This is a genomic window from Pseudidiomarina aestuarii (assembly GCF_003987355.1).
Taxonomy (GTDB): domain Bacteria; phylum Pseudomonadota; class Gammaproteobacteria; order Enterobacterales; family Alteromonadaceae; genus Pseudidiomarina; species Pseudidiomarina aestuarii.
The window spans coordinates 1-57,671 of the sequence record NZ_PIPR01000002.1 but is presented as its reverse complement, the minus strand read 5'-3'; the positions used below and the strand labels follow the sequence as shown (position 1 = coordinate 57,671).

Here is a 57,671-nt window from a genome sequence, read left to right as displayed (position 1 = left end):
ACCGATTGCGCTGTGGGTAAGAAGTACACCGCGCTTGCTTTAACGGTTGGCCTCAATGCTGCCGGCATTGATGCCACCTTCCGCGCCACCGGACAAACTGGAATCATGATTGCGGGCAATGGCTTGCCGATTGATAGTGTGGTCAGTGACTTTGTTAGTGGCGCAGCGGAGTTGATCTCGCCCGATAACCACGACGCGCACTGGGATATTATCGAAGGCCAAGGCTCCCTCTTCAATCCGTCATTTTCGGCGGTGAGCATGGGGCTACTGCATGGTTCTCAACCCGATGCGATAATTGTCTGCCATGACTCGACACGCAAAACCGTGAGTACTTGTCCCGACTATGCAATTCCCGATATTCAAGACTGTATTAACTTGCACTTGCAATGCGCACGCATTGTGAATCCAAACGTGAAATGTGTTGGTGTGAGCGTCAATACACTGGCCGTTCCACCGCGTGACCGACTGGCGTATTTACAAGAGATTGAACGCAAAGTCGGCGTACCTTGTATTGACCCACTGATCGACGGATGCGAAGCTATCATAGACAACATCAATCGTCTGTTTCACAGGGAAGAAGCTGGTCAGGTACATGTCGGAAACTAATCGTTGGACCCGTTGGTTTAGTATTTATTTAGTACCTGGACTCATCTTTCAATCGGTGATTGTGGGCGGTGGCTACGGTACTGGACGTGAAATCACCGAGTTCTTCTTGGTGCATGGCGCCTGGGGTGGTTTGCTTGGCATGTTAGTGTCTTGCGTGGTGTGGGGCGTGGTGCTGGCCATTGCGTTTGAGTTCGCCCGCATCACTAAAAGCTACAACTACAAATCCTTTTTCCAAGCCTTGCTCGGCCGCTATTGGTGGCTGTTTGAGGTTATCTACCTACTCATTGCGCTGCTGGTACTTGCAGTGCTCGGCTCCGCTTCCGGTGAAATTGTCAGTCAACTATTGGGCTGGCCTCCGGTTTATGGGGTGCTTACTTTAATGCTCTTTGTCGGCTTGTTGACCTTCTTTGGTAGCACCCTCATTGAGAAGGTATTTGTGGGCTGGTCGGCATTACTTTTCGTCACCTATATTGTGCTCGCCATCTTTACCTACACTCGCTTTGGTGGTGATATTGCTCAGCATTTTGCCGACGCGACTGTGCGTGTCGGCTGGGGTGTTGATGGAGTGCGTTATGCCGCTTACAACTTAAATGCCTTAGCTGCAGTGTTGTTTGTAGTACCACGCTTTATGCGGTCACGGCACGCGGTTGGGGCTGGATTCATAGCGGGTGGTGTTGCGATAGCACCGGGTATTTTGGTCTTTTTGACCTTGCTGGCGGGCTATCCAGCGGTGATTGATGCACCCGTTCCAGTGGTCGAAATATTGTCGGCACTGAGCATTGTATGGTTATTGCTGGTATTTAAGGTCATGTTGTTTGGCACCTTTATTGAAACCGGTACCGGTGTAATTCATGCAGTCAACGAGCGTGTAGCAGCTACTTATCAAGTGCGAGGCCAACCGTTCCCACAATGGTTGCGAGGCGCGCTCGCCTTGTTATTCCTGTTTATTGCGACATTCTTAGCCAATGAAATCGGCATCATTGATTTGATTGCGAGTGGCTACGGCTACTTGTCGTATGCCTACATTGCGGTGGTGATCGTACCCTTGTTGACGATTGGCTTGTACCGTATCGTCAACGCTCGGCAAAACGCAGCTCTAAACGATTAAGTCTTGGGTGTAGAACTGCTTGTTCTGGAAGATCGCGTTTAAAATCCGCTCTTCGGTCTGCACAATCATGTCCGTAATACAGCTTTGAATACGTTTGCTGTCGTCGCTTTTCACCACGTCAATGATCAACGTTTGTTGGTCACTGGAGTACGGGAATGACTGTTTGGTCTTCACATATAACCAGTAGATGCGCATGGCGGTATCTTCCAATTGCCGAATCCAGTCAATCATCAATGGATAACCTACCGGCTCACACAGCGTTAGGTTGAGTTCTTTATTGGTTTTCAACAGCTCCAGTGCGGTGTCGTCATCTTTGAAGTGAATCAATTTTTCAATCTTATTGTTCAGCTCGGTAATTTTGTCGAAGCCAACTTTGGCGCCAGCAATAGAAATCACTTCAGGCAGTAGCATGCGGCGCAACATAAAATTCTGGCGGATTTCGAGTAACGTCAGTGGCGCTACTTGAGTAACCCGTGGTGACAAGGTCACGAGAAAATGCTGTGCGACCAGTCGCTCCATCAAATTCCGAGCAATAGCGCGACTGATACCAAAGGTGTCACTCAGAATATTCTCCGAAACCTTATGGCTCGGTGGTAACTTCTGGGTGACGATAGCATCCATCACGATCCCATATGGATCTGAAGTATCTGGTGTGGTCATGGCTTCACTATTCCCTTGATTAACTATTACTTTAAACCGTGCTGACGTGCGTGAACGAGTATAACAGCATGTAAATAGATTTCGTTAGGTAAGGCAAGCATTCATTTCACTTGGCTCTTAACTGTATTATGTTACATTTAAAACAGCCATAACTCTAATTAAAGCTGTACAAAAGGTTTTCGGTGTGATTAATTAATCAACAATTCGAGTAACGGAAGCGAACTATGTTTCACTTTATGTCGCACCTACTGAAGCTGACGACTCTGCTGCTGGCACTGGCGTTCATGCCACTTGCGCACGCAAAGACAACCGAGACGGTTTATGACATCGTGCTAACCGGTGGACGCGTGATTGATCCCGAAACCGGGCTTGATGCGATCCGCAATGTCGGTATGCAAGGCAATACCATTGCCGTTATTACTGCAGAAGCGATCACTGCTAAGCGCATAATTGATGTCCGTGGTTTGGTGGTGAGTCCTGGGTTTATTGATATGCATGCGCACGGACAGTCTATTTTGTCTGGGCGGGTGCAAGCCTTCGACGGCGTCACTACAGCCTTAGAGCTAGAATCTGGTACTTATCCAGTGGCAGATTTCTATGCCACCCGAACGGCTGAAGGGCGCCCGATTAACTATGGCGCCTCAGTGAATTGGCTCGGTACCCGGTTAGCCGCAGTGCTCGACATGGAACCCAAAGGCAATGCGGATTGGTTTGCCGCAGCCATGAACCGACAAGGCTGGCAAAATTCCATAGCAACCCCAGATCAGTTGGCTGAAATTGAAGCACGGGTGGCTGAAGGTTTGGATGAAGGCGGTCTTGGCGTCGGTTTCTTGACCGGTTATGCGCCTGGATCAGGCTACAAAGAATATTATGCCGTCAGCAAACTGGCGGCTGCACGCAAAGCTCCGACGTTTACTCACGCCCGCTACCTGTCGATGGCAGAACCTGAAAGTTCGTTTGAAGCCATGCAAGAAATTGTGGCCGTTGCTGCCAGTACCGGTGTACAAGCGCACATTGTGCATATGAACTCCATTAGCCTGAAAGACATTCGGTTGATTGGCGAGATGATTCGTGGTGCGCAAGAACGTGGAGCCAAGATTTCAACTGAAGCGTATCCATACGGTGCCGGTGCTACGTCCATTGGTGCCGCGATGTTCCGTGGTGAAGGCTGGCGTGAACGCATTGGTGGCATTACTGCCGAAAGTTTTGTCGTCGACGGCCAGCGCCTCAATGAAGAAACCTTTACGCGCCTGCAGAATGAAGCACCATCCACTGGAATCATCATTCACTTCCTTGATACCGAGAAACCGGAAGATCAAGCACTACTCGACTATTCCATGCTGTTTCCTGATGGCGTGATTGCCTCCGACGGTGGCGATTGGACGATTGCCGGGGAGCCCATTGCTGACGACGTATGGCCGCTACCTGAAGAGGCATGGTCACATCCACGCAGCGCTGGCACTTATATGCGCTTTATTAGCCAATATGCTCGCGAACGCGGCTTGATTAGCTTGCCCGAAGCGATTCGTCGCGTCAGTTACGGCCCGGCTTCTATCTTGGAGTCGTATGTACCGCAAATGCGCCGCAAAGGTCGTTTACAGGAAGGCGCTGATGCTGACATCGTGGTCTTCGATTTCGATGAAATTCGTGACGCCGCGACGTTCGAACAACCTGCTCAGCTCTCGCAGGGTGTGAAGTACTTGCTGGTCAACGGACAACCACTGATTGATAACGGCGAACTGAATGAATCTTTGCTCCCGGGCCAGCCAGTTCGCAATAACCCAATTAAAGCTACTCGCTATTAGCGAATAACGAATAACGAATAACAACAAGGAGAACACTTATGCAGGTCAGTCACAAATTTCGTGGCAGTACGCTGTTCATGGCAGCGTTTAGCTTGCTCTTGAGTTCATTTGCACTCAGTTCGCAAGCACTGGCACAGAGCAAGCTCGAGAACATAGAAGCCTATATTGACGGCACTATTGAAGCCCAGATGAAGCTGGAAGATATTCCTGCCGTCACCGTCTCGGTGGTGGAAAACGGCGAGCTCATTTTTTCTAAAGGTTACGGCTATCAAGATTTGGAAAAACGGATCCCCGTCAGCGCTGAAAAATCGCTGTTCCGGATTGGTTCTACGTCCAAACTCTTTACCTGGACCGCAGTTATGCAACTGCATGAGCAGGGTCGCGTTGATTTGGATGCCGATGTAAACGATTACCTCGATTTCGAAATTCCTGCGACCTACGATGAGCCGATTACACTGCGTCATATTCTCGGTCACACCGCGGGCTTTGAAGACGGCGGTTTAGGTTATTTGATTCAGTACTATCCGAACAAAGGACCTGAGCTGGCTGAAGCCATGGCGAAATATATTCCGAAGCGGGTGAATCCGCCGGGTGAGGTATCGTCCTATTCAAATTACGCTACGGCGTTGGCAGGTTTAGTGGTTGAGAATGTCTCTGGCGTGCCTTTTAACCAGTACATTGTAGAGAACATCTACGAACCACTGGGCATGGAATACGCGAGCTTTGACGAACCATTGTCTGATGAATTGAATGAGCACATGGTCAAAGGCTATACCCGTGAAATGGGTAAGTTTGCTGAGCAACCGTTTGAGATGATCAATTCATTCGGTCCTGCCGGTGCCATGGCAGCAAGTGCCGATGCCATGGCAAAGTTTATGCTAGCGCACCTAAATAACGGTGAATACAACGGTCAACGCATTTTGCAAGAAGATACGGCGAAGTTGATGCACTCATTATTATTCGCTGGTGATGACCGCTTTACAGGTATGGCATACGGCTTCTATCAGAAAACCTATAACGGCCATGTGGTCATTGGTCATGGTGGCGACACCATGCAGTTCCACACCGATATGGCGTTAGATAAAGAGCAAAACATCGGTATTTTCGTGTCATACATGGATACCGACAGCAATGCCGCACGGAACAACTTTGTTGGTCAAATTTACGACCATTACTTTGACAAGCCACTCGAGCAGATAGAGCCTCCGAGCGATTTCGCCGAACGTGCAGACCAATATGCAGGGAACTATACCTTTTGGCGCCGAAACGTCAGCACCATCGAGAAAGCATTTGGCTTGATGAGTGGTGGTATTGAAGTGGTTCCTACCGAAGATAATACATTGCTGGTGGTGGGTCTGTATGGCCCACGCCAATATGTTGAAATCGGTGAGCATTTGTTCCGCCAGGTAGATGGCTCTGAACGTTTAGCGTTCTCAAGTCGCTCTGGTGATGGCATCGATACCATGTATTTCGAAGGTCTGCCATTTATGGGCATACAACGCACGCCAGGCTTTGAATCAAGCCTATTCAAATGGTTGATTCCTGGCTTCTCACTGCTGTTGTTCTTGCAAGTGATTGTGAGCTGGTTCTACCGTCGCAAACATTACAAAACGTTGGAAGGTCCGAATCGCAAGTTAGTCTATAGCTCGCTGTGGATGAGCTTAGTACACTTCTTGTTTGTCGTACTCATTGCCGTGATTGCCATTGGCTTTGCTGACTCGCTATATAGCGGTATTCCAACCGCCATGAAGTTGGTATTGGGCTTATCGGTCATTGCCGTGCTGCTGAGCTTAGTCAGCGCGTACTTCTACGTGAAACGCTTGCAAGCAGGCACTGCTTCTGTAGCAAGTCACATCTACTATGGTGTGGTGGTGCTAGCTGGCTTGTTCCTCTCGTACTTCTATTACTATTGGAACTTGTTAGGTTGGAACTACTACTAACTCTAGTGTGACTTAGATGTAAGTAAAGCCCCACACTTCTGCAGAGTGCGGGGCTTTTTTATGCGGTGAATGCAGTCAGCCGCAAATGCTTTTCAATGCTGTTGGCGAGATCGGATGGGACGTCATGTTCTTTGGCTAATTTTGGCCACAGCGCCACAGCGTCGATCACGTCATCAATCATGGCATCAATATCAGCTCTGGCAATGCGAGGCAGTTGCTCGTCTGCTAGCGCATAAAAGTCTGCTCGAGTATGTTCGCTACGTTTCCCGTTTAATGACATCCAGTGCTTCTCAACCCACGGATTTCCAGCTTTATAGCTAAAAGCAACGTCGTAGGCAGGTGCCAGTCGCCAGGTGTTATCAACCAGCATAAATGCAAAGTTTTTACTGTGGTCGTCATGGTTGGTCGCAACATGATTAAACACCATACGCCGAAATAAATTCATGGCATCGATACGGGGCAATCGCAGCTCACGGGCAACTTTGAATAGCTCCTCATAGGAGAAAGCGCCAATGGCTTGATAGTTCACATGCTTAATCGCAGTGAGGGTTTGAATGTGACGTTTCTGATTCCCGACGCGGTCAAAGCGCTCTGTCACAAAATGACGCCGATTGCCCTCTGGCAACAATCGGCACGGCATCATGTCGATTTTTGCAGCCGTTGCCAGCAGCGAATAGACATACTCCATGGCACCGTACCCCATAGGGTCGCCAAATGTTTGCTTTGATGATTCACGTTCGCGTACGCCATCAAATTTCAGAATATAATGCTTAAAGTTGTCGGGCACTTCCCCCTGACCGGAGCGAACCTGCGAGAAGTCTTCATTAAAGGCAAGCACTGCTTTGGGTCGCGCCCCACCTGCGCTGGTACCGACTGCTAATAACGCTTGCATCATCTCTTTGTCAGCAATGCTGTCGTCAAACTGCACGCTTTGCTCAAATTGGCTGCGCTCATCCAATACTGACTGAGCCACTTTCGCCAGCGTTTCGATATGCAACGCTTGGTCGGTAGGAAAACCTCGACCTCGCTGAACGGGGAAGTACTCAAGCGCTCCCATGCCACGGGTGCCGGTATACTGCAGCCGCTCAAGAGGCGTCAACTCAGCAGTACGACCCGGTTGTTGCGCCAGCCAACGATTCAAGACCGCATTACCGAAATCATCGGGCAATGAGTCTGCCAGCATGCCCGGCAAGCCGCGAAAGGTGTCCCAATTTAAACCCGGGAATGAATAGATCCGCTGCTTTACCAGCGGCATCGTTAATGGCGCTAGCGGGATATCGCGCTCGACAAACTCAGGAAAATACTCAAACCGAGCAGCCGCATCACCTTCATCATAGCTAAGCGCACCGACCGGATCGCCTTGATAGCGTACTTCAATGGTAGCCATTACCAGTCTAACTCCTTATCATCGCTGCGCTTGATACGGTTTTTTCCGCTCGCGCGTTGTTTCTGCTGTGTACTACTTTTCAGCAATTGAACCGGTGATACGCCCTCGTCTGGGAAGGCTGCAAGCAACTGATCTAATCGACCCAAAGCATCCATGATTGCGATATAGGTACTCAGCGTGCTGATACCGCTTTCCGCATTCTTAACCGCTTTCAGCGACACGTCAGCCAACTCAGCTAAGGCTTCTTGCGTCAAATCTTGATTGAGACGATACTGCTTGAGGCGCTGTCCAACCTTTTCCGCTACCGCTTCATGCTTCATATAAAAATACCTAAAAGGGCTATAAATTTATAATTTAAGTATAGTAGACCTTTTAAGAACTACAAATTTAATTACATAGTTGATCGATCAGACCTCTGCCCAGTAGTTGTTCAAGTGCTGCTTTGGCGGTAGAGTTGATGCCTAAGTTTAGTATTTTGAAGGAACAACAATGACGTACATTGAAGAGTCACTCTCGACGGACGAGAAGATTGAACACCTGTTCAAATTGCATTGGTTTGCGTATGTGCCGATGTATTTATGGATTGTGTTGGCGTTGGTCACCTTCGGTTTAACCTTACTGATTGCTTTGTACGAATACTTCCGCCTGAAAAATATTGAACAAGGCGTGACGAATAAACGGGTGATCAATAAGTTCGGCATTATCAGTCGCAAGAGCGACGAAATGAAATTGAAATCCATTGAAACGGTCGAAATTGACCAAGGCATCATGGGCCGTATTTTTGGCTACGGCACGGTGCGGGTGACCGGTCGCGGTACTAGTGATGTGCAATTTAAGAAAATCGATGATCCTCTGCACGTCAAGCGGAGCATTGAGAGTATTAGCAACCCGATTGGGTGATTTCCACCGCTGACGGACACCCCGTATCATAGGCTCTATTTCGATAGAGCCATGATGGCAGCAATGCATGCGCTCTGGCCTTTTCAACTGCCGATTGCTCCACTTGTTGACCTCGCACAAATCTCTTTTCAGCAAAATCATAGTAACCCGTTATCGCACCGTTCGGCGTTAAAATGACAGATGTATTATCGGTTAACCAAGCGTAATTCGAGCCAAATTGCATCATCGCTCGATTTGCCGGTGGCGCCTCAGCACTCGAAAGATCTTGCCCCAGAGCTGGGGTAAGTGACGAAACGCCAGCAAGTGAGATAACCGTTGGCATGAGGTCAATTTGACTGGTAATCGAGTCGACTATTCGCGGAGCCAATGAGTGACCGAGAATTAATCCTGGAATATGAAACTTGTCGATAGGTACCAGTTCGTCACCATAAACACGCGTATCATGGTCGGCAACAATCAGAAAAATCGTATCTTCCCAATAGTTGCTCTGTTTGGCTTGCTGAATGAATTTACCTAATGCGTAGTCTGCATATTTGACGGCATTCTCAACACTCTGCAGCGGTTGGTTGTAGGGTTCAATGGTTCCGTTCGGAAACTCGAAAGGCTCGTGATTCGACGACGTAAAAACTAAACTGAAAAATGGCGAATCCGTTTCGGCTAATTCACTAAATCGTTGGTGTGCCAGTTGAAACAAATCACCATCGCTGGCACCCCAACTGCCGACAAATTCTGGATTTTTGATGCTCTCGATGCCAAGTGTCGACTGAAACCCGTTGCCCGAAAAGAAGCTCTGCATATTATCGAAATGCGTTTCACCACCATACAAAAACTCAGTAAAGTAGCCCTGCTCAGCTAATAAACTCGCTGCCGTATAAAAATTTTGCTGTGACAAAGACAACTTTACCGTACTGCGCGCAGGTGTTGGCATAAAACTCGAAATAACCGCCTCAATACCGCGCACAGAACGAGTGCCGGTAGCATACAGATGAGTAAACCACCAACCTTCACTCTTAAGTTGTTCAAGGTTCGGCGTCACCGGAATACCACCGAGACTCTCCACAAATGTAGCGCCCAAGCTCTCCTCTAATATAACGACAATGTTCTTGGGTTTTTGGGTCATCACTGACGCTTGATTAAAATGAAGCGTCGGATAGTTTGGATTTGGAAATTGCTTGCTGGCTAAATAGGGTTGCGCCCGCACTTGCGCGAGCATTTCATCAATCGGCATCTCGCCATAAATAGCCGCTGCATCGGCCTCGTGGCGTAAGTTATAAACTGCATACTCAACGGAATAAGCCGAGTTAATAATCAGATCATTCACCAATGCATCGGACGTTACGGCGAAGAAAGCAGGATTCGCAGGGCGATGCGCGAGCGTCGAACGAATACCCACAATCTCCAACACAACCAGCAAAGGCCACAATATTAAGGCAGCCCGAAAACTGAAAGTCTTACTCTTTTGTCGCGCATGAAGATGTCGGGCAACTTTAATTAAGAGTACGACGCTCAATGCAAGAATCAGCGTGCTTGCAATCACCCAAAACTTAAAACCACCCCAAAGTGTACTGAATACTTCTTGTGGATGGTTTAAGTATTCAATAAACAATCGATTTGGGCGTAAGTCATATTGAAGTATGAATGCGGGGGTCGCCGCTTCCATGAAAATAAGGAAACTCAGCGCTAACACGAGCCAACTGACTTGAATTTTGAGCCATAAATTCTGTCCGAATTTGTGAGTCAGTAATGGTGCCATGAGCAAAATAGGGAGTGTCAAATAGCCCATCTGAATGACATCGGCTCTTAACCCAAGTGCGAGCAATTCAATAACATTTCCAGCAGCCGACACGCGATCCCAGTGCCAGATAAACAAGAACCCGCGGCTCAAGCTTAAAATTACGAGACCCAATACATAACCTATCAGCAACGTCTGGTATGGTTTATATGCTGCATAAAGCAATTTCTGTTGTTGAAAAAGGCGCATTGTTATCTGACCGCTCGTACTATGATGGCGCCAGCATAATCACCGAACCTTAAGGTCAACTTAATATTGCCCAAATAAACTGCTTTTTATTTGTCAGAGGTAGTTTATGAAACCGGGCCAGACAGGATTAACGCGCATCTATCATGCGACTCACTATTCATTCAAAGGATTGCGAGCAGCATGGCTTTTTGAAGCTGCCTTTCGTCAAGAGGTTTGGCTGGGGTTGGTTTTATTTCCCATTCTCATACTGGCACCGATTACTATTACCGAACGAGCAATTCTACTCTTATCGTATTTCACGCTTTTATTGACCGAGTTACTCAACTCAGCGATTGAAGCGGTAGTGGATCGCATTGGTCCTGAATTTCATGAACTCAGTGGGCGCGCAAAAGATATTGCCTCTGCAGCCGTGTTTATTGGTCTCACTCAATTAATGGTTATTTGGAGTGTGATTCTGTGGCCACATTGAAAAACTCACTCCAGCGCCCCCTGACTGTGATGCTTGGATTCGTCGCTCTCCTATTCGTACTGGAAGTTTCCGGTTTAAAATTCGACATTGCGGCGACCTTTTTCAAGTTAGAAGGCGAGCAATGGTCGTTACGTAATCACTTTATTACCAAAACCATTTTGCACGAGAGCGTCCGGTGGCTAAACATAGTTGCAGTGCTTGGCCTGCTGATGGTGATCGTCTACCAATACATTGGCCGACCGTTTGCCACGGATAAACATCGTTATGCTCTGCTGCTCATCTCAGTGCTCTTTTCGTTTGGGCTGGTGAACTATTTCAAATATATCCTAGGAATGGACTGCCCGTGGGATCTACAGCAGTTCGGAGGGAGTCAGCCATACGTGCCACTGTGGCAGTTCCGACCGGAAGATCAAGCAGCGGGCCGCTGCTTCCCTGCAGGACACTCTAGTATTGGCTTTGCTTGGATAGCTTTGTACTTCTTTTGGCGCCAGCGGCATCCCGTCCGAGCCCGGAGAGCATTCGTTACCGCTCTTATTATCGGCTTCATCCTGGGACTGTCTCAGCAATTGAGAGGCGCGCACTTTTTCATTGATGATGTCACAACAGCATTTATTTGCTGGTGTATTCCCGCCATTATTTTTCACATCGGAGACGCACATGCGAGTGTTCAACGCTAAATCATTCAGTTGGTCGCTTGCCGTATCAGCGTGGCTGGTGATTGCCTACTCAAGTCCATTACTCGGCGCACTGGAACAATATCAGGCGGGTACACTACTGCAGCTCAAGATTGGTCTCTTGTTGTGGCTTTTTTATGCAGCATTCTTGTCACTAAGTCGCGCGTTAGGTTGCTTCAAATTCGTTGCTATTGCACTCATCATGATTGCGGCTCCAGTGAGTTTTTTCATGCAACAGTATGGGGTTGTTATCGACCCCGACATGTTAGTGAACACAATCGAGACTGACATTGGCGAAACCGCTGATCTGCTATCGCTCGCGCTGTTTCAGCATCTCTTTCTTCTCGGCATTGTACCGAGTGTTCTTATTTGGAAATTTGATTCGTCGACAACGCACTGGTCAACTCAACTGGGACAAGGAGTCTTAGCATCAACTTTGCTAGTGGCGGTCATGAGCATTGTGATGTACGCCAATTATGATGACTTCGCATCATTATTTCGGAATCACCGCGATATCAAATATCGAATTGTTCCTTTCAATGCCATTTCATCAAGCGTTTCGGTAATTAAGCAGCACTTCGATGTGCCGGCAGAATTTGTGACCTTAGGCACGGATGCAGTACAAAGAAAATCCATATCCAAACCTAAAGTAATGGTCGTCATTGTTGGGGAAACCGCTCGCCCCGACCATTTCTCGGTGAATGGTTACCCTCGGTTAACTACACCGAAACTGAATAGACTGGCAGCAAGCGGACAAATCCTCAGCTACCCGCACGCGATTTCCTGCGGCACCGCCACGGCTATATCCGTGCCCTGCATGTTCAGCTTCGCCACTGCAGAGACATACAACGATACCGTTCGATCGTCCAGTAACGTTCTCGATGTGTTGAAACAGGCTGGCATTTCGGCCACTTGGATTGAGAATAATTCTGGTTGTAAGAATGTCTGTGACCGTATCGAAACGACGCTGCTCGATCAGCAGGATTGCGCAGAGCTAGAGTGCTTCGATAATGATATGTTGACGCGTTTAGCTTTGCTCTTACAACAAACGGAGCACGACCGTGTCATTGTTTTGCACCAAATGGGTAGCCATGGTCCGGCTTATTACAAGCGCTCTCCTCAGTCACTCAAACAGTTCCAACCGGAGTGCGAGAGTGCTGACTTGACCGAATGTAGCAAGGAACAAATTGTCAATGCCTACGACAATAGCCTACTCGTAACCGATAGGTTGATAAGCGGTGTCATCGAATTATTACAGGGGCCTACCGACATCGACGCAAGTATGATGTATGTGTCTGATCACGGTGAGTCACTCGGCGACCATGGTTTTTACTTACACGGTTTGCCAAATTGGTTAGCGCCTGCTGAACAGCGTCAAATTCCGTGGATTGTGTGGCCAACAACTCAGTTTAAAAAGTTGAGCATAGACAACCATGAACCAGTGAGCCATGATTATCTTGCTCATACATTATTAGGATTTTTCGAGGTGGAAACCTCGTTGTATAACCAGCAGCTGGATTTAATTGATGCCACAGGAAGTGTAAACGTTGCGCATACTACTCCTTGAAGATCACCAGTCGCTCGCCGAAGGCATCATCCAAGGCCTTGCGCGAATGGGGTATGTGGTCGATCACTGTCTGACGCTTGCGCAAGCGGACGCCGCATTGAGCACCGACACATTCGATCTCGCAATTTTTGATTTGGGACTCCCTGACGGGCGCTCGGTCAGTCTCATTAAGCGTTTACGCAAGAACGGTAATCGCTTGCCTATTATCGTGCTAACCGCATTTGATGATATTGATAATAAACTCGCGGCACTCAATGAGGGTGCCAATGACTACGTTGTGAAGCCCTTTGAATTGCGCGAATTAGAAGCGCGTATTCGCGCACAACTCCGAAGCCAAACTCAGCAAGCCAATGATACCGTGATCTGTGGTGAACTGATTATTGATCTCGCCGCGCAGCAATGTCGTGTTGGTGAACACATGATCCACCTCACTCGACTCGAGTGGCTCATCATCAAACAGCTCGCTCTTCACCTCGGTAAAATTGTCAGCAAAGAGCAGCTAGAGAGCGCATGTTATGGCTGGGGTGGCGATAACGAGAGTAATTCCTTAGAAGTACATTTGCATCATCTGCGCAAGAAATTACCGCCAAATATTATTCATACTGCTCGGGGCTTAGGCTACCGACTTGCGAGTCAAAACCATGAGTAAATGGTCGTTACGGCGGACCTTAATCATCGGCATTAACTTGGCGGTAATCGCTGTGTTAATGATCACCACGTGGAATATCTATCGCGATATTCTGCACGAAATTGATGAAGTTTTTGATGCGCAAATGGCGCAAACCGCAAAGTCGATAGCTTCTCTGTATCCGGTCGATGCGCTCGCTGAATCCAATCCAAAAGAAATCCCGTTGTCGAGTTTTTATGACTTGGGTGAAGTGGACGATGGCTCTCTAGAGCGTGGTCAAAGTGGGCACAAATATGAGCATAAAATCGGCTTTTTTGTCACCACCGAACAAGGTCAACCACTAGCATATACTCAGCAGGCGCTCGCTTTTGACTTTACCGACAGACGTGCGGGTTATCATGACGCACAGCACAGCGGCTACACCTGGTTCGTCTACAGCTATTACTCCGCAGCAAAATCTATTTGGGTACATACCTTTCAACGCGAAGATATGCGTAGTGAACTCAGTGGTTATTTAGCTCGCGATCAGTTGTATCCATTGTTGTTGATGTGGGTGCCGATTAGCTTGATTGTGCTGTTTATCGTTTACTTTGCGCTCAAGCCGATCAACCGATTGGCGCAAGATTTGCGCTCACGTGAGGTAGACCAACTCCATCCTATTACAACGGACTTACCGCAAGAACTGGAGCCTATTCGTGCCGCTGTGAATGTTTTATTGGCACGAGTCGACTTGTTCTCTAAGCGTGAAAAGCGATTTATCGCAGACGCCTCACATGAACTGAGAACACCTTTAAGCGCGATTAAAGTGCACGCTGAGAATGTCCAACATGCTAACGATCCGGTGCAGGCCCAACAGTCGGCAGCGGCCATTATTGAATCCGTTGACCGTATGTCGAATTTGGTAAACCAGCTACTTAGTCTGAATAAATTGGATAGCTCTGCAGCACTATCGAACTCGACGCCACTACAGGTGAAAGAACTTGTTATGGCTGCAATTAATGGTCTATCCAGTAATGATGTTGAACGATTTCAGTGGGATATTGATATTCCAGAAATCACGGTTCTCGGCAATGAATTGTTGCTGACGAGCGCAATTTCCAATGTGCTCACGAACGCCATGAAGTTTTCACCCCTTGAAAGCGTCATCGCAATTCACGCTCAAACGAAGGCCTCACAGGTTGTTTTGAGTATCACGGATCAAGGCAGCGGCGTACCTCACGATGTTCTGCAGCATTTGGGCGATCGCTTTTATCGGCACCAAGAGCACTCGCACATTGAAGGGGCTGGTTTAGGTCTTTCAATCGTCGCAAAAGTCATTGAGTTGCATCAAGGAACACTGACGTTTAAACAAGCTGAACCCAGTGGATTGGTGGTGGAAATAGAACTACCCAAAGTTGAAGGTTGACGCGCTGCTTGATCCGCAGCGCGTCAACTCGAAGACTTCTTCTACGAGGCCTTTTTGTCAGCAATGTAGTCGTTGACGAATTGCTCAAGGATATTTAGCGGTACTGGACCGTTTGCCAATACCGTATCGTGGAACTCACGAATATCGAAAGCATCGCCGAGTTCAGCTTTGGCTTTTTCGCGTAGCTCGAGAATCTTCAACATCCCGATTTTGTAAGCCGTTGCTTGGCCTGGCATCACAATATGACGCTCCACCATTTTCACTGCATCGGCTTCTGCGTTCGGTGTATTGCTCACGTAAAAATCAATACCTTCTTCGCGCGTCCACTTCTTATCGTGAATACCGGTATCGACTACCAAGCGCACTGCACGCCACAACTCCATGGCTAAGCGACCAAAGTCTGAGTATGGGTCTTTGTAGAAACCATATTCTTTTGGCAGCATTTCGGTATAAAGTCCCCAGCCTTCACTGTAGGCAGTATAGCGACCGAACTTACGGAACGACGGAATACCCTCAAGCTCTTGCTGAATGGCAATTTGCATGTGGTGACCTGGAATACCTTCATGGTAAGCCAAAGCTTCCATCTGGTAAGTCGGCATCGACGCCATGTCGTACAAGTTAGCGTAGTAAACACCTGGGCGCGAACCATCCATAGACGGTTGTTGATAGAAAGCTTTACCCGCTGACTTCTCACGGAAAGGCTCAACCGCTTTCACAATCATGTCGGCTTTAGGCTTGGTAATAAACAGCTCATCCAAGAAGCCACGCATGGTATCGATGTAGGCTTTTGCCTCTTCCAAATAGCGTTGACGACCTTCTTCAGTATCTGGATAGATGAAGTCTTGATTGTTACGCATGTGAACAAAGAACTCTTGCAGCGTGCCTTCATAACCCACAACTTCCATGATGGCGCGCATTTCTTCGTGAATGCGAGCAACTTCATCCAGACCGATTTGATGAATTTCATCAGCGGTCAGATCGGTTGTTGTAGTGCGCTGCAACGCGTTGTTGTAGAAGGCTTCACCGTCAGGGAACTTCCATGCGCCGTCTTTGGTATCGGCTTGTTGCTCAAGCTCTTTCACAGCCGCAATTAGATTGTCATAAGCTGGCTTGACTGACTCAACGAGCGCTGTTTCAGCTGCACCTTTGAGCTCATTGAACTGAGCGTCTTCAATATCGAGGTTCTCGATTTTCTTGGTGAAGTCTTCCAGTAAAACACTCGGCTCACCATCATCAAAAGGCGCACCGGTGATGATGTTTTGGCTGTCACTAATGACGTAAGGGTAAACAAACTTCGGTGCAATAATGCCTTTCTCAGCACGAATTTTCAGGTTCTCAGTCAACTGCTCGAACAGCTCTGGTAGACCGTTCAAACGGCTGATGTAATCTTCAGCGTCATCGACCGAGCTAATGCGATGTTGGTTAATCAACAGTGACGCCACGCTCGAGTGCATGCCGAACATTTGATTGACTGGATAGTTATGGTGACGCCATTTGTAGTCAGCAATTTCTTGTTCCAGCTCTTGTTTCATGAGCTGCCAGCTTAAATAGGTTTGCTCGTCCAGTTGGCTCTCATCAATAGCCAAAACTTTTTCCAAATTCACTTTCGCGATGTCGAGCTCTTCGGCTGATTTAGCATCCGAAATATCATCCCACTTGTCTTGGTCATCTTTGATGCCCAAGTAAGACTGATACATAGGACTGCGCATTACCGCATCCATGAAGATTTCTTCAAACAGCTGATTCGCTTTTTCCGACTCGGTTTTTTGTTGCGCTTGTTGCTCAGCCGCTGACGGCGCTTCAGTTGCTGCATTGGTTTTCGGTGCTTCCGAACATGCGGTCGCGGCCAATGCCAACGACACTGCTAGCGCAATGCGCTTCATATCAAACATGGTTTGCTCCTGTTGTTTTTTATTATGTTTTACCGTGCCCACAGCATACCAAATCAGGGCAGCTGAGGGATAATGTTTCGAAGTCGCTCCTGAAATCCATCGACAGCGTGCATACCCAGCCCTTATTCGCCCATTTGAACGCAACCATGACTGGTCTATTGGTAAAATTTGACCATTTAGCAATTAATTGGACTTATTTTACTATTTACATGGTGGGTTGAGTTTTGGCTGGAGTTGAATCGGCTCAAATTGTGAGCCGAATAGCAGCATTATTCGGCTCATTTTTCCTCTCGGGTTGGGTTATAAGCCTACTCGATGTTCTGGATCTGCTTATTGAGTGAATATAAATTTCTTGATTAATCAGCGTCTTGAAACTAACTTTGAATGCTTATTGAATGAGCCTCACCGAAGATCTCACCAAGTACCGCAAAACAATCGATAAAACTATCTGTATGGCACTGGGTTAATCAAGCCTCGACTTCTCCAGCGGTTACCATTAACTAACGACTCAAACTTAACACCGTTTGACAGAGAAAGGTTATCTGCGTGATCAGTAACTATTAACTGAGGGCTAAAGCCGTATTTACTTTGCAGCTCCTCACAGTAAATTGACAGTCTACTGAACAAGTTTTCAACAGCTTTGATATCTTCGTCAATAGACCGCTCATTTCCAACCCTTTGTGCTGCTTCCTGACTCTTTTGTTCGTCAAAACTAGCAGAAATATCGCGGTTAAAATTAGGGAAGTACACCTGAGTCGGCTGGTCCAAAAATAGTATGGAAGGGATAGCGCATTTACTACCTAGCTCAACGAAATACTTATGCAAAGCCAAAAATAACGTTATATGACAATAAAGCCAGTTTGCGCCGCTACCCATTGAACGAAGGTAGATTTTTTCGTTTTCGGGCGTTAAATGATAAAGGTCGAATGTCTCAAATGAGAAATGGAGGTTAACTGGTTTATAGCTTGCCTCAAATTCAAAATGGCTACCTATGCTGGCCATATATTCGTTTACCTTAAGCGATGCAGCTGCCAAACCTTTTTGCACATCGTATTCTTTTAGTGCATCAGTAATCTTCTTGAGCTTCCTCTTTAACTTTTTGATTTCTCCATCAAGTTCAGCATCATCAGCCATATTTAAGGTATCAAGAAGTGCAAACAGCTTGGCTTTTTGCATTATAATGCTCTCATACAAGCTCTTCTGTTCGGCTAACTGCTGATTTACTTTCTCAATTTCAGCTATTTGTTGATTGAGATCGGTTAGCAACTTACTAACAATCTCTGTATCACGCTGTACTTCAATTAAAGATGATTGAAACTTTGCTTTCATAGGACGAGCTTGAGCAAGGTTCCCCGATACTTTCGTAATGGCCTGCTGAAGCTTCTCTGCACTTTGTCGCAAGTTGTCTTTTTCGGTATGGCAGAATGGGCAAACCGTGGCGGAAATATGAACATTCTGAGGTGAGTTAAAGCGTTTTACATTCTCAACAAATAGCTCTTCTTCCTGGATGTGTTTATTAATAGATGCAGCTTGACGCTGCAACTTTCGTAACTCAGAAGTTTTTTGATTGCGCGCCAGTTTCAACTGCTCATACCGTTGTGTCATAGCATCGGAACTGTGAACGATTTTCTCGGCAACTATGATGCTATCTAGCTGATCCTTTGCATCTTGAGGATGCTGGAGCACCTTTGTCAGAGATATAGGCTCATCTTTAAAACCCATTAAAGCGTAAAGCTGACTTAACACAGGGGCGACTTTTTGTTTGTAGCTTTCTGATGTGCGTTTATTGGTTTCTTTTTGCCGTTCTAAACGTTTTACATCTGTGCTTAACCGCTCTTTTTCTTGTGATAAGTGAAAGAACTTTTGATCGACAAGTCCTAAAAATATCTTTGTATGTTCAATTGCCTGATCGCGTTTTTCCTTTTCATCGAATCGATAAAACAACGCATGCTTATTGGCAACCAAGTTTTGATGCTGAAGCATAAAAGATGTAAAACTACGCACCGATGGTGTAGGTGCTTTTTGATTAAATCTCCTGTTAGCTCTCGCGGCTAAAGATTCGTCAACATCATCAATATCTAGGAAAAAGTCTCTTAAATGCTTCTTAAACTCGTTTAACGGACGAAAATAGCTAGAACTAAAATATTCGCGATCAATCTCTTCCGAATCGAATGCGTCAACACGACGGAAAAATGCTTTTGTTGCAAGATTGGGGTCTCTGGCAATCACCATATCTTGTTCATCAACAGCAAGCGCAACATAGTAAATTGCAGCACTGTTTGTAATCACACCTTTTGGAATGGTGTTCTCATCGCTGCCAAAGCAATAATCAAAAATTTCAATTAAGGCACTTTTACCGGTTGATGATTTACCGGTAACCACATTGAGCCCAGCTTGAAAATTAACAGGGTGTTTAAGACCTTGCTGGTCAATCACGCCTATTTCATGAATAAGTGTTTTCATCGCGGTTTCACTCCTAAAAACGCATAAATCTCGACCACTGAGTGACCACTAAATAACTGGCCTAACCTTTCTGCACTCTTTTTAGTGATAAAGCCGGAGACAGCCTCATCACATTTCGTTAGGCATAGCCGCTGCTCATTAACGAATAACCAGTCGTTGACTAAACAATATTGAATACACTGCTCTGTTAGGGTTTGAAACCCATCAATCCGCTCTTGTAGGTCATAGAGTTTTGTTCTGTCGTCAAATACAGACCAGATAGAGCTTCGCTTGTTCGAGTTTAACAACTTATGGCTGTATATCGGATGGCTACAAAGCGGTATGACCAACTGGGCAAGCAACAAATTGTTCTCGGATTCCTTTAAGGCCGTATAAAAAGAAGCCAAGTATGGCCCATACTCATATGGGTTGTACTTTAATTCATATAGAGCGTCGATAATGCTACTCATGGCTCAACCTTCCATTTCAAATCACGCTCGTCATCGTCCATTGCGTCATGGATAAGGCCATTTTTATATTCAATTGGCGGAATATCATTACCCATGTTGAGTGGCTGCTCTTGCATGGTCTTGTTGTAAAGTAACTTTGAGCTTTTAATTGCATCAACCGACTCAAGTTGAGCACTTGAATACGAAAGCTTGTATTTTTTTACCAATTGATTTTGATAAGTTACCGTTTTATCTTTATACAAGGGGTATTCATCAAGCTGTTCTATAAATGAGTTTTGCAACTCTAGCCAATTACCTATGGCATCGGGGATCATTGCGTGATGCTCTATCTCAGCTATTTTTTGAACAAAAAGTTTATCTTGATGTAGTTCGACCTCAAGATCTGATGCTTCATAGCCTGAGAATACTGGGAAAGTAAATTCCCTTTTACATAAAAGAGCTGTTAACTCTTCACACTTAGCCTTAAAAGCCTGCTGGCTAATACTCCATGAATGCTGCGTTGCCTGTGCATACACAAAACCAACTAACCCCTGGAGGTAACTACTTAAATTATTCTTAGGAATGCCTACAGGTTTAGCCAAAATACACTGTTCTAAATCCTGTGCGTTATCGGCCTCGGTAAACAAGGTTACTTTATCAAGTACACTTTTTAGCAGAGCTTCATTACAAGCCATCACGGCTTTTTGTAGTTTGATAATTTCTGATGGATTTTCAGCATTCCTCTTATCTTCTGGACGGCTAAAGAAAATATCTTTCAATACTTGTAAACGTTGGTCAGCAGTTTGAGTGTTCCAATCCTTCAACTGGGTTGTTGAACCAAAAGCCTGTGTGGTATGCAGTACCAAAACACCATATTGGGTATGATCGAACTCGGTAGCTAGCCAGTTCTTAAGCGTTTTCCAGAGGTTTTCATGGTGGTCAGTAAGTGCTGCCGAATAGTCTTTCACTTCCGTTTGAGATGAAGTTAAAGTATTAGGGGAAATAAGGCTCACATCACCGTCTTTTTCAAACCAAATAGATTGGCCTTCTTCCAATGCAAAGCACTTTTCCAAGCCAATCAGCACTTGGTAATGAAAGGCCAGGGCGGTTGTTAACGCGGCATTTTTAGTCTGACCACCACTCATACTCCCTCCTTAGAGCTCACCTTTAAATGCTGAATCGAGAATTGATGCTTTAAGATGCTTAAGAGATTCAATTTTTGAGCTGATTTCAGTCTGTAATTGCTCTGATTTCAAAGCAAGTTCGTCCAGTTCCTTTGCAACTTTCTGCTGGGCTTGATATGACGGTAATGAAACAATAAATGACTCCATTGTCCCTTTAGTGATATGAAGCATGCCAGCTACGCCTCGGGCGTTTGCTATTGCCTCTTCAGTGATATCTTTTAGTACCCAATAAGCATATCTGGGTGCTATCTCTACTTTTGGCTCCATTTTCCAAATGTGGTAATGGTAAATCGCTTTTTCGTCGTTCCAAATAAACGCGCCGAAAGAAGTACCAGGAGTGCCTGACCACGAAAAAAGTAAATCGCCACTTTCGCAGTATTTGCTTTCATCAAGTTCTAAATCAGAGTAATAGTAGTTTTCGCCACCTTTAAGGTTTTGAATTCGTATTACTTTGTATTTTCCCGAATCAAGAAGCTCGGATTTTTTATAGGCTCGCCCGTTATAAACATTGAAAATTTCTTTAATGGGCGTTGAGTTAACTTCTTGGTGAAATTTCTCGAACAACGCACTAGCTAACAACGACTTCGATGTGACAAGGTTTTCCTGCAAATGCTCTATGGCGGTGTCGATGCGCGTGAACAATGCATCGAGTTTTTCAACGATGCGTTTTTGTTCACTGAATGGAGGCAGAGGGAGGTTCAAATCCAAATAATCATTTCGGTTAATACCTGGTTTAACCCCTTTTTGGGAGATAGACGAAGCATCGAACCGATCTGCAAAATAAAAGAAATATTTTAGATCTAATACGTCGTGGTCGATAATTTCTACATAGTACGCAGTGTCAATCGTCCATGAAGGAGTGAGAGAGAAATTTGCTTCACCAACTGAACCTTTTCGACCAATAACAACCGTAGGTTCAGACCACAAGCACTCATTATGGCTTCCTACAACACCATTAGAGCCAAATACAGGCACTTCACCTTCAACACGATCACATGCTTTCAATGCCTTGCCATAGTGCATTTTTATGAGTGCTTTAAGCTTCTTATATTCCCAGTCATCCGGCAATGAATATAGAACCTGCTCCATGCTTACTTCTCCACCAACAGGTCTTCAATTTCGTCTAAGAGGCTAGACACCAACTTTTCCTTATTACGGATTTGTTTGAGAATATCGCTTGGCGCTAGGTGCTCGGTATCTTTTTGCTTAGCTGGGTTTTTGGCAGATAGATCATAGTCTTCAGCTAATTTACTGGCTGAAATTGTCCAGGAGCGTTCGGTAGTTTCGCGGTTGCTATACAGCTCGACAAACTCTTTTAGGTGGTCATCGGTGATCGGTTTGTTTTTAGTGAGCTTTTGCTCGGGCTCGCATTCGTAGTACCACACATCGCTGGTACCGCCGCTGCGCTCAAAAAACAGTACGTTGGTTTTAACGCCTGAATACGGCAAAAATACTCCAGCTGGCAGGCTTAAAATGGTGTGCAGGTTAAAATTTTCCAGCAACTCTTGTTTTACTTGTTTAAAAGCACTGTTGGTTTGAAACAGTACGCCTTCTGGGACTATGATGGCTGCTTTACCACCACTCTTCAGCGTTTTCATAAAGTGCTGCAAAAACAGCAACTCCGTTGCATTGCTTTGGATAGGAAAGTTTTGCTGGATTTGCGACTTCTCTTTTCCACCGAATGGTGGATTCGCAAGAATAATGTCATAACGGTCCTTTTCCTGAATATCGCGGATATTTTGAGTCAGCGTATTACCACGAAACAGGTTGGGCGACTCGATGCCATGTAAAATCATGTTCATCATTCCCATAACATAAGCTAGAGAAGTCTTTTCAAAGCCAAAAAAAGTATCGCGCTGAATAAAATCCCACTCTTGAGTTGAAAGCTCGTTTCTCTTTGCTTTTAGGTGCTCAAAGGCTTCCACTAAGAATCCGCAAGAACCCGCAGCAGCGTCATAAATCGTTTGGCCAGCCTGAGGGTCAACAACTTGAAGCATGGCACGGACAACTGGACGGGGAGTATAGAACTCTCCCGCGTACCCTCCAGCATCGCCCATGTTCTGTAAAAGGCCCTCGTATACTAATGACAGTTCAAACAGGTCTGTCTCTGACTGAAAATTCAAGTTATCAACAATATCTAACACTTCTCGCAACGTGTGACCAGAAGCGATTTTATTATCTAAATACTGAAAGATGGCACCTATTTTATAACTAAACGACTTCGGGTCGGCCGCTGCGCCCGTCGCCGCCGCATTCGCAAATCCTTTTAAGTACGGAAACAGTTCATTATTAACGTAATTGGTCAAATCATCACCAGTACGAGCTTTATTAATATCCGGTTTTCCATTGTCTGTTTTCGGACAGGCCCAATTAGACCAACGGTGCTCGTAATCAAGAACTGGTTGATACTCTTTGCCGGATAAGACTGCCTCGTCCTCTTTTTCAGACTCATAATCATCCAGAAATTTTAAAAACAGAACCCATGAGGTTTGCTCTGTATAGTGCATAGCACCGCTGATGCCATCATCGCGACGTAATATGTCGGTAATACGATCGATCTTTTGCTGTAATGACATGATTTATAGTTTTCCAGTAATAAAATTATACATGTTTGTGATGTCTTCACTGATCTCTTGAGGTGGAATCAGGTCGACATAAGTTTGAAGTTTTTCGTAATCGAGCCCTGCTTCATCGCTGTTAATCAGCGGATCTATAACGGGTTTTGCGTTAAGACGGCCAATATCTTCATTGTCACCCCGTTCATTTTCTTGTAGATAGTATGGTGCTCTAACCAATTCAGGGTTATTGATCTGTTCCACTGCACCGTAGTGCGCTAAAGCTGTATATGAAAGCAAGTAGTTTTTAATTTCGCGGCGCTTCCAGGCTAATAAATATGGTGTGACACTCGAGCCGCGAGGCCATTGAACTGCAGCTAGTAGCTTACGATAGCTACGCCCATTGATCTGCACACCATCATTGGCATTCCATTCGAGAGCAGCTTCATCTCTGTCACAAATCAGGAAAACTTTTGTTGTTACAAGTGATGACTCAATCTTGCTTAGGCCGTGTAACCAATCAATTTTACCTTTACCAAAAGTCTCGCTAGCAGATGCATAGCTGGATGACTTTTTCATGGCATGAACATCAGATAAGCGTTCTACGTCCAAGCCTGCACGCTCTGCCAACTTGGTAAAAATAATCCAGTCGTTATAGTCATCTAACAAAGCAATACTGGGCAGCTTGCCACATACTTCAAACTCAACGGATTTGGCACGAGATAACACACTGAGTCGGCTAATTAGCCGTTTGATTTTGTTGTCTTCATTGATGCGACCATTTTCTACAACTTTTAGGTGTTCAATGCGGTTTTCTTTAGCAGAAATGGAATCCAGCAAGTGTGTTGTCGTAATGGCATGACCTTGGATGCTATGTAATAAGGACCAAAGCTTTTCAACGTTCTTGTAATGGAGGTGCGAATCAGCTTCGTCCAGAAGGAATAGTGCATTTTCGGCATCAAAGAGATCGATTAATGCATATAGGAATAAGAGCTGGTATTCACCGTCACTCAAATCATCCAAATCTAAACCTTCTTTGAAAGTTAAGCCTATTTTCGACCTAGGTATAAAATCGTCTGTTCTAGCTGCTTGGGTAAAGAAATCAACCGCTGGCAGTTCTCTGTATACATCCGGTATCGGCTCTTCTCTTGTCGGGTCGTCAAATAGGTTTGATAAGAAATGTATTCGAGTAATCTGTCCCGATTGTAGCCGCACAGTGCGACTTCTTATGGTTTCCTCGAATTCGTACTCTTCATCGATACACTCCTCAATAAAGTTTGCTAAATTCCGATGAAATACCGTTTGACGAAAGGTGTCTGTTTCACCTTTTTCTTCTCTCTTAAGTGCCTGCTGAATTTGCGTCACATACGCGCTTTGAATGCGAAATTGAATAGAGAGAGTTGAATGTATATCATCTTTGTAGCCATCTTCGCTTTCCGCTGTGTAACCTTTTTCGAGAAGGAAATCTCTGACCTTACCAGTTTTCATTAACGTGCTTGCAAGGAAAATAAGTATCTTGGACCAAGATTTATCATAAAAATACGCATAAACCTGCTCAGCATCATCAGCTCTCTTTAACTTCTTCAAATACGAAGAAAAGGCTTTAGAGAACGACTCATTTTGCCCACTGGAAAAGCAGACTACTCGATAGTCACGAGCTCGACCTGCTTTGATGCGATCTTCAAAGACTGACTGTAAGATACTTGATTTCCCGCTGCCATTTTCACCAATCAACGTTGCCACTTTGTCGATTGTCAAAGTTTGCGTCTGATCGTGGAGTGGATTCGGGGCTAAAGTTAATTCCATTTTAATTCACGTCATAAAGCTGTTGCTGTAATTGTTTAAAAGCGGCTAGCAAGTATGCTGGTTTACCGCCAAATGCTTTGGATGCATCTTTTGTGGTGCCCAACCCCGACAATTCTATCAACGCAGGTAGCCGTTCACGAGATAGCTCTGTGCTTCCGCTCTTTTCATATCGGTTGAGTACAAAATGCAAAAACTTCTGAGCTTTTTCATGCTGGTATTGGCTAAAGAAAGCTCTGTTAGTACGTAGGTTGTCGGCTCGTGCTTTCCTGGTTTCCATGGGCTGCTCAAAAGCAAGAAACGCTAATAAATCAAAGATGTCGCAGTCTTCGGCTTCAAACATACGTCGAAGAGCAGTTAACTGCTCTTTGTCGAACCCCGCTTGCACCAATTTCGCAAGCAAAGTCTCGCGTTCATCTGGATCGGACCAAGTTCTCCTCAGTTCGTCAGCTGACTTAAATAGCCCAGGTAACTGATTTATTAGGCGTTCGACAAACTCCTGTACAGTGAGAGGTTTCCCGTTTTCATCAATGTAGCGAGTCTCTACATCAATGACCTTAATCTCTCGGTGTTTGCCCAGCTTTACCTTCAATCGTGTTTTGGGCTCTTTTCGTTCAGTATCTGATGTGTTACCACTGTCGTCAGCTTCTGAAGGTGGGTAGGGAGTTGGTGTTGGTTCACGCGCTTCATTTGGCTCAGGAGCCTCTGGCTCGCCATCCCAATCTTTGTCATAAAACTTATTGGTCGCACCACGAAAATCGATAATAGTGAAATAATCTTTACCATCAAAAACACGGGTTCCGCGACCAACGATTTGTTTAAACTCAACCATTGACCCAACGGTACGATCAAGAACGACGTTCCTCACGTTACGTGCATCCACGCCAGTGGTAAGCATCTGTGACGAAGTGAGAATGGTTGGAATGTCTTTATCGTTGTCTTGGAATTTCTCCAAAAGCTCCCGACCAACCTTTCCCTCATCGCTGGTCACTCGAACGCAGTAATGCGGGTCTCTTATTTTTTTATACTGATTAATCATATCGCGAATCGTGAGCGCATGATTCTGGTCTTCGCAAAAGACTATGGTTTTATCAAGCGGCTTGATATGGTCAACGATTGCCTTTGCGACTAAATCTGTTCTATCATCGACGGTTATTTTCCGATCATAATCTTTTACTTCATAGACGTCTTGGCCCGACTCACCCTCGAGAATTTGATCGTCTTTTGTCAGGACAAGCTCATCTAGGTTAGTACGTATTCGTTTGACCCGGTATGGCGTTAAGAAGCCATCATTTATGCCTTCTTTTAGAGAATATTCAAACGCTGGCTTGCCGAAGTAATCATAGGTATCAACGTTCGCTTCACGTTTTGGGGTAGCCGTTAAACCGACATGCACCGCACTGCTAAAATGGTCAAGAATTGCTCGCCAGGAGCCTTCCTCGTTGGCGCTGCCTCGGTGGCATTCATCTATCATGATGAGATCAAAAAAGTCACTTGGATATGACTTATAATAGCCTTCAATGTTTTCACGCTCGGCAATCGCTTGATAGATCGCGAAGAAAATATGCGCATTAGTTGGGACAACGCCTGACCGTTTACGAACCTCTTCTCCGTTAATTTTAATGAGATCTTTTTCGTAGGGATTAAAGGTATTTATTGCTTGGTCAGCGAGTATATTTCGATCAGCTAAGAATAAAATTCGGGGGCGTCTTGAACCCGGGTCATCTTTATTCCAGCGAGACTGAAATAGCTTGTGAACAATCTGGAACGCGATGAACGTTTTGCCGGTTCCTGTAGCCAACGTCAAAAGTACTCGGGACTTACCTTGCCCTATTGCGTCGGTAGCCGCATGTACAGCAAGCTCTTGATAGTATCGCGGCTGCATAGCGCCTTCTAAATGAAAAGGTACGTTCCGAAGCTCTTGGCCTAGATTGGAGTTTTTACCAGCGTAACGTTTCTCCAACTCCTCAGGTGTCGGATAAAACTCGACATACTCACCTTTTCCCGTTTCGAGGTCGAACTCATACGTCTGTTTACCGTTACTTGAGTAGACAAAACGCACCAAAAGTTTGTTGGCATAATCTATGGCTTGTTGAAGCCCTTTAGTGGGATGCTCCGACTCCTTTTTAGCCTCGACAATGGCGAGATAGCGATTGTCTTTATGAAGCAGATAATCGACGAAGCAACGTCGTCCACGAACACCTCCGGCAAGCTTTCTGCCGTCAGTAAAATAATGTTCGCGAATTACGTTCGCGGGCTTCCAATCTGCCGCCGCAAGAGCGGGGTCAATATAACTTGCCCTAGTATCAGCCTCTGACTGCATCCCTGTGCTCCATGTTCACTAATCCAAGTCGGACCCGACCTTTCCCAAACTGTCTTGATTGAAGAAACGTGATGGTTTTAAAAGTTGTAAGTTATGACGTACATTACCAGAGTTTGTTGATAATTTGGATCTCTGAAATTTCAAAGTACCGATGGAGCATAGTAACTTGATTCGCAAAATTCTATTTAGCACCGCACTACTGATAGCAATCTCTTTTATCGGTTTATCAGCAACTATCTTGGTAGCTCAACACAATTGGTGGCAATTGGAGGACTTCACTTTGAAACGCCTCCAGTACATTCAATTTTACATGGCCACAAGCTTTATAGTTGTTATGACTACAGTCTGGTTATACATGCTTGCAAAGAGAGGTTTTCACGCATACAAGATCCATCAGCTTTCTGGAATTATCGGCTGTACGATCTTCTCACTGTCGTTAGCGTTGTTAATTGTTTGGAAAAGCATATTCTGGATGTTCGTCGTAGCTGGAGCTTTATGCTTGTACTGCTCATTCACTCCACTAATAAATAGATTTTCTCGCAGATTTTCTAACCAAAAGTGGGAGCCCGCCCTATTTTGGTCGGCAATCGTGACGTTATTGGTCTTCAGTCTTGGCGGGCAAGCTAATATTCTTTTGAATCAACATTTTGGGATAGACCCAAGCCATTTCAGTTACACTAAGCCTATTGCAGTTGCGTTAGTCGCAGCACCGTATACACTAATTCTCTCAATGGTGCTGCTAGTAATTTCAGTTCTTAGTCTCAACCTCAAAAAAAATACCAAAAGCTCAGCTAAGGTTAAAGCTACAAACTTAGCTGCTCATACGGATGCTGACCGAGAATTACATGTTACTCAGTTTAGTTTTTTTATCAGCAGCTATGTACTGTTGATTATCAGTGTTGTTGCCGGCTCCAATATATCAACTATAGTTGAGAAAACAGCTACAACATTGGATTTTAATAACCATCATCCGTGTCAATTTGATAGTACAGTCAAAGGTGTTGTTTTTCTTGATAAATCACTAAATCACGTTCTTGCTTATCGCCCTGAAAATAGCGAAAAATATGTAGTTCTCGAGTGCAATTTAGTTAAAACGACAAGTGAATGAAAAGCACAAACATAGTGCGCAGTGATATAGGATATCTGGATGACTTGCTTCTGCTGTGAGAAAAACACTCCATTCAATGATGAGAAGCATTGCCCAGTTTGCGGTCATGTATTTATGGGCGACGGTTGGACGGGTATTGACGCACATTGGAAGGCGAAACACGAAAATGTAATGCCTTATGAATTATTCTGGGCAACGCTTTGCGAACGGCATAAGAAAGTAAGCTTGAGGCCACGTCAAGATCCAAAGGATAAGCCACATCAAAGAATCGGCTCTATCTCGAATGCCCATGTAGGTCGGGATTTCGAGTCTGCTGTCTTGCAAGCCTTCGCAGACCTCGGCATGCGCCTTCAAAAAAATGTCTCTGTAGAAGTGGGAATCGCTGGCTCCAAAAAGGGGCACGCATTCGACCTTGGTTGTGAAGAACAACGCATTCTAGTCGAATGCAAATCACACCGATGGACTTCAGGAAATAATGTACCCAGTGCCAAAATGACCACTTGGAATGAAGCTATGTATTACTTCCTCGCAGCGCCAGCAAAATTCCGAAAGATTATGGTGGTACTTCGAGACTTCTCTGAGAAGCGAAATGAAACATTGCTAAGTTATTATCTGCGAACAAATAGCCATCTCATTCCATCAGATGTCGAATTTTGGGAGTATGATTCTCTAAATAGATGTCTTGAGCGGGTATACAACTAGAATATGATTGAAAATGCAGCGTAGCTCCAAGGATAACTTCAAAAGGATTTAACATGAAAAATCACGCACAAAGCTTAATTCTTGTTTTGATCATTCTACTCGGTCTCAGCATGTAGCGGAAAATCAAGCCCTGGACCACTGGAGGGAACTTGGCGCATGTCAGGTTATGCGCCAATGACTATAACGTTCCGCGATGGGGAAACCGAGACTCTTGGTGTCATTGAGAAAGTCAAATATGAGATGGAAGGTCGTGACGTGCTCGTAACTTATGTCAGCGAATTTGCAGAAGGTATGACAATGCGCTACACGATGACCGGACCGAACACTGCACGCACCGAGATGGGAACTCTTCGACAAATCAATTAACAGAGCCTGACGCAAAACGTCAGGCTTTATTGCAAATCACTCGACATTCTGGATCTGCTCGCGCATTTGCTCGATGAGGACCTTGAGGTCGACGGCGGCGGCGGTGATGTCGGCGTTGATGGACTTGGAGCCGAGGGTGTTCGCTTCGCGGTTGAACTCTTGCATCATGAAGTCGAGACGGCGGCCACAGGCGCCACCTTTGCGGAGGATTTTTTGGGTTTCTTTGACGTGGGCATCGAGGCGGTCGAGCTCTTCGGCAACGTCGACTTTCTGCGCCAGCATGACCATTTCGGCTTCAAGGCGTTGTGGGTCGAGTTCAACTTTGGCTTCTTCGAGGCGCGTCATGAGGCGCTCACGCTGCCACTTCATCACTTCTGGCATGTGGGTACGGACAAATCCGGCACGCTCAGACACGCCTTCGAGTCGCTCTTCGAGCAAGCGCTGCAATGCGGCACCTTCGCTTTCGCGGTTCTCGATAAATTCTGCCAATGTGGTTTCAAAGGCGGTGAGCACGTCGGCTTGAATGGTGTCCATGTCGTCTTCTTGCTGCGCAACCACACCTGGCCAGCGCAACACATCAATGGGATTCAACACGGCACTAGCGGACTGATTCGCGACCCAATTCGCGGATGAAATGACACTTTTGGCGAGTTCTTCATTGAGGTTGAGCGAGGTTTGTCCGCCTTGTTCAATGGTCAAACGCAGTGAACATTCCACCTTGCCACGCTGCAATTGCTTCCGCAGACGTTCACGCAAGTTGTTCTCTAGGCTACGAAATGACTCTGGCAACCGGAAGTAGGTTTCCAAAAAGCGCTGATTGACCGAGCGCATTTCCCACACCGCATTGCCCCACTCGGCTTTCATCTCATGCCGCGCATATCCGGTCATACTTTGAATCATGTCGTACCCTCACTACCTCAAATTTAGCAGCGCTCAGTGTACCTCAACCCGCGACCAACAGAAAGTAAGCACATCACCTGTGCAGCGGCGCAAACTGCAAAAGGTTCTGATATAATGCCAGCCCGAAAATTATCCAAGACAAGTTAAGGAGCGCAGCATGCGTCCAAGCGGTCGTACTTCGCAACAAATTCGCCCGGTAACCATTACCCGGAATTACACGCGACACGCCGAAGGCTCGGTGTTGATTGAGTTTGGCGACACCAAAGTGTTGTGCACGGCGAGCGTCGACAAAAGTGTCCCGCGCTTCTTGAAAGGCAAGGGTCAGGGTTGGGTTACAGCTGAGTACGGCATGCTGCCACGCTCGACGCATTCGCGGATGGATCGTGAAGCTGCGCGCGGCAAACAAGGTGGTCGCACGGTGGAAATTCAGCGCCTGATTGGCCGATCGTTGCGTGCCTGTGTTGACCTATCGGCGCTTGGCGAAAACACCATCACGATTGACTGTGACGTGCTCCAGGCCGATGGCGGCACCCGCACGGCCTCCATTACCGGTGCCTGCGTGGCATTAGTCGATGCACTGAACTGGATGCGCAAAGAGAAGCTGGTGAAGTCGAATCCGTTGAAGGGTTTGGTCGCCGCTATTTCTGTGGGTATGTACAACGGCACGCCAGTGGCTGACCTGGATTACCCGGAAGATTCAAAAGCGGAAACAGACATGAACGTCGTCATGACCGAAGACGGCAAACTGATTGAAGTACAAGGCACTGCTGAAGGTGAGCCGTTCTCGTTCGAAGAAATGAATGAGATGTTGGAGCTGGCTCGGCATGCAATTCGCGAGCTAATGGATCAGCAGCGCGCCGCTCTCGCGTAGCGCCTGAGGGGTTTGCTACTAGCTACTGGATATTAGCTATTAGCAAACCCCTTTGCACACCGTCGCGACAGGTTTCGGTTTTCGAGTAGCTAATATCTAGTAGCAAGTAACGCTCTCAGAGGTTTTCCATGAAGTCATATCAGAAAGAGTTTATTCAGTTCGCGCTGGGGCGCGGGGTACTGAAGTTTGGTGAATTTACGCTGAAATCAGGGCGAGTAAGTCCTTACTTTTTTAACGCTGGATTGTTTAATCAAGGCTCTGATTTGGCGCGGCTGGGCCGCTTTTATGCTGCGGCGCTGCAAGACAGCGGTGTGGAATATGACTTGCTATTTGGTCCGGCGTATAAGGGTATTCCCATTGCCACTGCAGCAGCCATCGCCCTGTTCGATACCTACCAAAAAGATGTTCCGTACTGCTTTAATCGCAAAGAGAAAAAAGACCATGGCGAAGGCGGCAACTTAGTCGGTTCACCGCTGCAAGGTCGAGTAATGCTGGTCGACGATGTGATCACCGCAGGTACGGCTATTCGTGAGTCGATGGAGATTGTGCAAGCCAACAACGCACAACTCGCGGGCGTGTTGATCGCCCTCGATCGACAAGAGAAAGGCAAAGGCGAACTAAGCGCAATTCAAGAAGTGGAACGTGATTACGGCGCAACGGTCATCAGCATCGTATCGCTGAACGACGTGATTGAATTCGTCCGTCAGGAGCCGGAGTTCGAGCAGTATCTGCCAGCGGTAGAGGCATATCGCGCCAAGTACGGAATAAGCGCGTAAGAGCGTTGGTCGTTAGTCGTTGTTCGATAAACCCAAGACAACCACGAGGCTCACGAACAACGAACAACGATTAACGAACAACGTCTTTAGAATTTCTCTGGGGTTTCCAGCGCTATCCCTACTCGGCCATTCATGACCTGACACTCGCCGCCTGAGATCTGTGAGCGGGTGTTGTCATCCGCTAATACCGTCAACCGATATTCACCCTGCAGCAAGTTGAACTGCTTGCGATCACGACATAGCAACCGCATTGAATCAATCATGCCACGGTCATCTAGGAAGCGCGTGGTGGGTTCGGTTTGAACAATGTCACCATCCGTTGCGAAGCGCACCGCATTGATATCTTGATCGCTAATGCGGCCCGACGCCCCTGAGGTCAAATAATGAAAGGTTGATGCCACGGCGTTTGTCGCTTGCTGTGCGCCTACAACAAAGAACACTCCGCGTTCACCAATCACCCGAAACTCATTGCGCAACACGTTCACTTGCAGCGCGGTCGTTTCATCGACGCCAATCGCCATGGGCGTGAAAGTTTCAGCGGCGAGGCGCATTAACCGCGCTTGCCGGCCGCGCTCAGAAAAGTGGGTATCCAGAATCGCGTATGGGAACAAACCGATGCCACCGAGTGGGTGGTACGTGAGCGTGTCTTGATTCATATCACGCGGACACGAATCGTTGTTGTTACAGCCAGGTACCGGTGGTTCCGCTGCTCGTGCACCCGCCTTCAACGCTTCTGCAGAGGTGCCATTGGTGATCATCGACTTCGCGGTCATCACGGCAGTACCTGCACTGGTGCCGCCCACCACAAAGTTACCGCTGCTCACCCGCGAGTATATTTCGGTCAACAAGGGTGACGGTTGGCTCAATGGATTCAGCAATGCTTTGCGCGTAAGGTTCTGGTCGCCGCCGTTGATAAATACGGCATCGACGTTCTCAATCATCTCGATTCCGGCGCCAGCACGCTTACAGAATTCCACTTGCTGTTGGTATTTCTCCGAATGCACACGGCTGCGATCCCAAGCGCCAAACTGCTCTTCACGGATCTCATTAATCGCATCACATTTACCACTGCGCTGCGCTTCATACACCGCCGCATCAATCGGCAGCCACTGCGCTTCAGCGCCAAGCTCAGCAAATAAGTTCACGTAAAAATCGACCGCGTCATAAGGGTCACGCGCAGAAGCAGTAATCACGGCAATGCGTGGTTTGTCTTCACCACCAGCAACAGTGCCACGAACCTTTTCAGCCTGCGCCACAAACTCCTCAAACACGCCAACCGCTTCCTTGTTCAGTGACTCGGCAACATTCACTTGTTCTTGCATGCCCGCAGGCACTGGCATTTCCAAATGATCGAGGATTAAATTCCACTCCGAATCACTTAAATTCTCGTATAAATATTGGGTGGCACGACGGGTAAATTCATCCACAAACACGCGCTCTGGCATAATGTCTTCGTTCACACGTTCACGAATAATTTCGAGTGCTTCGCGCACTTCATCGCGTGTTTCACGACGGTTAAACGGCCAATAGTCGTCATCAAGAAGTGGCTTGGTATATTTGTCAGAAAGGTTGATGTAACGGTCGACACGCATCACTTCATTGTCGATCCAGCCACCCTCGTCACAATTATTTGCGGCCATACTCGAACAGATGGAAAGTGCGCCACCAGCAAGTAACAATTGGTAGTCTGGGCCACTGCGCTCAGCCTCTGCAGACTGCGCCATAGCCAGCATTGGCAAGCACGCCAGCGCTCCCGCGACACCCTGCAGTACCTTACAAACTTTGTTACTCATTAACCTACTCCTTCACCGCTACTTCTGTTTTGGCTCAATTGACAGCCGCACAACCTAATGCTAATTATTAATACAGTCAACTTATGACAACCAATCGAGCTGTAAGTTTACAACTCAATTCACACCAAAACAGGAATTACGGAGGCCAGAGTATGTTGAAAAAAGCATGTCGCTTAAGCGCATACCACTACCGTAACTTCTATCTCTCCGAATGGTGGGACGAATAGCGTTTCGCGATAATCCGTAGGGATTATCACGAGGGCTTCACGTCTTCGACTTCTTCCAGATTCCAGATCCTCAGAGCATCGTGCTGAGCTACATTGTTGCGCCAAGAGCGTGTCGACAGCTGTGCCTGAGTTATAAAAATCATAAGAAGCATTCAGAGGGATAGTTATGTCTATCAACACAACCACGACCGCAACCTTAGCGGCACTCGCAACCTTCGCACTCTCACCGGTGGCACTTGCGCTGCAAGCTGAAACTGCGGATACCACCGAGACCGAAGCAGACGAACGAATTCAAGTTACGGGCTCACAAATCAAAGGCGTCGACTTAGAAGGCGCACAACCACTTACCGTCATCGACGCCGAAGAAATTGCCAACTCACCGGCTGATACCATCAGCGATCTACTCAAGTATGTTGCGCAAACACGCGGCGGCAGCGGTAGCTTCAACACCAGCTCCAGCGGCGCACTGCAAGGCGATTCACCTGTGGGCCAAGCAGCGGCCTCGCTGCGCGGACTGGGCGCATCGAGCACACTGACGTTGGTCAATGGTCGCCGTATTAGCGCCAGCTCATTTGCCAATAACTTCGAAAACTTTGTCGATATCAACAGCATTCCACTTGCCGCCATTGAGCGTATTGAAATACTCGCTAACGGCGCCTCAGCTACCTACGGTGCAGACGCTATTGCTGGGGTTATCAACTACATCCTGAAAAAGGATTACGAAGGCTTTGAAATCAATGCCGGTTACGGCAACTCCCAAGCCAGTAGCTCCGATGACAAGGTCAATCTCAACCTCGTAGGCGGCACCAATATTGGCGATACCAACGTCACCGCTTACTTGGACTACTACAAACGCAATGCCTTGTATGACCGCGACCGCGAGCAAACCGCCACGAGCTTTTTCCCGAGCCAGCAAGGTATCTACCCAAGCTTTAACACCTTGTTCTTTGATGACATCGACTATGTCGAACAGTCGTGTCCGGACAACCTTCGTTATGACGGTCGCGAAGGTTTCCCTACCAGCTCGTTTGGTGAGTACTGTGAGTATAATCAAAACGCGGTGGTACCGACCTATGCTGACCTAGAGCAACTCGGCGCAGGCTTAAATCTGAACACCCAAGTGGGCACCATGAATTGGTTTACCGAAATCATGTGGGGCCAAACCAAGTCCACCAGCAATTCAACCGGCGCGCCGTTCAGCGGCTTTGAGGTGGCCTATGACCATCCAGATTTCCCAGACGAACTCAAAGCTCGTTACGACGCTTTATACGATGATCTCGGTTTCGCACCAGATGACCGCATTCTCACTTGGGGTCGCTTTGCCGACGGTCGTACTATCAGCAACCAAACTACCGCTTATCGCATTGTAACCGGCCTGAATGGTTATGTCGGAGCCTGGGACTGGGAAGCGGCAATCAGCTATTCACGCAGCGAATCCGAGCAGCGTGCTGAAGCTGGAATTATCAATGAAGACAAGTTCCAAGCTGCGCTATTAGGCGAGCTCTGTGCAGATGGCTCTCTGGGCTGTAGCCCATCGGAGGGTGGTATCTGGTTTAACCCGTTCGATGGCCAAACAGGCAACGAACAAGTGCTCGGCTTGATTGAAGAGCGCGTCCCGCGCAACGGTGAATCCACGTTGTTGGGTCTTGATTTCAAAATGTCGGGTGAGTTATTTGATGTCGATGCGGGCATCGTTTCTGCGGCTTGGGGTGCTGAATTCCGTCGCGAGGAAATTACCGATACGCCTGACCCGATTGCGCGCGGTACTTTTGAGAACAACTATGACCCAGGTGTGATTGGCTTTGGTTCGACCGGTGCCAGCGCCGAGCGGGATCAATGGGCGGTATTCGGTGAGCTGTTTGTGCCGATTACTGAGAAGCTCGATCTGCAATTGGCCGGCCGTTATGACCATTACGATGACTTCGGTGGCGACTTCAACCCGAAAGCGACCTTCCGCTACACGGCGACCGATGACTTGATTTTACGGGCATCCTTTGCCGAGTCATTCCGCGCTCCGTCACTCTCACAAGTGGGTGCTGAAGTGACCTTGAGTTCCTTTGTGCTGGATTGTAAGCCTGAATTTATTGGCAACTACTGCTTTGAAGGCGATGTAGACAACACCTTCCTGACCAAAGTGTTCGGAAATGAAAACCTCGAAGCGGAAGAAGCGAAGTCTTATAACGCGGGTTTTGCCTGGAGCGCGTCGCGTGACATCACCTTAACCGTTGATTACTGGCGCTTTGAGCACGACAACATTGTTGGCGTCGATGGCGAGTTCTTGTTGCTACGCAGCTTAACCGACCCAGACTTGCGCAAGTGTGGTGAATTACCAGCCACCCTGAACGAGGGGATTGGTTTTGAAGAATGTGACAATGGCGTCGGTGTGATTGATAGCCGCATTGCCGGTGACATTCATCTACAGTTGCAAAACCTCGGCAAGCAAGAAACCGACGGTTTGGACGTAACCTACACCCATTATTTCGACATGAACGATATGGGCAGCTTACGTTGGACGGTCGATGCCACCCATTTGTTCAGCTTTGAACGGCAGTTATCACAGGAAGCGGATATTGAGGAGTTGGCCGGTGACTGGCGTTACCCAGATACCATTATCACCAGTCGCTTACGCTGGAGTGGTGATGACTGGTTCGGTGGCGTCAGTGCGCAATATACGTCTGCATACAACGACAATATCGAAGGCTTAAACCAAAGCGAGTTAGACCGTTTGGGAATTAGCGCCAATCGACAAGTGCCGAGCTGGACAAAAGTGAACGCACATGTAGGCTATGATGTCAGTCGCGATCTGACGCTTCGGCTTAGTATCGAAAACTTGTTCGACCGTGAAGCACCGACCGCTTTTGGAACCAGTGCCAATGTCGATCACTACAATCATGACACCATGGGCCGCTTCTATCGTTTGAGTGCGACCTACCGGTTCTAACGGAGCAAGCGCATGAACGCTACTCAACCGCGCGTCAGGATGCCTGACGCGCTGGTCATCTTATTCTTTATTCTGTTGGCTGCTGGCCTCGCCGCATGGTGGGTGCCAGCTGGACAGTTTACGACGGAGTCTGTCGAACGAATCATAGATGGCGAACCACAAACACGAGAAGTTATTGTCCCATCGAGCTTTCAGTATGCACCCGATGACGCATTTCAGCGCCCGATCTTCGCCGAAGGTGGCGACATGGGCATTGCCAATGCGCCGTTCGAGGGCATGGTCTCTGGCAGTAAGTGGGGCTCTGCTATTGGAGTGATTGCCTTTATTCTGGTTGTCGGTGGGGCGTTTGGCATTATTTTGCAAACACGTTCTATCGAGCATGGCATCTTGGCTTTGATTCAGCGCACACAAAAACTGAATCAAGTATTTTTGATCACCATGTTTGTGCTGTTTTCGCTGGGCGGTGCCATCTTTGGCATGGGCGAGGAGGCGATTGCCTTCTGCTTGGTGCTGCTGCCAGTACTGCGAACACTGGGCTATGACGCCATTACCACGGTGTTGATCACTTATGTGGCGACACAAATTGGGTTTGCGACCTCCTGGATGAACCCATTCAGTGTCGCGATTGCCCAAGGTATTGCCGAAGTACCGTTACTCTCGGGTGCTGGCTATCGCGGTATTCTGTGGGTGATATTCACCGGCTTTGGTTTAGCCTACACCTTGCGTTATGCAGCACGAATTCGCCAACCGATGACAGCCAATGCGAGTGCTAACGAGAGCACAAACGCACCGGCGGACAGTGAGCCCAAATCACCATACACCCATTTGGATACGCTGATTCTGCTGACCTTTTTAATCGGCTTAGTGTGGGTTATTTGGGGTGTGACGACGCGCGCTTATTACATTCCAGAGCTTGCGACGCAGTTTTTAGTGATTGGCGTGGTCTGCGGCTTATGGGCGATTATCGGGAAACGCATGACTGCCAATGACGCTGCGGAAGCATTCAAGCAAGGGGCCAAAGATTTACTCCCGGCTGCCTTAATTGTCGGCTTTGCCAAAGGTCTGGTACTGCTCTTAGGTGGCGATGACCCGACCTCACCGTCGGTGCTCAATACCATTTTGCATCATGCCGGTAATGGTATTGGCGAATTCTCGGCAGGCGTTGCGGCACTGTTTATGCTGGTCTTTCAATCGGTGTTTAACTTCTTCATCTCATCCGGATCCGGCCAAGCCGCGTTGACCATGCCACTGATGGCACCGTTGTCTGATTTGGTTGGCGTCAGCCGCCAGATTTCAGTGTTGGCATTTCAGCTGGGTGACGGACTGACCAATATTATTATTCCCACATCGGCCTCGTTGATTGGCTGCTTAGGCGCAGTCAAACTGGACTGGGGCACGTGGGTGCGGCAGATTTGGCGCTTTCAGTTGGGCCTGCTTGGGCTCTCCGCTGCAGCCATCGTTGTCGCCGTAACCATAGGATATGTTTAATGTTTCTAACCTTAATTAAGGGCGCTCAAGTGTATGCGCCCGAAGCTCTGGGGCGCCAAGATGTGCTGATTGCCGATGGCAAGATTGCAGCCATCGGCAGTTCGCTCTCACTGCAAGGGCAAGGCATTGATGTGCTTGAAGTCAATGCCGATGGCGCACTGCTGGTGCCCGGTTTTGTGGACCCACTGGTGCATATTAGTGGCGGTGGTGGCGAAGGTGGTTTCCATACGCGCACGCCAGCCATGCGGTTGAGCGATGCTTCATTGGCGGGCGTGACCACTGTCATTGCGGCATTGGGAACCGACGCAACCACCCGCACCTTACCCGATATGCTGGCCAAAGCTCGCGCCTTAGACTTTGAGGGCCTGAGCACCTATTGCTATACCGGCTCTTATGAGCTGCCTGCCCGCACCATTACCGGCTCGGTTCGCGACGACATTATTCTCATCGATAAATTTATCGGTGTGGGTGAAGTGGCGATTGCCGACCATCGCTCTTCACAGCCAAGTGCACACGAGCTGGCCAAAGTAGCGGCTGAGGCACGTGTCGGCGGAATGCTTGCCGGTAAAGGCGGGATCACTTTTGTGCATGTGGGCGAAGGCCGTCAGCAGTTACAATGTATTGAGACTGCCGTTGCGGATTATGACGTGCGCTTCAGTCAGTTCTATCCAACCCATTTGAATCGAAATGTGAGTCTGCTTGAGACTGGCTTTCGCCTCGCTGAGCAGGGTATGACCTTGGATGTCACCGCCAGCACGACTCCAGCATTGTTAGCACAGGGTGAACTCAGTGCCGCTGAATGTCTTGAGCGCGCGCAGCATGCTGGGGTTGCCGACACGCAGTTGAGCTTCAGCTCTGACGGTCATGCCAGCTTGCCTGATTTTGATGAGCAAGGCCGGCTACGTGGCCTGCAAGTGGGTCGGATTATGAGCCTCACCGAGGCGGCACAAGAAGCCCTGCAGCGCGGTATTGATATCTCCACTGTCATTCGCGCAATCAGCACTAATGCCGCACGAACGCTTGGCTTAACTCACAAAGGACACATTCGTGTCGGCGCAGATGCGGATCTGGTGCTTGCCGATGCGAAGTTGAACATCCAACATGTGTGGAGCCGCGGACGGCAACTGGTTCAGGATGGCAAAGCCATCGTTGACAGTCACTTTTAACTGCTCGTTATCCAAACGCCGCTGAAGTTGGTATAATGGCGTCGCGCATACAATCGTGTGGCGCCTTTTTTATTGCAGTAGGTTGAGGTCGTTTGGTGTCGTATTTCGCTCGGTTGCTTGTCCTGATTATCGGGGTAATAAGTGCATCGCTGTGGTTCGCGAGCGTCCTGCCTGCGCATGCGCAAGTCCCTTTTGTGCCACTCAAGAATGAGGCCGAACGCCCACCCTTTCCCATCCAAGAATCGCCTTTAGTTGACCAAGGCCGTGTACCGCCGGTACGCGACGTCGTTTTTCGGCGACCGGAAAATGGTCCATTCACGGACTATGTTCGCGAGCTGGTCGAAAAAGCCTATGCCAATTTAGGGATTCGGGTTGGTTATGTCGATATGCCGCGCACGCGCAGCTTGGTTGAAGCCAATAGCGGTCGCATTGCCGGCGAACTGGGTCGGTTACCGGGCTTGGAAAGTGAATTTAATAACTTAATTCCGGTGCCTTTTCCGTTATTTTCATTTGAAATAGTGCTGATTGCAGACCGCCGCAAATGTGGGATTTGCAACTTAGAACAAGTCGATAGCATCGCCTATATCAGCGGTATGCAGTCCGTCGAAGCTATTTTGAAGGACTACCAGTACACCCAAGCAACGGCTACAGCTCAAGATCTCGATCAGTTACACCTCATGTTTGAAAATGAGCGCGTAGAAGGGGTGCTGATGAATGATTTTGAGGCACGGCAGCTCGGTTATTACGAAGACCGTCATCGAATTGTAGTGCCACTTTGGCAGAATCAGGCGTTCCATTATCTGCACAAAAGCTACCAACATTTAGTTCCGCTGCTCGCAGCTGAATTCAATCGGTTGCAGCTGGACGGTGAAATTGACCGAATTTCCAGACGCAATAGCGTCACACCCTTTGCGACCAGCCTGCCGGCAGAACAAGCATTGTCCTTCGAAAGTGTCAGTGCCACATCAGGTTATTGGCGCACTTACACCGATCTGGATGGCACCGGCAAGTATTGGGACATTATTCGCCGCGTATTCGAACCCATTACTGCTGATTTGAATATCAACACCAATACCTATTTACGCGCTATTTTTGGGCTTAGTGATCAACGCTTCGATATGTTGGTGGGTACCTATGCGCACCACCAACCTAGAAATGCCATAGTCTCACGCCTGCACTTTGACTATGACCGGCCCTTATACGTGTTCACGCTCACAGAAGCGGATATGGAACAGGTCCGCAGCGGCACTCTAGAAAAACCGATTTGCCATGTTGCCGGCTATCAGTACGGTGAGTTTTTACCTGAGGGGCTGAACTATTACTTCGCCAATAGCAGTCTCGACTGCTTCGCCATGCTCGATGAAAAACGTGCAGGAGCGGTGATCAACTATCGTGAGAACTTGCCTGACTGGAACAACACGCCCTATGAGCGCTTGCTGATCCACAACAGCTTACCTATTCACGTGGCGTTTCAAGATACGCCGCGAGGACGCGCGCTGCGGGATTATTTTGACCGGCGTTTTCGCGAACTGGTGAGCTCTGGTGAAATTGCAGAGATATACAACGAGCGGGAACTCGAGCGCTCCAAACTTGGACTCAGCATCCGCCCGCAAACTGCTGTTGCCGCCACGCCTCAAAACTAATCACTGCCACCGCATTGGATAAATTCAATGAGCGATTATTCGGCATCATTGGGATCCGGATGCGAAATTCCGGCGTGAATTGCGCCAAAATCGAGTCCGGTAAGCCGCTTGTTTCAGAGCCAAATAATAAGACATCATCAGCCGCATACTGAGCGCCGGCATAAGAGCTGCTGCCTTTGGTCGTGCAAGCAAAAATACGTCGGTCACCCATAGCTGCCTTGAAACTTGCGTAATCGGGATAGCGCTTCACATTGCTCAAATCGTGATAATCGAGACCCGCTCGGCGTAGCTTTTTTTCCTCAAAATCAAAACCCAATGGTTCGATTAAGTGCAGTGAACAGCCATTATTCGCGCACAGTCGAATGATATTGCCGGTATTGGCAGGCATTTTCGGCTCATGTAAGGCAATGTGGAACATGGAATGAACAACTCCAGTTGCTAATTTTGGCGATTTTTTGATCGTGAAATTTCGCTTTTTTGACACGAGTCAGTAGAATAGCAAACTTCTTAAAAAACACGAGCACAGGCATGGCAGAATCAACTCGCGATTATAGTTTTTGGGTCAAAATTGCGACTCGTGCTTCGGTTTCTGTCGCAGTGATCCTAATTATCGCCAAAGGCGCAGCATGGTGGCTGACGGGTTCAGCATCCATGTTGGCATCGTTAACCGATTCGTCCCTCGATACTTTAGCCTCGTTGTTTACCTTTTTCGCGGTACGTTATGCGCTGGTTCCGGCGGACAAAGAACATCGCCATGGGCACGGTAAAGCAGAAGCCTTGGCTGCTTTTATTCAATCCATTTTGATTTTCATTTCAGCCATTTTGCTGATTATCCATAGCTTGCAGCAGTGGACTGCAGCAGAAACCGTTGAGCGTGTCGATGCCGGTATCTACGTGTCTATTCTGGCCATTATTCTCACCAGTGTGTTGATTACCTTGCAGCACAAAGCGATTGAAAATACCAACTCAGCCGCGATTCGCGCCGACAAGCTGCACTATACCTCTGACCTTTTATTGAACTCAGCTGTTATTCTGGCATTGGCTCTTAGCGCCTGGAATTTATGGTGGGCAGATAGTGTGATCGCCATTGGCATTGCTATGTATTTGCTCTGGAATGCCATCTCCATTCTGCGCGGCTCACTGCATACGTTGTTGGATCGGGAACTGCCTGAGGATGAACGGCAGCTGATTATTAAAACCATTCGAGAAACTGCTGGTGTGCAGGGTTTTCATGGCTTGCGTACGCGTTCAGCTGGACCCACCCGGTTTATTTCCTGTCATATCGAGTTAGAGGATCATCTGACACTCAAGCAAGCGCATGACATTGCTGACGATACAGAGCATCGCTTACAAGACTTATTTGAAAGTACAGATGTGTTGGTTCATATGGATCCGCAGAGCATTATTATGGATGCAACCACACCATCACCCACGGGCTCACCGCGCTTTAATATCAATCCGCCGCAATAGCTTTCGCGGCTTCTTCTAAGACCACGGCGAGTGCCTGTTCGCGGTACTCGTCGGCTTCAATAAAGAGTTCGTGGCGCGCTTTTGGCACCTGAACCAAGCGTCCCTGCGGTAGTAACTCAAGAATGCGCTGATGCGATTGATTGTCGACCACGGTATCACCACCAGACTGCACAATCGTCACTGGAATAGTGATTTTCGGCGCTTCTTCCTCGACTTGCGTGCAGGCGCGCAATGCTTGAACCACCCACGCAAACGTCGGCCCACCTAATTGGATACTCGGATTCTGCTCGTAGATGCGGCGGAACTTTGCGTAACGTGCTGGGCTATGGCTCAGGTCATTGCGGGCAAACGGGATGTCTTGATAATCGGCTTTCGCAGGGAAATACCATGGCTTGTTGGGCTGCAGCCATTCATTGAGTCGTAATCCAAACTCGGCAATTGAGAGCGCAAAGCTTGCTGGAATTGGATTGGAGCGGATACCAAACATTGGTGAGCTCAATACTGCCCGCGCGACGCTGTGTTCGTGTCGTGCTAGGTATAGAGCGGCAATTGCTGAGCCCATGGAATGACCCAATAAGGTAATAGGTTGGGCAGTAAAGCGCTCACTGACGTCGTCCATAAACGCGGCAAAGTCACTGACAAAGGTGTCGAATTGACGAATATGTCCACGCTGTCGAAAGGGCGATTCGCGATCAGACTCACCTTGTCCACGATGATCAAGCAGCGCCACTGAATACCCTGCCTGCGCCAGCTCCCACACCAATTCTTGATATTTAATCGCAGCTTCAATCCGGCCGGGACTGACCACAATCACACCCTTCGATTGTGGCAACGTCAGATAATAAGCGTAGAGGGTAATGCCGTTCGGACGCTCGATAGCGGTGCGTTTTACATTATTGCACCAAAATGGTGCAATCACCGAGTCGTAGAATGATGACCAGTTCGAATCGCTGTCGGTCGGTTTAGTTTCTGGCATCTGGGGCTCTCTATTCACTGTTCACTGTTCACTATTTACCATCTTTTGGCAGTGATACACAGACCTCGAGTCCACCATCTGGATGATTTTGTGCGGTAATCTTGCCGCCGAGTACGAGCGCGGCACGCAAACTCAGCGCCATACCTAAGCCAACACCAGCCTTGTGATGCCGTGATGGATCGCCACGGAAGAAAGGTTCGAACAGCTTTTGCAGTTGCTCTTCCGGCACCCCTTCGCCAAAGTCACGCACAAAAATATGGTAGAGGTTTCCGTCCTTTTCACAGCGCAACTCAATAAGTTCGCTGGTATATTGCAGCGCATTGCGGACGAGGTTTTCGAGAACTAAACGTAGCAGCTCACTATCACTCGATAATACCGGCCAGTCACCGTGATCCGGGGCTTTGGGTAACACATGCACGCGTCGACCTTGCTCGGCATCAACGTAGCTTAAATCGGCAGCCAATTGTTCCACCAGCTCACGCGTGTCGACATCAACGCGCGTCAATTTCACCAGACCGTTTTCTAGCCGCGATAAGGACAAAATACGCTCGATAATGTTACTGAGCCGCTCTAAGTCACGTCCCATTTGCTGCATGTGCGGATTCATTGAATCATCATTTTCATCATGCGACAAAGTCAGAGCGACCTGCATTCGAGCGAGCGGGGAACGCAGCTCGTGCGACACGTCACTGAGCAATCGGCGTTGTGCGTCGCGTGAGACTGCGAGATCATGAGCCGTATTCGATAACGCTCGAGCCAATTCTCCCAATTCATCCGATCTTTTGGGTAAACCATGTAACTCTGGTGATTCAATACCTACCGCAATTTGCCTGGTTGCTTGGGTCAAGCGCTTGAGTGGCCGCACCAACCACACACCCAGCACAATCGAAATAAAACCACTCCCAATCAACAATGCGGTAGTTTGCGCTTCTTGAGCTTCTTGCTCGGACACAACCTGCATCCTGCGCTCTTCTAGTGTTAACGGGCGCACCAATAGAATTCGACGCTCATTATTATAAAAGGGTCCGATGAGCATTTGGTTGTTATAGGGTATCTGCTCGGCTTGGTCAGCTTCTAACTGCCGCATGATCAAACGCTGCATACTGGTGCCGATGTTCCGTTCGACTTGCAGGCGTTCTTTCCCTTCAGGGGCCAGCGACGCAACCACGCGAAAGTCACCCGCCAGTAATCGACCTGGCGTTAACGACGCAAAAGTTTGTGAGTCACTCAGTAGCGGTGTGAGGGTATTTTGCACGCTTGCGGAAAGGGGTTGTGGTTCAACCGGCTTGCTGAACCACAAGGCCAATAAGTAACTGCTGCTTGCCACACCAAAGAACAACAACCAAAAGAGGATGAGGAGGCGTAGACTGAGCGACTGATACCAGCGTGTCCGCACGTCAATTCGCTTATGCTGACGCAAGTGCCATCAGGCGATAACCACGCCCACGCACCGTCTGGATCCGCTCTGGATTGTGATGAATTTTCTTACGAATATTACTGATGTGTACGTCCAAGCTGCGATCAAAGGGAGCCAATTGACGACCTAAGGCGGCAACCGACATCTGATCTTTACTCACTACCTGACCAGCGCCTTGCACCAGTACGCGCAAGATATCGAATTCCGTTGGCGTCAGTTCGAGTACAACATCATCGACCTTGGCTTCATTTTGCATTGGGTCAATGTGGAAACCAGCATGTTCCAACGGCTCTGGCGTTACCGACGTATTTGGAGTGCGGCGCAATAAGGCCTTCACGCGTGCCACCAACTCCTTTGGATAGAAGGGTTTCGGCAAATAATCATCGGCGCCCAATTCTAGACCCGCGACACGATCGTCATCGTCACCACGTGCAGTCAACATCAACACTGGGGTGCTGCGTGCCTGTTGGCGTAAGCGTTGGAGGAGCTGAAAGCCGTCAATACCGGGCAACATCACGTCTAATAAGATCAGGTTGTAAGACCCACTCAGCGCGCGTTGCAATCCAGTTTCGCCATCAGCAGCCAAGGTCAACTCGTAACCTTCACGGGTCAATATTTGTTCGAGCATGCTGCTCAATTCAGCATCATCGTCGACTAATAGTATCTTGGTCATCATTTTGTCCTGCGCTCGTTGCATAGGTTTTCTCTTGACCTTAATTATGTAAAGAAGACTTCGTAAAGGGCAGCCCATTTACGTTAATTTTACGTCACTAATCAGCTTCCGGCATCAGTTGTTGAACCTTACGGGTGAGCGTATTACGCCCCCAACCCAACAGTTCTGCTGCTTGCTGCCGATGTCCAGCGGTAGCTTCAAGCGCCTGTTTTAACGCTTGTGCTTCAACTTGGGTGACGATGGTATTGACGATATCCGTTTCGCCAGCTGCCAAACGTCGGTCGATTTCTTGTGCGATAGCCGCTTTCCAGTCATCTACATGCGAACCGAATGATTCGTTCGTTACATGCTCAGGCAAGTCTTGAACATCTATCACCGCACCGGGCGCCATGACGGTTAACCAACGACAAGTATTTTCTAATTGCCTGACGTTACCCGGCCACGCTGAGCGCTGTAACACCTGCACCGCAGCAGCGGTCAACCGCTTCGGCTCACCACCCAGTTCGCGCGCCGACAACTCTAAAAAGTGTCGTGCCAACTGCGGGATGTCTTCTCGCCGTTGCTCCAGTGTTGGCAGCTGTAACCGAATCACGTTCAAACGATGGAATAAATCCTCACGAAACAATCCATCTTTGACGCGTTGCTCCAGTTGCTGATGCGTCGCTGCAATAATACGGACATCCACTTTGACCGGCTCATAACTGCCCACCGGATAGAATTGTCCCTCTGCTAGCACTCGCAATAAACGGGTTTGCACGTTCAGCGGCATATCACCAATTTCATCTAAAAACAGTGTACCGCTGTGCGCTTGTTCAAAGCGTCCGCGCCGGCGCTGGGTTGCCCCAGTAAACGCGCCTTTTTCATGACCGAACAACTCGGACTCGACCAGCTCACTGGGAATCGCAGCCATATTCAGTGCAATAAACGGACGCTGCCGCCGCGGGCTGTGCTGATGCAGAGCCCGAGCGACTAATTCCTTACCTGTACCAGATTCGCCAGTGAGCAAAACTGTGACAGAAGAATGCGATAAACGTCCAATGGCGCGAAACACATCTTGCATAGCAGGCGCATTGCCGATGAGGCCCGACATGCTCTCGTCATCAGTGCTGACCGCCTGAGTCTCTGTCTCTTGCGATTGGTGTTCCAGCGCACGCGTTACCGTGTGGACCACTTCATCAAGGTCAAACGGCTTGGCGAGGTACTCAAATGCGCCCCCTTGAAACGCATTCACTGCCGAATCGAGATCGGAGTGTGCTGTCATCACAATCACTGGGAGTGATGGATAACGCTGCTGAATGGTCGCCAGAACCTGCAAGCCATCTTCGCCGGGCATGCGAATATCAGTGAGCAGCACACCAGGTAAAGTCACGGTTTGTTCCAGCGCCGAGTACAATTCACTGGCACCGCTGAAGCTTTGCGTAGTCAGCCCTGAGCGTGACAGTGCACGTTCGAGTACCCAACGAATGGAGCTATCGTCATCGAGAATCCAAACGGCTGGTTGACTCATGCTACATCCCTCGCTTGGCCATTGCGTACCCGCGTTTCAATATAGGGTAGATAAACGGTAAATTCGGTGTGTCCGGGTACGGACTCCAGATCAATTTTACCGGCGTGCTGATGCACGATGGTTTGCGCAATCGACAAACCTAGCCCAGTGCCACCGGCACGACCGCTCACCATGGGATAAAACAACGTATCGCGCAGTTGCGCGGGAATACCCGGACCGTTATCACTGACACTCACAACGGCACAATGGCGATAGCGCTTGCCATAAATAGTTTGCTGATGCGCGATGCGCGTTCGCAGCGTGATCACACCATCGCTTTGATTGACGTTGTGTTGCGCTTCAATGGCATTCATTACAATGTTCAGCAGCGACTGTTCGAGCCCCTCTGCAGCCATGGTTAAATCTGGCAAGCTCGGATCATAATCCCGCTGCCATTTCACGGTCTGTTGTTGCTGCTCGGCGCTCAATTGCGCCAACTGGATAACCTGTTCAAGCACTGCATGCACATTGTGCGGCTGTCGTTGTGGCAGGCGATACGAACCCAACATGCGGTCCACTAAATTACGCAGGCGATCCGCCTGCGACATAATTAAATCGGTATATTCACGTAGCGCGGGGTCAGGCAATTCACTCGCAAGGAGTTGCGCGGCACCGCGCAAACCGCCGAGCGGATTCTTAATTTCATGCGCCAGCCCACGGATCATGGTTTGCGCTGCTAGCAATTGTTGTTGCTGCGAATTCTCTTGGTTAATTTTACGAATTTGGTCGACTTGCCGCAGCTCCAGTAACGCATAGTGCTCGCTTTGAGTAGGCCCGTTCGCCATAGGCTGCGCACTAAACTCCACCGTCACGCGTTGCCCATCATGAAATACGAGAAGCACTTCACTGTCCGATACGCTTTGCTGTTCGGCGAGCGCTTGTTGCAACACGGCTTCATCTAACGAGCTATCGGCAAATAGGCTAAAAAAGGGCGCTTCAAGCAAACGGCGGCGACTGCCATCGAGCAACGTCTCAGCCGCGGCATTCATGTATTGGATCTGGAGTCGTGCGTCGAGAACCACCACAGCCGTCAACAGTTGGTCTAGTAATGCGTGTCTATCGTCAACCATTGCCGCCACCTGCAGCAGGTGGTCGCGGTGCGAGTATGGAGGCACGTTGCACATAAACAACGGTAATGTCGGTGCGCGCTAATTCTGTGTCATCTGGCGCATACACACGAACTTGCAAACGTCTCTCACCACGGGAGACATCACGTAGCGTCACTTCAGTGAGTGGACCTTTGTAAATAGGCTGCGTATCGAGGTAAAGCTCGTAGATTGGCCGTCCCTGCAAACCTTGCACATCAGCTTGCCAGCGAACTTTGAACTCACCGTTGTTGGCGCGGATGGCTTCTTTTTGTTGCGGACTGGTAATGGCAACCGTAGCCGTGACATCGGCAAGGGGATCGAAGACTTTAGTCGGTTCTTGAGGGGACTGAACTGGAGCCGATTTGGCAAATTCAGTAGTGGGAGCCGCATCCACTTGAACAGTTTCGGCTCCCTCTATCGGTTTATCGGTATAGGTACAGCGTCCGTCTGCGTCGCACTTTTTATAAACCTGCCCCTGCGCCGTGCTTAGCACAGCGAGGGTCAGAGTCAGTATAATTAGCGCGTTTCGCACCATCAGCTTTAGTCCATACAGTGACGTCTATTAACAAGAGTAATAGAGGTCAAACTCAATTGGATGCGTGGTCATTTTCAGCTGCATAACGTCTTTCATTTTCAGCTTGATGTACGCATCAATCATGTCGTCGGTCATTACACCGCCAGCAGTTAAGAATTCGCGATCTTTATCCAACGCTTCCAGCGCCATTTCTAATGAATGACACACAGTTGGAATTTCTTTCGCTTCTTCTGCAGGCAAGTCATACAAGTCTTTATCCATAGCATCGCCAGGATGGATCTTGTTTTTGATACCGTCGAGACCCGCCATCACTAACGCTGCGAAACACAGATAAGGGTTGGCTGATGGGTCAGGGAAACGTACTTCGATACGACGTGCTTTCGCGCTCGCAACTACTGGAATACGGATTGACGCAGAACGGTTACGTGCTGAGTAAGCCAACATGACTGGTGCTTCGAAACCTGGGACCAAACGCTTGTATGAGTTGGTGCTTGGGTTGGCGAATGCATTGATAGCACGGGCGTGCTTGATGATACCGCCGATGTAGTACAGCGCGGTTTCACTCAAACCACCGTACTGGTCGCCAGCAAACAGGTTTTTACCATCTTTGCTGAGTGACATGTGTACGTGCATACCTGAACCGTTGTCACCCACAATTGGCTTCGGCATAAAGGTCGCAGTCATACCGTAAGAATGCGCAACGTTGTGTACGACATACTTGTACGTTTGAATTTCGTCTGCTTTTTTCACCAGCGTGTTGAAGCGTGTAGCCACTTCGTTCTGACCCGCTGTTGCCACTTCGTGGTGATGAGCTTCAACCACCAAGCCCATATCTTCCATCACGGTACACATGGTGCTACGGATGTCGTGCGCAGAATCGACTGGTGGTACTGGGAAGTAACCGCCTTTCACACCTGGACGGTGCGCTAAGTTACCGTCAGCGTATTCTTTACCTGAGTTCCACTTGGCTTCTTCCGCTTCGATTTTGTAAAACGAGCCGCTCATGTCGGTATGGAAACGAACATCGTTGAACAGGAAGAATTCTGGCTCTGGACCAAAGAATGCGGTGTCAGCAATACCGGCAGCTTGCAAATAGGCTTCTGCGCGACGGGCAATCGAACGCGGGTCACGGTCATAACCTTGCATGGTGTCTGGCTCAAGAATGTCACACACCACGTTCATAGTGACTTCGTCAGTGAACGGGTCTAGCACCACGGTGGTGCAATCTGGCATCAATACCATGTCGGATTCGTTAATGCCTTTCCAACCGCTGATAGAAGAGCCGTCAAACATTTTGCCTTCTTCAAAGAATTCTTCGTTAATTTGTGACACGGGAATAGTCACGTGCTGCTCTTTACCTTTGGTATCGGTAAAGCGTAAATCCACAAACTTCACGTCGTTTTCTTCAATAAATGCCATTACGTCTTGCGGTGTAGACATGAGATCCTCCACGAATCGATGCGTCTGAATTGATTTGTACAGTATAGCGGAGCTTTCGCTCCATGCTGGCCTGCGCCTTGTTGGACAGGATATAGCAAAACCCGTGCCAAATTTATAAACACATCTATATCAATGGGTTACTGATGGGGCATGGGTCGCAGCGCATCTAATTGCACCATTATAGTGCAAATAAATGCACCATACCAGTGCATTCTTGGCTACTGGCTACTGGCTACTGGCTACTGGCTACTGGCTACTGGCTACTGGCTACTGGCTACTAGTATTATGCTTTTCGCTTTTGCAAGTAACCAGTAACTAGTAACGCTCTTCATCATTTCGCTCTTTTTAAAAGGGAGGCGTAGAGTAGTGGGATTACCACTAGTGTCAGCAGGGTTGAGACAGCAATACCGAATACTAAGCTCACCGCGAGACCATTGAAGATAGGGTCGTCGAGGATGAAGAAGGCTCCCAACATAGCTGCGACACCGGTCAGGATGATTGGCTTGGCGCGGACAGCAGCGGCATTGATCACTGCGTCATTCAGTGCCATGCCGTTGGCCACGGCGTCACGGATGAAGTCCACGAGCAGTATCGAGTTGCGAACGATTATGCCCGCTAACGCAATCATGCCAATCATCGAGGTGGCGGTAAATTGTGCACCGAGCAAGGCGTGACCGGGCATAATGCCGATCAGCGTTAGCGGTATGGGCGCCATGATCACCAGCGGCACCATATAGCTACCGAAGTGACCGACCACCAACAAATAGATAAGTAACAGTCCGACAGCGTAGGCAAGACCCATGTCGCGGAACGTTTCATAAGTAATTTGCCACTCACCATCCCACTTCACGGCAGCGGTGTCCCAACGGTCGGGCTGGCTGATGAAGGTTTGCGGTAGGTCAATGTTGCCAGTTGCAGCGAATAAGCCGTACAGCGGACTATCGACAGTGCCGGTCATGTCTGCCATAACATAAGTCACGGGGCGCTGATCTTTGCGATAGCGTGGCTGTTGCATAGGCACTTGGTGGCGCTCAACCACTTCGTGCAGCGGAATCATTTGCCCCTGCTGATTGCGAATGCTCACCGACTGCAAGGGTGTAATCTGTCCTTGCTCGGTTGCAGGCAATTGCATGACTAACGGCACCAACTGGGTTTGATTCGGCAGCGCCAAATACGTTAGTGGTTGGCCTTGTAACGCCGTGCTGATGAGTTGCACCACTTCTGCAGGATTGACGCCCAACAGCGCAGCTCGGTCATAGTTCACCGACCATATTTCCTCAGTGGTTGCCGCGACCAAAGTGCTGTCGAGATCGACAATGCCGTCAACTTGCCCTAATGCAGCCATGACTTTTCGCGCAGCACTTTCGCGTTGCTCCGCCGACGGACCGTAAACCTCAGCGACAATCGGTGCCAATACTGGTGGTCCAGGTGGCACTTCAGCCATGGTTAAAGCCGCGCCATGCTCGGCAGCTATGGGCTGTAGCAAGTCGCGGATGGCGATTGCGATTTCATGACTGGAGCGGTCGCGCTCAGACTTGTCGACCAAGGTGACTTGCAAATCGCCTTGATGCGCATCGCTGCGCAAATAGTACTGACGAACCAAACCATTGAAGCCAATAGGTGCTGCGGTACCCGCGTAAATTTGTGTTGCAGATACTTCGGGAATGCGGTCCAGTCGCTCGGCCATGTGCAGTAACACAGTGTTGGTTTGCTCCAGCGGTGACCCCTCCGGCATGTCGAGCACCACTTGAATTTCACTTTTGTTGTCAAACGGCAACATCTTCAGCACCACGGCTTGAATCACTGCTAGCCCCATCACCAGCACAATGAGCCCAATCAGTCCAAAACCCAACGTATAGCGCTTTTTGCGACTGCTTAGTAGCGGTTGCATGATGCGTTGGAACAAGCGCTGTAGCTTCTCATCTTGTTCGTGCTCGCTCGTGTGCGACGAGTCCGTTTTGCCGAGGAGGCGTTGCGCCAACCAAGGGGTGACAGTCAGCGCGATGATCAGTGATAACAGCATGCCCAAGGAGGCGTTGATAGGGATTGGGCTCATGTACGGACCCATTAAACCACTGACAAAGGCCATCGGTAATAGCGCCGCGATGACGGTAAAGGTTGCCAAAATAGTGGGCCCACCGACTTCTTCAACCGCTTGCGGAATAATGTCTTTGAGTTTGCCACCACGCCCGCGATGCCGATGAATATTCTCGACTACGACAATGGCGTCATCGACCAAAATACCGATAGAGAAGATCAGCGCAAACAATGACACACGGTTCAGGGTAAAGCCCCAAGCCCACGACGCAAATAAGGTTGTGGCTAGGGTCAGGATTACTGCACTACCAACGACCACCGCTTCTTTGCGCCCTAAGGTAAAGAGCACCAATAGCACTACGGATAAGGTGGCAAACGCCAACTTCTGAATCAGTTGCGATGCTTTAGCATCGGCGGTTTCGCCGTAGTTGCGCGTTACATCGACCTGTACGTCAGCAGGCAACCATTGCGCCTGTAACGTGTTCAGACGGGTCAGCACTGCCTCGGCTATTTCCACAGCATTCTCGCCGGGCTTTTTAGTGACGGTCAGCGTAATCGCTTGCTGTGCTTCTGATTCGCGAGTGCGCGTCCAGACATAGCGCGTGGGTAGCGCGCCATCAGTGCTGAGCTCAGCCACTTGGCCAAGCCGCAGAGGCTTCCCATCAACCACACCAATCACCAATTGCTCCAAAGTGGCGAGGCTATCAATAAAGCCGCCTGCTTGAATGGGAATGCGCATACTTTCTTGTAAGCGATAACCGGCTTGCGCACTTTGATTGTAGGATTGTAGTGCTTGGCTCACAGTATTAATGTCCAGCCCGGCACGCGCCAAAGCGGTCGGATTCAGGGTCACTGTGACTTGTTCTGGCTCAGCACCAATAATGGCGATATCGCGCACACCATCGACATTTTTCAGTGGCGTCACCAAAGTATCGGCTACTGATTTGAGATCGAGCTCGTCTGCCGTCAGCGTGAGCCCAAGAATGGGCACATCATCAATACCCTGAGCTTTGACTAAAGGCGGACTGGCTTGCGGATTGGCATACTGCCACTGAGCTACCACGTCAAAGAGTTCCACCAATGCGGTCTGACGGGCAACACCCACCTCAAACTGAACGGTGATCAAAGCCTGCCCCGGACGCGCCACCGCGTACACATGCTCGATGCCTTGCATACGCGAAAATGCCTGCTCCAGCGGCAATACCAGTTGTTGCTCAACTTGTTCGGTGCGAGCTCCTGGCAGCGCCACCATCACGTCTGCCATGGTCACATCAATTTGCGGCTCTTCTTCACGCGGGGTGATGAGCGCGGCAAAAATACCCAGCAGTAAGCCAAATAATGCAAGCAATGGCGTTAACCGTGAGTTGAGCGCCCACTGCGCCATGCCGCCAGCAATACCGAGACGGTTACTCATAGCTGATAACCTCACCTGCACTCAAACCACTTAAGATTTCGACGCGACCGTTATAGGGTTCAGCGACACGTACTGCACGCCAGTCACCACTAGCGAGTTTAACCAGCGTCAATTCACCCTGCTGAGTGATGGCTTCCACTGGCACACTCAGGCCTTGATATTCACCGGTTTTAACACTGACGCCGAGCCATTGGCCGGGCAACAATTGTAGGTCTGCAGGTAACGTCAACCGCAATCGCACGCTTGCTGAGGCGGCATCTACCGTAGGAAATAATTTGAATTGAGTCGGCTCGACCCAACCGTCTTGGGTTTGAATACGGGCGCTGGCAAAACGTCCCACTGCGCGCGCGAGTGTCATTGGCACATCCACATGAATGCGCAGAGTCGTAGGATCAAATCCACTCATCAACGGCGTACCTGGCTGCACCGCTTCACCAGGCTCAACCAGCCTCTCACTCACGACGCCGCCGTACGGGGCTTTCACTGAGCTATACGACAATTGTTCGCGTGCTCGCGTGACTGCGGCTTGCGTTGCCTTGACTTGGGATTGAGCATTTCGCAATGCTGCCTCAACACGGTCGAGCTCGGCTTTTGGCAATAGGCCATCGGCAACAATGCTACTGATGCGGTCGTACTCACGTTGCGCTGCTACCAGAGTCGCTTGCGCCGCTGATTCTTGTGCCAACGCTTGCGCGACCGCTTGATACTGTTCGGTTGAGGTGATGGTCACTATGGTCGCACCGGGTTCTACGACATCACCAATATCGACCAGTACTTGCTCCACCCGACCCGATGTTTGCGCCGATACTGTTGCCGCATTCGTCGCTTCCACAATACCTTGCAATCGCACAAAGCTCTCAACAGTGTTCTTCTGCACTGTGGTTTCTGCCGCTTGCAACGGTGCGACTAACAGAATGAGTGATAAAACAGTAAATAGACGCATGAGAAGTCCTCAATCTAGGTGATTCTACGTATTTTAGAAGATTCTAAAATAAAGGCAACCCCATACTGCGCTTATGGCTACTAGATATTAGCTACTCGCATGGGTAATGCTAAAATACAGACTAATGAGTGGCAGATATGCTCGTCTCTTTTTTCTTTTGGGTTTGTCCTATTCACTGTTCACTTCTCACTAGTAACGAATAACTAGCAGCTAGTAGCGCTTTCTCTTTCTTTCTGCTGTTGTCGCTAGTATAATACGCCGCTATTTTGACCAATCGTGGTTCCCACCTCTGTTTTTTAGGCTTTTTAATGACAATCCAAGCAACTGAACTTTTAAAATTGCGCAATATCGCCATCATCGCGCACGTTGACCATGGCAAAACAACTCTGGTTGATAAGCTCCTCCAGCAATCTGGAACGCTGGCAAGCCGCGGTGGTAACGAAGAACGCGTCATGGATTCGAATGACCTTGAAAAAGAGCGTGGCATTACGATTCTTGCGAAAAACACCGCGATTAATTACCGCGATTTCCGCATCAACATCCTCGATACTCCTGGACACGCCGATTTCGGTGGTGAAGTTGAGCGCGTATTATCAATGGCCGACTCGGTCTTGTTGTTGGTGGATGCCGTTGATGGGCCGATGCCACAAACGCGTTTCGTAACCCAAAAAGCATTCTCACACGGCCTGAAGCCGATTGTGGTCGTGAACAAGATTGACCGTCCAGGCGCACGTCCTGATTGGGTTGTGGATCAAGTATTCGACTTGTTCGATAACTTGGGCGCTACCGACGAGCAGTTGGATTTCCCCATTGTTTACGCATCTGCATTAAACGGTTTTGCTACTTTGGATTACAACAATCCGAGCGAAGACATGACCCCATTATTCGAGACGATTCTCGAGAAAGTATCGCCACCTGAAGCTGACCGCGATGGTCCGTTACAGATGCAGATCTCGCAGCTGGATTACTCGAGCTACTTAGGCATTATCGGTATCGGCCGCATCAAGCGTGGTTCTATCAAGTTGAACCAGCAAGTAACGATTATTGGCGCTGATGGCACCACCCGTAACGGCAAAGTCGGTCAAGTATTCGGCTACTTAGGTTTGGATCGTATCGATACTGACAAAGCAAGTGCTGGCGATATCGTTGCGGTGTCTGGTTTAGGCGAATTGAAAATTTCTGACACCGTGTGTGCTGCCGGTTCTGTGGAGGCATTGCCTGCGCTGACCGTGGATGAGCCAACGGTAACCATGACCTTCCAAGTCAACACTTCACCGTTTGCGGGTAAAGAAGGTAAATATGTGACTTCACGCCAAATCTTGGAGCGTTTGACCCAAGAATTGAAGCACAACGTTGCTTTGCGTGTTGAAGAAACCGCAAGCCCAGATCGTTTCCGCGTATCAGGCCGTGGTGAATTGCACTTAGGCGTTTTGATTGAAAACATGCGCCGTGAAGGTTTCGAATTAGCGGTATCACGCCCTGAAGTTATTATGCGTGACGTTGACGGTGAGAAGCACGAGCCGTTTGAAACGCTGACCGTTGATATTGAAGAAGAACATGGCGGCTCAGTCATGGAAAAACTTGGCTTACGTAAAGCCGAGATGACCAACATGACACCAGATGGCAAGGGTCGTATGCGTATCGACTTTATCGTACCAAGCCGTGGCTTGATCGGTTTCCAAACTGAGTTCATGACACTGACTTCAGGTTCAGGTTTGATTTACCACACGTTTGACCATTACGGTCCGGTTAAAGCCGGCGCTATCGGTCAGCGTATCAACGGCGTATTGATTTCAAACGCCACTGGTAAAGCATTGGCCTATGCCTTGTTCAACTTGCAAGAGCGTGGTCGTTTGTTCTTGGGTCATGGTGAGGAAGTCTATGAAGGCCAGGTTATTGGTATTCACAGCCGTTCGAATGACTTGACCGTGAACTGTTTGAAAGGCAAGCAGTTGACCAACATCCGTGCCGCTGGTACTGATGACGCGTTATTGCTGACTCCACCTATTCGCATGTCATTAGAGCAAGCGCTGGAGTTTATCGATGACGATGAATTGGTTGAAATCACGCCAAAATCTATCCGTATTCGTAAGCGTATGCTGACCGAAAACGAGCGTAAGCGCGCTAGCCGCGCTTAATTAGCGCTAATCCCATGGGATTAAAAAAGGCGACCTTCGGGTCGCCTTTTTATTGGGTCGCCAGCTTATGCAGCGCGTTTCAGTTGAGCCCGTGGGCGACGACGCCAGAGCGCGCCACCCAGAGCCATCAGGGCGAGCCAGATACTCAACTGACCCCCACTGGATTTTCCATCCACACGAATGACTTCAATCGCATCGACATTGACCGTGAGCGTTCCGGTTGCCTCACCGCCGT

45 protein-coding genes (1 of these 45 running past the window's edge) are annotated in these 57,671 nt (G+C 48.5%); 21 read left to right on the top strand and 24 right to left on the bottom strand.

What is annotated here, in order from left to right; translation table 11 throughout:
- Positions 1–606, top strand: partial view of an N-acetyltransferase DgcN family protein gene (locus CWE22_RS09090; protein ID WP_169931120.1) — the 3' portion only. 447 nt of this gene lie to the left of the window's left edge; 606 of the gene's 1,053 nt are visible here — the last part of the coding sequence; the start codon falls outside the window, past its left edge; it ends in the stop codon at positions 604–606.
- The gene (locus tag CWE22_RS09085) at positions 593–1,714 is read left to right on the top strand and encodes a YkvI family membrane protein (protein ID WP_169931119.1); all 1,122 of its coding nucleotides are present in this window, start codon (positions 593–595) and stop codon (positions 1,712–1,714) included. Before CWE22_RS09090 ends, CWE22_RS09085 begins: the two co-directional genes overlap by 14 nt.
- On the opposite strand, the gene CWE22_RS09080 is transcribed toward CWE22_RS09085, so the two are convergent.
- Complete coding sequence (locus CWE22_RS09080; RefSeq protein ID WP_169931118.1) at positions 1,703–2,374, bottom strand: GntR family transcriptional regulator; 672 nt, start codon at positions 2,372–2,374, stop codon at positions 1,703–1,705. The two genes, CWE22_RS09085 and CWE22_RS09080, sit on opposite strands and share 12 nt — an antisense overlap.
- Positions 2,375–2,598: 224 nt before the next feature.
- On the opposite strand from CWE22_RS09080, the gene CWE22_RS09075 reads away from it, so the two are divergent.
- Entirely contained in the window at positions 2,599–4,179 is a 1,581-nt protein-coding gene (locus tag CWE22_RS09075) for an amidohydrolase family protein (RefSeq protein WP_169931117.1), read from the top strand.
- Between the two features lie 38 nt (positions 4,180–4,217).
- Positions 4,218–6,119: a serine hydrolase domain-containing protein gene (locus tag CWE22_RS09070; RefSeq protein ID WP_169931116.1), complete on the top strand. Its 1,902-nt coding sequence runs from the start codon at positions 4,218–4,220 to the stop codon at positions 6,117–6,119.
- Positions 6,120–6,177: 58 nt separating this feature from the next.
- Here the strand turns inward: CWE22_RS09070 and CWE22_RS09065 are convergent, their stop codons facing one another.
- Entirely contained in the window at positions 6,178–7,506 is a 1,329-nt protein-coding gene (locus CWE22_RS09065; RefSeq protein ID WP_169931115.1) for a type II toxin-antitoxin system HipA family toxin, read from the bottom strand.
- Positions 7,506–7,826 carry a helix-turn-helix domain-containing protein gene (locus CWE22_RS09060; RefSeq protein ID WP_169931114.1) on the bottom strand — a complete coding sequence of 107 codons (321 nt, stop codon included), beginning with the start codon at positions 7,824–7,826 and terminating at the stop codon, positions 7,506–7,508. Before CWE22_RS09060 ends, CWE22_RS09065 begins: the two co-directional genes overlap by 1 nt.
- A gap of 169 nt (positions 7,827–7,995) precedes the next feature.
- Here CWE22_RS09060 and CWE22_RS09055 point away from each other — a divergent pair, with 169 nt between their 5' ends.
- Positions 7,996–8,406 carry a PH domain-containing protein gene (locus CWE22_RS09055; RefSeq protein ID WP_169931113.1) on the top strand — a complete coding sequence of 137 codons (411 nt, stop codon included), beginning with the start codon at positions 7,996–7,998 and terminating at the stop codon, positions 8,404–8,406.
- Here CWE22_RS09055 and CWE22_RS09050 read toward each other — a convergent pair.
- Positions 8,387–10,387, bottom strand: a complete 2,001-nt coding sequence (locus tag CWE22_RS09050) for an LTA synthase family protein (RefSeq protein WP_169931112.1) — start codon at positions 10,385–10,387, stop codon at positions 8,387–8,389. The genes CWE22_RS09055 and CWE22_RS09050 overlap by 20 nt on opposite strands.
- A 106-nt stretch (positions 10,388–10,493) precedes the next feature.
- Here CWE22_RS09050 and CWE22_RS09045 point away from each other — a divergent pair, with 106 nt between their 5' ends.
- From CWE22_RS09045 to CWE22_RS09025, 5 genes are read left to right on the top strand one after another with little or no spacing between them, the layout of a single operon-like run.
- A complete protein-coding gene (locus CWE22_RS09045; protein WP_169931111.1) occupies positions 10,494–10,856 on the top strand; it encodes a diacylglycerol kinase in 363 nt (120 codons plus the stop codon).
- The gene (locus CWE22_RS09040; protein WP_244596037.1) at positions 10,844–11,533 is read left to right on the top strand and encodes a phosphatase PAP2 family protein; all 690 of its coding nucleotides are present in this window, start codon (positions 10,844–10,846) and stop codon (positions 11,531–11,533) included. Before CWE22_RS09045 ends, CWE22_RS09040 begins: the two co-directional genes overlap by 13 nt.
- Positions 11,514–13,097 carry a phosphoethanolamine transferase gene (locus tag CWE22_RS09035; protein WP_169931110.1) on the top strand — a complete coding sequence of 528 codons (1,584 nt, stop codon included), beginning with the start codon at positions 11,514–11,516 and terminating at the stop codon, positions 13,095–13,097. Before CWE22_RS09040 ends, CWE22_RS09035 begins: the two co-directional genes overlap by 20 nt.
- Positions 13,078–13,746, top strand: coding sequence for a response regulator (locus CWE22_RS09030; RefSeq protein WP_169931109.1), 669 nt, complete (start codon positions 13,078–13,080; stop codon positions 13,744–13,746). Before CWE22_RS09035 ends, CWE22_RS09030 begins: the two co-directional genes overlap by 20 nt.
- A complete protein-coding gene (locus tag CWE22_RS09025) occupies positions 13,739–15,130 on the top strand; it encodes an ATP-binding protein (protein ID WP_169931108.1) in 1,392 nt (463 codons plus the stop codon). Before CWE22_RS09030 ends, CWE22_RS09025 begins: the two co-directional genes overlap by 8 nt.
- A 41-nt stretch (positions 15,131–15,171) precedes the next feature.
- Here CWE22_RS09025 and CWE22_RS09020 read toward each other — a convergent pair whose 3' ends face one another.
- From CWE22_RS09020 to hsdR, 8 genes are all read right to left on the bottom strand, one after another.
- Positions 15,172–17,022 carry a DUF885 domain-containing protein gene (locus CWE22_RS09020; RefSeq protein WP_169931107.1) on the bottom strand — a complete coding sequence of 617 codons (1,851 nt, stop codon included), beginning with the start codon at positions 17,020–17,022 and terminating at the stop codon, positions 15,172–15,174.
- 444 nt (positions 17,023–17,466) lie between these two features.
- A complete protein-coding gene (locus CWE22_RS09015; RefSeq protein WP_169931106.1) occupies positions 17,467–19,485 on the bottom strand; it encodes a DUF3732 domain-containing protein in 2,019 nt (672 codons plus the stop codon).
- Complete coding sequence (locus CWE22_RS09010) at positions 19,482–19,934, bottom strand: three component ABC system middle component (protein WP_169931105.1); 453 nt, start codon at positions 19,932–19,934, stop codon at positions 19,482–19,484. The genes CWE22_RS09015 and CWE22_RS09010 overlap by 4 nt, the downstream gene beginning before the upstream one ends.
- The gene (locus tag CWE22_RS09005) at positions 19,931–21,058 is read right to left on the bottom strand and encodes a hypothetical protein (RefSeq protein WP_169931104.1); all 1,128 of its coding nucleotides are present in this window, start codon (positions 21,056–21,058) and stop codon (positions 19,931–19,933) included. Before CWE22_RS09005 ends, CWE22_RS09010 begins: the two co-directional genes overlap by 4 nt.
- Before the next feature lie 9 nt (positions 21,059–21,067).
- Positions 21,068–22,186 carry a restriction endonuclease subunit S gene (locus CWE22_RS09000; protein WP_169931103.1) on the bottom strand — a complete coding sequence of 373 codons (1,119 nt, stop codon included), beginning with the start codon at positions 22,184–22,186 and terminating at the stop codon, positions 21,068–21,070.
- A gap of 2 nt (positions 22,187–22,188) precedes the next feature.
- Entirely contained in the window at positions 22,189–23,673 is a 1,485-nt protein-coding gene (locus CWE22_RS08995) for a class I SAM-dependent DNA methyltransferase (protein ID WP_169931102.1), read from the bottom strand.
- Positions 23,674–23,676: 3 nt separating this feature from the next.
- Positions 23,677–25,458 carry an ATP-binding protein gene (locus tag CWE22_RS08990; protein ID WP_169931101.1) on the bottom strand — a complete coding sequence of 594 codons (1,782 nt, stop codon included), beginning with the start codon at positions 25,456–25,458 and terminating at the stop codon, positions 23,677–23,679.
- Position 25,459: 1 nt separating this feature from the next.
- The gene (hsdR, locus tag CWE22_RS08985; RefSeq protein ID WP_169931100.1) at positions 25,460–27,778 is read right to left on the bottom strand and encodes an EcoAI/FtnUII family type I restriction enzme subunit R; all 2,319 of its coding nucleotides are present in this window, start codon (positions 27,776–27,778) and stop codon (positions 25,460–25,462) included.
- Positions 27,779–27,944: 166 nt separating this feature from the next.
- On the opposite strand from hsdR, the gene CWE22_RS08980 reads away from it, so the two are divergent.
- The 3 genes from CWE22_RS08980 to CWE22_RS08970 all read left to right on the top strand — a co-directional run bounded on the left by CWE22_RS08980 (position 27,945) and on the right by CWE22_RS08970 (position 29,954).
- Positions 27,945–28,886, top strand: coding sequence for a hypothetical protein (locus CWE22_RS08980; protein WP_169931099.1), 942 nt, complete (start codon positions 27,945–27,947; stop codon positions 28,884–28,886).
- Between the two features lie 39 nt (positions 28,887–28,925).
- Positions 28,926–29,588: a hypothetical protein gene (locus CWE22_RS08975; protein WP_211618682.1), complete on the top strand. Its 663-nt coding sequence runs from the start codon at positions 28,926–28,928 to the stop codon at positions 29,586–29,588.
- A gap of 174 nt (positions 29,589–29,762) precedes the next feature.
- Positions 29,763–29,954, top strand: coding sequence for a hypothetical protein (locus CWE22_RS08970; protein ID WP_211618680.1), 192 nt, complete (start codon positions 29,763–29,765; stop codon positions 29,952–29,954).
- A 36-nt stretch (positions 29,955–29,990) separates the two neighbouring features.
- Here CWE22_RS08970 and CWE22_RS08965 read toward each other — a convergent pair whose 3' ends face one another.
- Positions 29,991–30,854, bottom strand: a complete 864-nt coding sequence (locus CWE22_RS08965) for a YicC/YloC family endoribonuclease (RefSeq protein ID WP_169931097.1) — start codon at positions 30,852–30,854, stop codon at positions 29,991–29,993.
- A 157-nt stretch (positions 30,855–31,011) separates the two neighbouring features.
- Between CWE22_RS08965 and rph the strand changes: the two genes are divergently transcribed.
- Both rph and pyrE read left to right on the top strand, forming a co-directional pair.
- Positions 31,012–31,725, top strand: coding sequence for a ribonuclease PH (gene rph, locus CWE22_RS08960; protein ID WP_169931096.1), 714 nt, complete (start codon positions 31,012–31,014; stop codon positions 31,723–31,725).
- A 128-nt stretch (positions 31,726–31,853) separates the two neighbouring features.
- Complete coding sequence (gene pyrE / locus CWE22_RS08955; protein ID WP_169931095.1) at positions 31,854–32,501, top strand: orotate phosphoribosyltransferase; 648 nt, start codon at positions 31,854–31,856, stop codon at positions 32,499–32,501.
- 86 nt (positions 32,502–32,587) lie between these two features.
- Here the strand turns inward: pyrE and CWE22_RS08950 are convergent, their stop codons facing one another.
- Positions 32,588–34,294: a cyanophycinase gene (locus CWE22_RS08950; RefSeq protein ID WP_169931094.1), complete on the bottom strand. Its 1,707-nt coding sequence runs from the start codon at positions 34,292–34,294 to the stop codon at positions 32,588–32,590.
- A gap of 393 nt (positions 34,295–34,687) precedes the next feature.
- On the opposite strand from CWE22_RS08950, the gene CWE22_RS08945 reads away from it, so the two are divergent.
- The 4 genes from CWE22_RS08945 to CWE22_RS08930 all read left to right on the top strand — a co-directional run bounded on the left by CWE22_RS08945 (position 34,688) and on the right by CWE22_RS08930 (position 41,759).
- The gene (locus tag CWE22_RS08945) at positions 34,688–37,462 is read left to right on the top strand and encodes a TonB-dependent receptor plug domain-containing protein (RefSeq protein ID WP_169931093.1); all 2,775 of its coding nucleotides are present in this window, start codon (positions 34,688–34,690) and stop codon (positions 37,460–37,462) included.
- Between the two features lie 12 nt (positions 37,463–37,474).
- Positions 37,475–38,950: a putative basic amino acid antiporter YfcC gene (gene yfcC, locus CWE22_RS08940; RefSeq protein WP_169931092.1), complete on the top strand. Its 1,476-nt coding sequence runs from the start codon at positions 37,475–37,477 to the stop codon at positions 38,948–38,950.
- Complete coding sequence (gene iadA / locus CWE22_RS08935) at positions 38,950–40,116, top strand: beta-aspartyl-peptidase (RefSeq protein WP_169931091.1); 1,167 nt, start codon at positions 38,950–38,952, stop codon at positions 40,114–40,116. The genes yfcC and iadA overlap by 1 nt, the downstream gene beginning before the upstream one ends.
- Positions 40,117–40,211: 95 nt before the next feature.
- Positions 40,212–41,759, top strand: a complete 1,548-nt coding sequence (locus CWE22_RS08930; RefSeq protein WP_169931090.1) for a type 2 periplasmic-binding domain-containing protein — start codon at positions 40,212–40,214, stop codon at positions 41,757–41,759.
- Here CWE22_RS08930 and CWE22_RS08925 read toward each other — a convergent pair.
- Positions 41,713–42,177, bottom strand: a complete 465-nt coding sequence (locus CWE22_RS08925) for a tRNA (cytidine(34)-2'-O)-methyltransferase (RefSeq protein ID WP_169931089.1) — start codon at positions 42,175–42,177, stop codon at positions 41,713–41,715. The genes CWE22_RS08930 and CWE22_RS08925 overlap by 47 nt on opposite strands.
- A gap of 110 nt (positions 42,178–42,287) precedes the next feature.
- On the opposite strand from CWE22_RS08925, the gene CWE22_RS08920 reads away from it, so the two are divergent.
- Positions 42,288–43,229: a cation diffusion facilitator family transporter gene (locus CWE22_RS08920; RefSeq protein ID WP_169931088.1), complete on the top strand. Its 942-nt coding sequence runs from the start codon at positions 42,288–42,290 to the stop codon at positions 43,227–43,229.
- Here the strand turns inward: CWE22_RS08920 and CWE22_RS08915 are convergent.
- From CWE22_RS08915 to CWE22_RS08875, 9 genes are all read right to left on the bottom strand, one after another.
- Positions 43,213–44,205 carry an alpha/beta fold hydrolase gene (locus CWE22_RS08915; protein WP_169931087.1) on the bottom strand — a complete coding sequence of 331 codons (993 nt, stop codon included), beginning with the start codon at positions 44,203–44,205 and terminating at the stop codon, positions 43,213–43,215. The genes CWE22_RS08920 and CWE22_RS08915 overlap by 17 nt on opposite strands.
- 31 nt (positions 44,206–44,236) lie before the next feature.
- On the bottom strand, positions 44,237–45,625 hold the full coding sequence (locus CWE22_RS08910; protein ID WP_244596036.1) for a sensor histidine kinase: 1,389 nt from the start codon (positions 45,623–45,625) through the stop codon (positions 44,237–44,239).
- Positions 45,612–46,295 carry a response regulator transcription factor gene (locus CWE22_RS08905; RefSeq protein WP_169931347.1) on the bottom strand — a complete coding sequence of 228 codons (684 nt, stop codon included), beginning with the start codon at positions 46,293–46,295 and terminating at the stop codon, positions 45,612–45,614. Before CWE22_RS08905 ends, CWE22_RS08910 begins: the two co-directional genes overlap by 14 nt.
- Positions 46,296–46,392: 97 nt before the next feature.
- Positions 46,393–47,802, bottom strand: coding sequence for a nitrogen regulation protein NR(I) (ntrC, locus tag CWE22_RS08900; protein WP_169931086.1), 1,410 nt, complete (start codon positions 47,800–47,802; stop codon positions 46,393–46,395).
- Entirely contained in the window at positions 47,799–48,911 is a 1,113-nt protein-coding gene (gene glnL, locus CWE22_RS08895) for a nitrogen regulation protein NR(II) (protein WP_169931085.1), read from the bottom strand. Before glnL ends, ntrC begins: the two co-directional genes overlap by 4 nt.
- Entirely contained in the window at positions 48,904–49,464 is a 561-nt protein-coding gene (locus CWE22_RS08890; RefSeq protein WP_169931084.1) for a DUF4124 domain-containing protein, read from the bottom strand. The genes glnL and CWE22_RS08890 overlap by 8 nt, the downstream gene beginning before the upstream one ends.
- 27 nt (positions 49,465–49,491) lie before the next feature.
- On the bottom strand, positions 49,492–50,904 hold the full coding sequence (glnA, locus tag CWE22_RS08885; RefSeq protein WP_211618678.1) for a glutamate--ammonia ligase: 1,413 nt from the start codon (positions 50,902–50,904) through the stop codon (positions 49,492–49,494).
- A 331-nt stretch (positions 50,905–51,235) separates the two neighbouring features.
- Positions 51,236–54,355: an efflux RND transporter permease subunit gene (locus tag CWE22_RS08880; RefSeq protein ID WP_169931083.1), complete on the bottom strand. Its 3,120-nt coding sequence runs from the start codon at positions 54,353–54,355 to the stop codon at positions 51,236–51,238.
- A complete protein-coding gene (locus tag CWE22_RS08875; RefSeq protein ID WP_169931082.1) occupies positions 54,348–55,298 on the bottom strand; it encodes an efflux RND transporter periplasmic adaptor subunit in 951 nt (316 codons plus the stop codon). Before CWE22_RS08875 ends, CWE22_RS08880 begins: the two co-directional genes overlap by 8 nt.
- A 308-nt stretch (positions 55,299–55,606) precedes the next feature.
- On the opposite strand from CWE22_RS08875, the gene typA reads away from it, so the two are divergent.
- Positions 55,607–57,436 (top strand): translational GTPase TypA, encoded by a 1,830-nt coding sequence (gene typA / locus CWE22_RS08870; protein WP_169931081.1) that lies wholly within the window; start codon positions 55,607–55,609, stop codon positions 57,434–57,436.
- The last annotated feature ends 235 nt before the right edge of the window (positions 57,437–57,671 follow it).

Excerpts from the sequence above, each read along its gene's own strand:
- CWE22_RS09085 (WP_169931119.1), top strand. The coding sequence starts at position 593 with ATGTCGGAAACTAATCGTTGGACCCGTTGGTTTAGTATTTATTTAGTA.
- CWE22_RS09080 (WP_169931118.1), bottom strand. The coding sequence starts at position 2,374 with ATGACCACACCAGATACTTCAGATCCATATGGGATCGTGATGGATGCT.
- CWE22_RS09075 (WP_169931117.1), top strand. The coding sequence starts at position 2,599 with ATGTTTCACTTTATGTCGCACCTACTGAAGCTGACGACTCTGCTGCTG.
- CWE22_RS09070 (WP_169931116.1), top strand. The coding sequence starts at position 4,218 with ATGCAGGTCAGTCACAAATTTCGTGGCAGTACGCTGTTCATGGCAGCG.
- CWE22_RS09065 (WP_169931115.1), bottom strand. The coding sequence starts at position 7,506 with ATGGCTACCATTGAAGTACGCTATCAAGGCGATCCGGTCGGTGCGCTT.
- CWE22_RS09060 (WP_169931114.1), bottom strand. The coding sequence starts at position 7,826 with ATGAAGCATGAAGCGGTAGCGGAAAAGGTTGGACAGCGCCTCAAGCAG.
- CWE22_RS09055 (WP_169931113.1), top strand. The coding sequence starts at position 7,996 with ATGACGTACATTGAAGAGTCACTCTCGACGGACGAGAAGATTGAACAC.
- CWE22_RS09050 (WP_169931112.1), bottom strand. The coding sequence starts at position 10,387 with ATGCGCCTTTTTCAACAACAGAAATTGCTTTATGCAGCATATAAACCA.
- CWE22_RS09045 (WP_169931111.1), top strand. The coding sequence starts at position 10,494 with ATGAAACCGGGCCAGACAGGATTAACGCGCATCTATCATGCGACTCAC.
- CWE22_RS09035 (WP_169931110.1), top strand. The coding sequence starts at position 11,514 with ATGCGAGTGTTCAACGCTAAATCATTCAGTTGGTCGCTTGCCGTATCA.
- CWE22_RS09025 (WP_169931108.1), top strand. The coding sequence starts at position 13,739 with ATGAGTAAATGGTCGTTACGGCGGACCTTAATCATCGGCATTAACTTG.
- CWE22_RS09020 (WP_169931107.1), bottom strand. The coding sequence starts at position 17,022 with ATGTTTGATATGAAGCGCATTGCGCTAGCAGTGTCGTTGGCATTGGCC.
- CWE22_RS09015 (WP_169931106.1), bottom strand. The coding sequence starts at position 19,485 with ATGAAAACACTTATTCATGAAATAGGCGTGATTGACCAGCAAGGTCTT.
- CWE22_RS09010 (WP_169931105.1), bottom strand. The coding sequence starts at position 19,934 with ATGAGTAGCATTATCGACGCTCTATATGAATTAAAGTACAACCCATAT.
- CWE22_RS09005 (WP_169931104.1), bottom strand. The coding sequence starts at position 21,058 with ATGAGTGGTGGTCAGACTAAAAATGCCGCGTTAACAACCGCCCTGGCC.
- CWE22_RS09000 (WP_169931103.1), bottom strand. The coding sequence starts at position 22,186 with ATGGAGCAGGTTCTATATTCATTGCCGGATGACTGGGAATATAAGAAG.
- CWE22_RS08995 (WP_169931102.1), bottom strand. The coding sequence starts at position 23,673 with ATGTCATTACAGCAAAAGATCGATCGTATTACCGACATATTACGTCGC.
- CWE22_RS08990 (WP_169931101.1), bottom strand. The coding sequence starts at position 25,458 with ATGGAATTAACTTTAGCCCCGAATCCACTCCACGATCAGACGCAAACT.
- hsdR (WP_169931100.1), bottom strand. The coding sequence starts at position 27,778 with ATGCAGTCAGAGGCTGATACTAGGGCAAGTTATATTGACCCCGCTCTT.
- CWE22_RS08975 (WP_211618682.1), top strand. The coding sequence starts at position 28,926 with ATGACTTGCTTCTGCTGTGAGAAAAACACTCCATTCAATGATGAGAAG.
- CWE22_RS08970 (WP_211618680.1), top strand. The coding sequence starts at position 29,763 with ATGACTATAACGTTCCGCGATGGGGAAACCGAGACTCTTGGTGTCATT.
- CWE22_RS08965 (WP_169931097.1), bottom strand. The coding sequence starts at position 30,854 with ATGATTCAAAGTATGACCGGATATGCGCGGCATGAGATGAAAGCCGAG.
- rph (WP_169931096.1), top strand. The coding sequence starts at position 31,012 with ATGCGTCCAAGCGGTCGTACTTCGCAACAAATTCGCCCGGTAACCATT.
- pyrE (WP_169931095.1), top strand. The coding sequence starts at position 31,854 with ATGAAGTCATATCAGAAAGAGTTTATTCAGTTCGCGCTGGGGCGCGGG.
- CWE22_RS08950 (WP_169931094.1), bottom strand. The coding sequence starts at position 34,294 with ATGAGTAACAAAGTTTGTAAGGTACTGCAGGGTGTCGCGGGAGCGCTG.
- CWE22_RS08945 (WP_169931093.1), top strand. The coding sequence starts at position 34,688 with ATGTCTATCAACACAACCACGACCGCAACCTTAGCGGCACTCGCAACC.
- yfcC (WP_169931092.1), top strand. The coding sequence starts at position 37,475 with ATGAACGCTACTCAACCGCGCGTCAGGATGCCTGACGCGCTGGTCATC.
- iadA (WP_169931091.1), top strand. The coding sequence starts at position 38,950 with ATGTTTCTAACCTTAATTAAGGGCGCTCAAGTGTATGCGCCCGAAGCT.
- CWE22_RS08925 (WP_169931089.1), bottom strand. The coding sequence starts at position 42,177 with ATGTTCCACATTGCCTTACATGAGCCGAAAATGCCTGCCAATACCGGC.
- CWE22_RS08920 (WP_169931088.1), top strand. The coding sequence starts at position 42,288 with ATGGCAGAATCAACTCGCGATTATAGTTTTTGGGTCAAAATTGCGACT.
- CWE22_RS08915 (WP_169931087.1), bottom strand. The coding sequence starts at position 44,205 with ATGCCAGAAACTAAACCGACCGACAGCGATTCGAACTGGTCATCATTC.
- CWE22_RS08905 (WP_169931347.1), bottom strand. The coding sequence starts at position 46,295 with ATGACCAAGATACTATTAGTCGACGATGATGCTGAATTGAGCAGCATG.
- ntrC (WP_169931086.1), bottom strand. The coding sequence starts at position 47,802 with ATGAGTCAACCAGCCGTTTGGATTCTCGATGACGATAGCTCCATTCGT.
- glnL (WP_169931085.1), bottom strand. The coding sequence starts at position 48,911 with ATGGTTGACGATAGACACGCATTACTAGACCAACTGTTGACGGCTGTG.
- CWE22_RS08890 (WP_169931084.1), bottom strand. The coding sequence starts at position 49,464 with ATGGTGCGAAACGCGCTAATTATACTGACTCTGACCCTCGCTGTGCTA.
- glnA (WP_211618678.1), bottom strand. The coding sequence starts at position 50,904 with ATGTCTACACCGCAAGACGTAATGGCATTTATTGAAGAAAACGACGTG.
- CWE22_RS08880 (WP_169931083.1), bottom strand. The coding sequence starts at position 54,355 with ATGAGTAACCGTCTCGGTATTGCTGGCGGCATGGCGCAGTGGGCGCTC.
- CWE22_RS08875 (WP_169931082.1), bottom strand. The coding sequence starts at position 55,298 with ATGCGTCTATTTACTGTTTTATCACTCATTCTGTTAGTCGCACCGTTG.
- typA (WP_169931081.1), top strand. The coding sequence starts at position 55,607 with ATGACAATCCAAGCAACTGAACTTTTAAAATTGCGCAATATCGCCATC.